At 67.8% G+C, this 56,860-nt stretch carries 56 protein-coding genes (2 of these 56 running past the window's edge); 21 read left to right on the top strand and 35 right to left on the bottom strand.

Annotated features, from left to right (window positions below):
- From ACJH6H_RS12025 to ACJH6H_RS11980, 10 genes are all read right to left on the bottom strand, one after another.
- Nucleotides 1-170: the 5' portion of a cobyric acid synthase gene (locus ACJH6H_RS12025; protein WP_406774918.1), read on the bottom strand. Its footprint begins 1,321 nt before the window's first position; the window shows 170 of its 1,491 coding nt (coding positions 1-170); the start codon lies at nt 168-170; its stop codon lies beyond the left edge, outside the window.
- Nucleotide 171: 1 nt separating this feature from the next.
- Nucleotides 172-1,029, bottom strand: a complete 858-nt coding sequence (gene map, locus ACJH6H_RS12020; RefSeq protein WP_212811818.1) for a type I methionyl aminopeptidase — start codon at nt 1,027-1,029, stop codon at nt 172-174.
- 25 nt (nt 1,030-1,054) lie between these two features.
- Nucleotides 1,055-1,636, bottom strand: coding sequence for a DUF1707 domain-containing protein (locus ACJH6H_RS12015; RefSeq protein ID WP_212811819.1), 582 nt, complete (start codon nt 1,634-1,636; stop codon nt 1,055-1,057).
- Nucleotides 1,637-1,667: 31 nt separating this feature from the next.
- Nucleotides 1,668-3,482, bottom strand: coding sequence for a penicillin-binding transpeptidase domain-containing protein (locus ACJH6H_RS12010; protein WP_212811820.1), 1,815 nt, complete (start codon nt 3,480-3,482; stop codon nt 1,668-1,670).
- Nucleotides 3,483-3,669: 187 nt separating this feature from the next.
- Nucleotides 3,670-4,524 carry a GNAT family N-acetyltransferase gene (locus ACJH6H_RS12005; protein WP_212811821.1) on the bottom strand — a complete coding sequence of 285 codons (855 nt, stop codon included), beginning with the start codon at nt 4,522-4,524 and terminating at the stop codon, nt 3,670-3,672.
- 71 nt (nt 4,525-4,595) lie between these two features.
- Complete coding sequence (ispG, locus tag ACJH6H_RS12000; protein WP_061009581.1) at nt 4,596-5,762, bottom strand: flavodoxin-dependent (E)-4-hydroxy-3-methylbut-2-enyl-diphosphate synthase; 1,167 nt, start codon at nt 5,760-5,762, stop codon at nt 4,596-4,598.
- Between the two features lie 9 nt (nt 5,763-5,771).
- Complete coding sequence (locus ACJH6H_RS11995; RefSeq protein ID WP_406774917.1) at nt 5,772-7,007, bottom strand: M50 family metallopeptidase; 1,236 nt, start codon at nt 7,005-7,007, stop codon at nt 5,772-5,774.
- Nucleotides 7,004-8,164: a 1-deoxy-D-xylulose-5-phosphate reductoisomerase gene (gene dxr, locus ACJH6H_RS11990; protein WP_406774916.1), complete on the bottom strand. Its 1,161-nt coding sequence runs from the start codon at nt 8,162-8,164 to the stop codon at nt 7,004-7,006. The genes ACJH6H_RS11995 and dxr overlap by 4 nt, the downstream gene beginning before the upstream one ends.
- Nucleotides 8,165-8,250: 86 nt before the next feature.
- Complete coding sequence (locus tag ACJH6H_RS11985) at nt 8,251-9,051, bottom strand: DUF4097 family beta strand repeat-containing protein (RefSeq protein WP_406774915.1); 801 nt, start codon at nt 9,049-9,051, stop codon at nt 8,251-8,253.
- 44 nt (nt 9,052-9,095) lie between these two features.
- On the bottom strand, nt 9,096-9,599 hold the full coding sequence (locus ACJH6H_RS11980; protein WP_406774914.1) for a histidine kinase: 504 nt from the start codon (nt 9,597-9,599) through the stop codon (nt 9,096-9,098).
- A gap of 164 nt (nt 9,600-9,763) precedes the next feature.
- On the opposite strand from ACJH6H_RS11980, the gene ACJH6H_RS11975 reads away from it, so the two are divergent.
- On the top strand, nt 9,764-10,018 hold the full coding sequence (locus ACJH6H_RS11975; RefSeq protein ID WP_212811827.1) for a DUF2631 domain-containing protein: 255 nt from the start codon (nt 9,764-9,766) through the stop codon (nt 10,016-10,018).
- 65 nt (nt 10,019-10,083) lie between these two features.
- Here ACJH6H_RS11975 and ACJH6H_RS11970 read toward each other — a convergent pair whose 3' ends face one another.
- From ACJH6H_RS11970 to ACJH6H_RS11955, 4 genes are read right to left on the bottom strand one after another with little or no spacing between them, the layout of a single operon-like run.
- Nucleotides 10,084-10,827: a YoaK family protein gene (locus ACJH6H_RS11970; protein ID WP_318984326.1), complete on the bottom strand. Its 744-nt coding sequence runs from the start codon at nt 10,825-10,827 to the stop codon at nt 10,084-10,086.
- Between the two features lie 55 nt (nt 10,828-10,882).
- Entirely contained in the window at nt 10,883-11,311 is a 429-nt protein-coding gene (locus tag ACJH6H_RS11965; RefSeq protein WP_406774913.1) for an FHA domain-containing protein, read from the bottom strand.
- A 35-nt stretch (nt 11,312-11,346) separates the two neighbouring features.
- Nucleotides 11,347-12,984, bottom strand: coding sequence for a SulP family inorganic anion transporter (locus ACJH6H_RS11960; protein ID WP_212811829.1), 1,638 nt, complete (start codon nt 12,982-12,984; stop codon nt 11,347-11,349).
- Nucleotides 12,981-13,394: an ArsR/SmtB family transcription factor gene (locus tag ACJH6H_RS11955; protein WP_406774912.1), complete on the bottom strand. Its 414-nt coding sequence runs from the start codon at nt 13,392-13,394 to the stop codon at nt 12,981-12,983. The genes ACJH6H_RS11960 and ACJH6H_RS11955 overlap by 4 nt, the downstream gene beginning before the upstream one ends.
- Before the next feature lie 108 nt (nt 13,395-13,502).
- On the opposite strand from ACJH6H_RS11955, the gene ACJH6H_RS11950 reads away from it, so the two are divergent.
- Together ACJH6H_RS11950 and ACJH6H_RS11945 are read left to right on the top strand one after the other, a co-directional pair.
- Nucleotides 13,503-14,843 (top strand): hypothetical protein, encoded by a 1,341-nt coding sequence (locus tag ACJH6H_RS11950; protein WP_212811830.1) that lies wholly within the window; start codon nt 13,503-13,505, stop codon nt 14,841-14,843.
- A gap of 25 nt (nt 14,844-14,868) precedes the next feature.
- On the top strand, nt 14,869-15,408 hold the full coding sequence (locus ACJH6H_RS11945; RefSeq protein WP_212811831.1) for a TetR/AcrR family transcriptional regulator: 540 nt from the start codon (nt 14,869-14,871) through the stop codon (nt 15,406-15,408).
- Between the two features lie 4 nt (nt 15,409-15,412).
- Here the strand turns inward: ACJH6H_RS11945 and rlmN are convergent, their stop codons facing one another.
- Nucleotides 15,413-16,510, bottom strand: a complete 1,098-nt coding sequence (gene rlmN, locus ACJH6H_RS11940) for a 23S rRNA (adenine(2503)-C(2))-methyltransferase RlmN (RefSeq protein WP_212811832.1) — start codon at nt 16,508-16,510, stop codon at nt 15,413-15,415.
- Nucleotides 16,511-16,604: 94 nt separating this feature from the next.
- On the opposite strand from rlmN, the gene ACJH6H_RS11935 reads away from it, so the two are divergent.
- Nucleotides 16,605-17,570, top strand: a complete 966-nt coding sequence (locus tag ACJH6H_RS11935; RefSeq protein ID WP_212811833.1) for a DMT family transporter — start codon at nt 16,605-16,607, stop codon at nt 17,568-17,570.
- Here ACJH6H_RS11935 and ACJH6H_RS11930 read toward each other — a convergent pair.
- The 4 genes from ACJH6H_RS11930 to ACJH6H_RS11915 all read right to left on the bottom strand — a co-directional run bounded on the left by ACJH6H_RS11930 (nt 17,461) and on the right by ACJH6H_RS11915 (nt 20,533).
- Nucleotides 17,461-18,333: a phosphatidate cytidylyltransferase gene (locus tag ACJH6H_RS11930; RefSeq protein ID WP_020102016.1), complete on the bottom strand. Its 873-nt coding sequence runs from the start codon at nt 18,331-18,333 to the stop codon at nt 17,461-17,463. The two genes, ACJH6H_RS11935 and ACJH6H_RS11930, sit on opposite strands and share 110 nt — an antisense overlap.
- A gap of 30 nt (nt 18,334-18,363) precedes the next feature.
- Nucleotides 18,364-18,921 carry a ribosome recycling factor gene (frr, locus tag ACJH6H_RS11925; RefSeq protein WP_212811834.1) on the bottom strand — a complete coding sequence of 186 codons (558 nt, stop codon included), beginning with the start codon at nt 18,919-18,921 and terminating at the stop codon, nt 18,364-18,366.
- Nucleotides 18,922-18,961: 40 nt separating this feature from the next.
- Nucleotides 18,962-19,717, bottom strand: coding sequence for a UMP kinase (gene pyrH / locus ACJH6H_RS11920; RefSeq protein WP_406774911.1), 756 nt, complete (start codon nt 19,715-19,717; stop codon nt 18,962-18,964).
- Between the two features lie 126 nt (nt 19,718-19,843).
- A complete protein-coding gene (locus ACJH6H_RS11915; protein WP_406774910.1) occupies nt 19,844-20,533 on the bottom strand; it encodes a class I SAM-dependent methyltransferase in 690 nt (229 codons plus the stop codon).
- Between the two features lie 45 nt (nt 20,534-20,578).
- Here ACJH6H_RS11915 and ACJH6H_RS11910 point away from each other — a divergent pair, with 45 nt between their 5' ends.
- On the top strand, nt 20,579-21,004 hold the full coding sequence (locus tag ACJH6H_RS11910) for a MarR family winged helix-turn-helix transcriptional regulator (protein WP_133425993.1): 426 nt from the start codon (nt 20,579-20,581) through the stop codon (nt 21,002-21,004).
- Nucleotides 21,005-21,010: 6 nt separating this feature from the next.
- On the opposite strand, the gene ACJH6H_RS11905 is transcribed toward ACJH6H_RS11910, so the two are convergent.
- From ACJH6H_RS11905 to ACJH6H_RS11890, 4 genes are all read right to left on the bottom strand, one after another.
- Nucleotides 21,011-21,460 carry a DUF350 domain-containing protein gene (locus ACJH6H_RS11905; RefSeq protein WP_406774909.1) on the bottom strand — a complete coding sequence of 150 codons (450 nt, stop codon included), beginning with the start codon at nt 21,458-21,460 and terminating at the stop codon, nt 21,011-21,013.
- A gap of 19 nt (nt 21,461-21,479) precedes the next feature.
- Nucleotides 21,480-22,643 (bottom strand): glutathionylspermidine synthase family protein, encoded by a 1,164-nt coding sequence (locus ACJH6H_RS11900; RefSeq protein WP_212811839.1) that lies wholly within the window; start codon nt 22,641-22,643, stop codon nt 21,480-21,482.
- Entirely contained in the window at nt 22,643-23,248 is a 606-nt protein-coding gene (locus tag ACJH6H_RS11895; RefSeq protein ID WP_212814847.1) for a hypothetical protein, read from the bottom strand. Before ACJH6H_RS11895 ends, ACJH6H_RS11900 begins: the two co-directional genes overlap by 1 nt.
- Before the next feature lie 216 nt (nt 23,249-23,464).
- Entirely contained in the window at nt 23,465-24,871 is a 1,407-nt protein-coding gene (locus ACJH6H_RS11890; RefSeq protein WP_212811840.1) for an amidase, read from the bottom strand.
- A gap of 290 nt (nt 24,872-25,161) precedes the next feature.
- Between ACJH6H_RS11890 and ACJH6H_RS11885 the strand changes: the two genes are divergently transcribed.
- Nucleotides 25,162-26,895, top strand: coding sequence for a cytosine permease (locus ACJH6H_RS11885; RefSeq protein WP_212811841.1), 1,734 nt, complete (start codon nt 25,162-25,164; stop codon nt 26,893-26,895).
- 50 nt (nt 26,896-26,945) lie between these two features.
- On the opposite strand, the gene ACJH6H_RS11880 is transcribed toward ACJH6H_RS11885, so the two are convergent.
- The gene (locus ACJH6H_RS11880) at nt 26,946-28,040 is read right to left on the bottom strand and encodes a substrate-binding domain-containing protein (protein WP_244872582.1); all 1,095 of its coding nucleotides are present in this window, start codon (nt 28,038-28,040) and stop codon (nt 26,946-26,948) included.
- Between the two features lie 158 nt (nt 28,041-28,198).
- On the opposite strand from ACJH6H_RS11880, the gene ACJH6H_RS11875 reads away from it, so the two are divergent.
- Nucleotides 28,199-28,657, top strand: coding sequence for a MarR family winged helix-turn-helix transcriptional regulator (locus ACJH6H_RS11875; RefSeq protein WP_244872583.1), 459 nt, complete (start codon nt 28,199-28,201; stop codon nt 28,655-28,657).
- Nucleotides 28,658-28,721: 64 nt separating this feature from the next.
- Here the strand turns inward: ACJH6H_RS11875 and fmdA are convergent, their stop codons facing one another.
- Entirely contained in the window at nt 28,722-29,975 is a 1,254-nt protein-coding gene (gene fmdA, locus ACJH6H_RS11870; RefSeq protein ID WP_029118377.1) for a formamidase, read from the bottom strand.
- Nucleotides 29,976-30,102: 127 nt separating this feature from the next.
- Between fmdA and ACJH6H_RS11865 the strand changes: the two genes are divergently transcribed.
- Nucleotides 30,103-30,387, top strand: coding sequence for a zinc ribbon domain-containing protein (locus ACJH6H_RS11865; protein WP_244872584.1), 285 nt, complete (start codon nt 30,103-30,105; stop codon nt 30,385-30,387).
- Nucleotides 30,388-30,477: 90 nt separating this feature from the next.
- On the opposite strand, the gene tsf is transcribed toward ACJH6H_RS11865, so the two are convergent.
- The gene (gene tsf / locus ACJH6H_RS11860) at nt 30,478-31,293 is read right to left on the bottom strand and encodes a translation elongation factor Ts (RefSeq protein ID WP_020102030.1); all 816 of its coding nucleotides are present in this window, start codon (nt 31,291-31,293) and stop codon (nt 30,478-30,480) included.
- 1 nt (nt 31,294) lies between these two features.
- Nucleotides 31,295-32,107: a 30S ribosomal protein S2 gene (gene rpsB, locus ACJH6H_RS11855; RefSeq protein ID WP_212811843.1), complete on the bottom strand. Its 813-nt coding sequence runs from the start codon at nt 32,105-32,107 to the stop codon at nt 31,295-31,297.
- 289 nt (nt 32,108-32,396) lie between these two features.
- Between rpsB and ACJH6H_RS11850 the strand changes: the two genes are divergently transcribed.
- A complete protein-coding gene (locus ACJH6H_RS11850) occupies nt 32,397-32,876 on the top strand; it encodes a M23 family metallopeptidase (RefSeq protein WP_212811844.1) in 480 nt (159 codons plus the stop codon).
- A gap of 101 nt (nt 32,877-32,977) precedes the next feature.
- Here ACJH6H_RS11850 and ACJH6H_RS11845 read toward each other — a convergent pair whose 3' ends face one another.
- Together ACJH6H_RS11845 and ACJH6H_RS11840 are read right to left on the bottom strand one after the other, a co-directional pair.
- Nucleotides 32,978-33,874, bottom strand: a complete 897-nt coding sequence (locus ACJH6H_RS11845) for a tyrosine recombinase XerC (protein WP_212811845.1) — start codon at nt 33,872-33,874, stop codon at nt 32,978-32,980.
- A 68-nt stretch (nt 33,875-33,942) separates the two neighbouring features.
- Nucleotides 33,943-34,698, bottom strand: a complete 756-nt coding sequence (locus tag ACJH6H_RS11840; RefSeq protein WP_406774908.1) for a Fic family protein — start codon at nt 34,696-34,698, stop codon at nt 33,943-33,945.
- Here ACJH6H_RS11840 and ACJH6H_RS11835 point away from each other — a divergent pair.
- A complete protein-coding gene (locus ACJH6H_RS11835; RefSeq protein ID WP_406774907.1) occupies nt 34,693-34,920 on the top strand; it encodes a hypothetical protein in 228 nt (75 codons plus the stop codon). The genes ACJH6H_RS11840 and ACJH6H_RS11835 overlap by 6 nt on opposite strands.
- 258 nt (nt 34,921-35,178) lie before the next feature.
- Here the strand turns inward: ACJH6H_RS11835 and ACJH6H_RS11830 are convergent, their stop codons facing one another.
- The 4 genes from ACJH6H_RS11830 to ACJH6H_RS11815 form a co-directional block, all read right to left on the bottom strand.
- Complete coding sequence (locus tag ACJH6H_RS11830; protein ID WP_212811846.1) at nt 35,179-36,342, bottom strand: lactate 2-monooxygenase; 1,164 nt, start codon at nt 36,340-36,342, stop codon at nt 35,179-35,181.
- 73 nt (nt 36,343-36,415) lie between these two features.
- Nucleotides 36,416-37,261: a siderophore-interacting protein gene (locus ACJH6H_RS11825; RefSeq protein ID WP_212811847.1), complete on the bottom strand. Its 846-nt coding sequence runs from the start codon at nt 37,259-37,261 to the stop codon at nt 36,416-36,418.
- A 37-nt stretch (nt 37,262-37,298) separates the two neighbouring features.
- Nucleotides 37,299-38,270 (bottom strand): cellulase family glycosylhydrolase, encoded by a 972-nt coding sequence (locus tag ACJH6H_RS11820; RefSeq protein WP_244872586.1) that lies wholly within the window; start codon nt 38,268-38,270, stop codon nt 37,299-37,301.
- Between the two features lie 96 nt (nt 38,271-38,366).
- Nucleotides 38,367-38,978: a TetR/AcrR family transcriptional regulator gene (locus ACJH6H_RS11815; protein ID WP_212811849.1), complete on the bottom strand. Its 612-nt coding sequence runs from the start codon at nt 38,976-38,978 to the stop codon at nt 38,367-38,369.
- A gap of 182 nt (nt 38,979-39,160) precedes the next feature.
- Between ACJH6H_RS11815 and ACJH6H_RS11810 the strand changes: the two genes are divergently transcribed.
- The 11 genes from ACJH6H_RS11810 (at nt 39,161) to ACJH6H_RS11760 (ending at nt 54,489) form a co-directional block, all read left to right on the top strand.
- On the top strand, nt 39,161-40,918 hold the full coding sequence (locus ACJH6H_RS11810; RefSeq protein ID WP_212811850.1) for an FAD-dependent monooxygenase: 1,758 nt from the start codon (nt 39,161-39,163) through the stop codon (nt 40,916-40,918).
- Complete coding sequence (locus tag ACJH6H_RS11805) at nt 40,915-42,048, top strand: VOC family protein (protein ID WP_318986019.1); 1,134 nt, start codon at nt 40,915-40,917, stop codon at nt 42,046-42,048. Before ACJH6H_RS11810 ends, ACJH6H_RS11805 begins: the two co-directional genes overlap by 4 nt.
- Entirely contained in the window at nt 42,045-42,983 is a 939-nt protein-coding gene (locus ACJH6H_RS11800) for a fumarylacetoacetate hydrolase family protein (RefSeq protein ID WP_406774906.1), read from the top strand. The genes ACJH6H_RS11805 and ACJH6H_RS11800 overlap by 4 nt, the downstream gene beginning before the upstream one ends.
- The gene (locus tag ACJH6H_RS11795) at nt 42,980-44,863 is read left to right on the top strand and encodes an acyl-CoA synthetase (protein ID WP_212811852.1); all 1,884 of its coding nucleotides are present in this window, start codon (nt 42,980-42,982) and stop codon (nt 44,861-44,863) included. The genes ACJH6H_RS11800 and ACJH6H_RS11795 overlap by 4 nt, the downstream gene beginning before the upstream one ends.
- A gap of 119 nt (nt 44,864-44,982) precedes the next feature.
- Entirely contained in the window at nt 44,983-45,657 is a 675-nt protein-coding gene (locus ACJH6H_RS11790) for a hypothetical protein (RefSeq protein WP_212811853.1), read from the top strand.
- A complete protein-coding gene (locus ACJH6H_RS11785; RefSeq protein WP_212811854.1) occupies nt 45,654-46,463 on the top strand; it encodes an SDR family oxidoreductase in 810 nt (269 codons plus the stop codon). Before ACJH6H_RS11790 ends, ACJH6H_RS11785 begins: the two co-directional genes overlap by 4 nt.
- A 4-nt stretch (nt 46,464-46,467) precedes the next feature.
- Nucleotides 46,468-47,244: a 1-acyl-sn-glycerol-3-phosphate acyltransferase gene (locus ACJH6H_RS11780; RefSeq protein WP_212811855.1), complete on the top strand. Its 777-nt coding sequence runs from the start codon at nt 46,468-46,470 to the stop codon at nt 47,242-47,244.
- 18 nt (nt 47,245-47,262) lie between these two features.
- A complete protein-coding gene (locus ACJH6H_RS11775) occupies nt 47,263-48,831 on the top strand; it encodes a bifunctional 3-(3-hydroxy-phenyl)propionate/3-hydroxycinnamic acid hydroxylase (RefSeq protein WP_406774905.1) in 1,569 nt (522 codons plus the stop codon).
- 9 nt (nt 48,832-48,840) lie between these two features.
- Complete coding sequence (locus ACJH6H_RS11770; protein WP_212811857.1) at nt 48,841-51,606, top strand: MMPL family transporter; 2,766 nt, start codon at nt 48,841-48,843, stop codon at nt 51,604-51,606.
- Nucleotides 51,603-53,198 carry a YhgE/Pip family protein gene (locus ACJH6H_RS11765; RefSeq protein WP_212811858.1) on the top strand — a complete coding sequence of 532 codons (1,596 nt, stop codon included), beginning with the start codon at nt 51,603-51,605 and terminating at the stop codon, nt 53,196-53,198. The genes ACJH6H_RS11770 and ACJH6H_RS11765 overlap by 4 nt, the downstream gene beginning before the upstream one ends.
- A 100-nt stretch (nt 53,199-53,298) precedes the next feature.
- Nucleotides 53,299-54,489, top strand: coding sequence for a cytochrome P450 (locus tag ACJH6H_RS11760; protein WP_212811859.1), 1,191 nt, complete (start codon nt 53,299-53,301; stop codon nt 54,487-54,489).
- A gap of 18 nt (nt 54,490-54,507) precedes the next feature.
- On the opposite strand, the gene dprA is transcribed toward ACJH6H_RS11760, so the two are convergent.
- Both dprA and ACJH6H_RS11750 read right to left on the bottom strand, forming a co-directional pair.
- On the bottom strand, nt 54,508-55,641 hold the full coding sequence (gene dprA / locus ACJH6H_RS11755; protein ID WP_212811860.1) for a DNA-processing protein DprA: 1,134 nt from the start codon (nt 55,639-55,641) through the stop codon (nt 54,508-54,510).
- Nucleotides 55,638-56,860, bottom strand: the 3' portion of a protein-coding gene (locus ACJH6H_RS11750) for a YifB family Mg chelatase-like AAA ATPase (protein ID WP_212811861.1). 286 nt of this gene lie beyond the right edge of the window; 1,223 of the gene's 1,509 nt are visible here — the last part of the coding sequence; its start codon lies off the right edge, out of view; it ends in the stop codon at nt 55,638-55,640. The genes dprA and ACJH6H_RS11750 overlap by 4 nt, the downstream gene beginning before the upstream one ends.

Here is a 56,860-nt window from a genome sequence, read left to right as displayed (position 1 = left end):
CCGATCTCGCCGCCCTCGACCGTGACGGCTGAGTTGTTGGACATGTTCTGGGCCTTGAACGGCGCGACCCGCACGCCCTTGCGGGTCAGCAGCCGGCACAGGCCGGCCACCACCATCGACTTACCGGCGTCCGATGTGGTGCCGGCGACCAGCAGAGCCCCGCCGGTCACATCACGGCAGGGTCAGGATTTCGGCGCCGTCGTCGGTCACCACGAGGGTGTGCTCGAACTGCGCCGTCCACTTCTTGTCCACGGTCGCGACGGTCCAGTCGTCGTCCCAGATCTCGTAGTCCAGCGAGCCGAGGTTGATCATCGGCTCGATGGTGAAGGTCATGCCCGGCTCCAGCACGGTGTCGACCTCGGGCTTGTCGTAGTGCAGCACGATCAGGCCGTTGTGGAACGTCTCGCCGATGCCGTGCCCGGTGAAGTCGCGAACCACGTTGTAGCCGAACCGGTTTGCGTACGACTCGATGACGCGGCCGATCACCGACAGCTGCCGCCCCGGCTTGACGGCCTTGATGGCCCGCATGGTGGCTTCGTGGGTGCGCTCGACCAGCAGGCGGTGCTCCTCGGACACGTCGCCGGCCAGGAAGGTGGCGTTGGTGTCGCCGTGCACGCCGTCCTTGTAGGCGGTGACGTCGATGTTGACGATGTCACCATCCTCGATCACCGTCGAATCGGGGATGCCGTGGCAGATGATCTCGTTCAGCGAGGTGCAGCAGGACTTGGGAAAACCCTTGTAGCCCAGCGTCGACGGGTACGCGCCGTGGTCGAGCATGTACTCGTGCGCCACCCGGTCCAGGTGGTCGGTCGTGACGCCGGGTGCGACGGCCTTGCCGGCCTCGGCGAGCGCCTGGGCCGCGATGCGGCCGGCGACGCGCATCTTCTCGATCACCTCGGGCGTCTGCACCCAGGGCTCGCTGCCTTCGCGCACCGTCGGCTTCCACGCGTACTCGGGACGCGGGATCGACTTGGGCACCGGCAGGGTCGGAGACACCTCGCCGGGGCGAAGCGCGGTTCGAACAGACATCGTCCCAGCTTAGCGAGCGCCGGAGTTATCGGTCGCCGCGGCCGAACCACGTCCGGCGCGGCCCGCGGATATCGACCGACCCGAAGACCACCCGCCCGGTGAGGATGACGTGCGGGGTGCCGTCGGCGGGCGCGTCCTTGCGATGGTCGGTGGCACTGCCGACCGCCACCTCGACGTCGTCGATGGAGGCGCTGGCGCCCTCGGGCAGCCGGAGATCCAGAGAGCTGAACTTGAGATCGAGTTCGATGACCACGATGGGCCCGCCGAACCGGGCCCGGGTCAGGTCCAGGTCGATCGAGCCGACGCGGCGGACCAGCGCTAGCCGGGTCGGCACGACCCACTCACCCTGCCGCTTGAGCGACCCCATGACACCGCGCAGCTCGACGCGGTCGGCCGAGCCCGTCACGATCGCGTTGGGCGCGGGCAGGTCGCCGACCAGCACCGCCAGCTCGCCCTGCTGACGGGCAAGAGCGACCAGCGCGGACCGCTCGGAGAACTCGTCCATGTCGATGAGCCCCAGGGCCACCGCGTTGTGCAGCCGCCGGAGCGTGCCGTTGCGGTCGGCGTCGGAGACGCGCAGGACCGCGATCTCGTCGCTGTTGGTCACCCAAACAGGCTACTCATGTCAGGGGCTTCGGTCAGGCCAGGTAATCGGGCGGCAGGCCCTTGAACATGTCCCGGCACATCCGGACCGCCGTCTCCGACCCGCCACCGCCGACGATGAGGGCCGCGAAGGCCATGTCACCGCGGTAGCCGGCGAACCAGGCGTGCGAACCACCCTGGAACTCGGCTTCCCCGGTCTTGCCGCGCACGTCGCCGCTGCCGCGCAGATCCTTGGCTGTGCCGTTGGTCACCACCAGCTGCATCATGGGCCGCAGACCGTCGACCATCTTGGGCGTGATCGGCGCCGTATTGCCGGAGACGGTGGTCGGGCGGCCTTCGATCAGCCGCGGGAGCGGGGTCTTTCCGGCCGCGACCGTCGCCGCCGCCAGTGCCATGCCGAACGGGCTGACCACCACCTTGCCCTGGCCGAAGCCGTCCTCGGTGCGCTCGGCCAGGTTCACCGTGGGCGGCACCTTCCCGGTGACGGTGTCGATGCCGGCGACCTGGTAGTCGGCGCCGATGCCGTACTGCGCGGCCGCGTTCGTCAGGGCGCGCGGCGGCATCCGGCTGGCCAGTTCGGCGAAGGTCGTGTTGCACGAGTTCGCGAAAGCCCTGGACATCGGGACGACGCCGAGGTCGAACCGGTCGTAGTTCGGGATGGTGCGATGCCCGATGTCGATGGTGCCGGGGCAGCCGAGCAGCGTGTTGGGGCCGGCCATGTCGGTCTCGATGGCAGCGCCGGCGGTGACCATCTTGAACGTCGACCCGGGCGGGTACAGGCCCATGGTGGCGGTGGGGCCGTCGGCGTCGGCGGCCGCGTTCTGGGCCACGGCCAGGATTTCGCCGGTCGACGGCTTGATGGCGACGATCATCGCCTTGCGGCCCACCATGTTCACCGCATCCTGGGCGGCGTTCTGCACGTTGCGGTCCAGGCTGATGGTGATCGACGGGGCCGGCTTACCCGGTACCTCGTTCAGGACGTCGATGTCGGCGCCGTTCTGGTTGACGCTGACGACGCGCCAACCCGGCTGGCCGACCAGCTGATCGGCGACCTGCTTCTTGACCTCGGTGACGATGGCCGGCGCGAATCGGGGATCGGTGGGGACCATCTCCGGCTGCGGCGTGATCACCACACCGGGCAGATGGCCCAGCAACCCCGACACCTTGTCGTTGTCCTCGCGGCGCAGGGTGATCAGGTTGAGCGGTCCGGTGGACGAGCTGGCCTGTTCGGCGAGCCGCTGGGCGTCCATGGTGTTGTCGAACTGCCGCAGGACGTCGGCGACCACGCGGGAGGTCCGCATCAGCTCGCCCGCCGCGGACCGGGCGTTCAGTGCGTAGTTGTAGTGGTACCCCGGTACCAGAACGTTCGTGCCGCCGAGTTCGTTGACCGAGGCGCGGATCGGCTGGTCGGCGCGCAGCTGAAAGCTCTGGTGCTCCCCCAGGTTGGGATGCAAATCCGTGCTGCCCCAACGGACTTGCCACCGGCCGTCCTGCCGGATCATGTTGAGCTGTCCGGTGTAGGCCCAGGTGCGGTCCTTGGGCAGGTGCCAGGTGTACCGGTAGGTGATCTTGCCGGTGTCCTGGGTGTACTTGGAGCCGAGCACCTGCGCGTCGAGCTTGGTCGCCTGCAGGCCGGACCAGGCCTGGTTGATCGCGGTGCGGGCCTCGTTGGGCTTGTCGGACAGGTCGGCGGCGGCACCGGTGTCGCCGCGGCCGAGCGCGGCGAAGAACGCCTGCGCGGTGGGCTCGGGGCCGTTGGGCTTCGGGGTGCAGGCCGTCATCGCTCCTGCGACCGCCACCACCGACAACAACGCGGCCGAGCGTGAAACGGATGATGTGTGCGTTGCCATTGGGGCTGATGTTAGAAGTGTGACCAGCCCGTGGCATGGAGGCACACCGAGATACAACCGTGACAGTTTTGTGAGCTACGCCAGATTGCGAGCCTGGCCGGCCCCCGGCGGGCGACCTCGAGATCGACGTTCCACACCGCCCGGCCGGCGTGTCGCGTGCCCAACGCGCATGTCGGGCGCGAAAACGTCAGTCCAGCAACACGGTGGCGTACGTACCCAGCTGGCTGAACCCGATACGCCGGTAGATCGCCCGAGCCGGGGCGTTGAAATCGTTGACGTAGAGGCTGGGCGTCCGGCCGCTGCGCAGCACCGCCGACGCCAAGCTTGCCGTGCCGGCGGCACCGAGACCGCGGCCACGCCAGTCCGGGTGTACCCACACACCCTGGATCTGACCGACCCGCGACGTCTGGGCGCCGATCTCCGCCTTGAACACGACCTGGCCGTCCTCGAACCGCGCCCAGGCCCGGCCCGCGGCGATCAGCCCCGCCAGCCGGCGGCGGTAGCCGCGGCCGCCGTCGCCCATCCGCGGGTCGACACCCACCTCACCGATGAACATGTCCACTGCCGCAACGACATACGCGTCCAGCTCGTCCATCCGGACCGGGCGCACCGCGGGGTCGACGGGGCACTGCGGAGCGTCGGACAGAGTCAGCAGCGGCTGGCAGTCGCGGACCTCGCGGGCCGGGCCCCACACCTGGGCCAGCTGCTGCCACATCGGCAGCACCAACTCGGCGCGGCCCACGAGCGACGAACACCGCCGCGGCGCACTCATGACCTTGTCGGCGAACACCATCATGTCGGCCGCGGTACCCCGCATCGGAATCAGGTTCACCCCGGCGAAGCACAGCGACTCGGCGGGCCGGCTACGCGTCCACAGCTCACCGCCGATGGCCACCGGATCGAGGCCGTGGTCGCCGACGCGAGCCGCCACCATGCAGGTGCCGACCGGATCCTCGTCGAAGACCTGCTGCACCTGGGCGACCTCGCGCACCACTGAGATCCGGCGCGCATCTGCGATCCGGAACAGCGGAGGAGCCGACATTCACCGACCTTCTGCGAGTGTGACCTGGTTGCTAGTTGGGGCTGTCCGTGACCGTAGTCACAGAACTGTGCTCAGCTTACGGTTACGACGGGCGAACCGCTCGCATCGGTTCCCGACTCGGCGGCGATTCGCATCGCCTCTTCGATCAGGGTCTCGACGATCTGCGACTCGGGCACGGTCTTGATCACCTCGCCGCGCACGAAAATCTGGCCCTTGCCGTTGCCGGACGCCACGCCGAGGTCCGCCTCGCGTGCCTCGCCCGGCCCGTTGACGACGCAGCCCATGACGGCCACGCGCAGCGGCACGTCGAGCCCGTCGAGGCCGGCCGACACCGCGTTCGCGAGCTTGTAGACGTCCACCTGGGCACGTCCGCAGGACGGGCACGACACGATCTCCAGGCCGCGGGGCCGCAAGTTCAGCGACTCCAGGATCTGGTTACCGACCTTGACCTCTTCCACCGGCGGTGCGGACAGGGACACCCGGATGGTGTCGCCGATGCCCTCGCTCAGCAGCGCCCCGAACGCGACGGCGCTCTTGATGGTCCCCTGGAACGCCGGACCGGCCTCGGTCACGCCGAGGTGCAGCGGGTAGTCGCACTTCGCGGCCAGCTGCCGGTAGGCCTCGACCATGATCACCGGGTCGTTGTGCTTGACGCTGATCTTGATGTCACCGAAGCCGTGTTCCTCGAACAGCGAGGCCTCCCACAGCGCCGACTCGACGAGCGCCTCCGGGGTCGCCTTGCCGTACTTCTCGAGCAGCCGCGGGTCCAGCGAACCGGCGTTGACGCCGATGCGGATCGGGATGCCGGCAGCACCGGCGGCCTTGGCGACCTCCTTGACCCGGCCGTCGAACTCCTTGATGTTGCCCGGGTTCACGCGCACCGCGGCGCAGCCGGCGTCGATGGCCGCGAAGATGTACTTGGGCTGGAAGTGGATGTCGGCGATCACCGGAATCTGGCTGTGGCGAGCGATCTCTGCCAGCGCGTCGGCGTCCTCCTGCCGCGGACAGGCCACGCGCACGATGTCGCAACCGGACGCCGTCAGCTCGGCGATCTGCTGCAGCGTGGCGTTCACGTCGTGGGTCTTCGTGGTGCACATCGACTGCACCGCGATCGGGTAGTCACTGCCGACGCCGACGTCGCGCACCATCAGCTGACGGGTCTTGCGGCGCGGCGCCAGGGTCGGCGGGGCCGGCGGTTCACTACCGACACCCGGCATACCCAAACCGATGGAGGTCATCACGGTCTCCTACTGGAAGATTCGAATGGGGTTCACAAGGTCTGCCGTCACGGTCAGCAGCATGTAGCCGCCGATCACCACCAGCACGACGTAGGTGGCAGGCATCAGCTTGAGGTAGTTCACGGGCGCCGCGGCGACTTTGCCACGGGACGCGCGAATCATATTGCGCAGCTTCTCGAAGACCGCGACCGCGATGTGTCCACCGTCGAACGGCAGCAGCGGCAGCAGGTTCACCGCGCCCAGCACGAAGTTCAGCTGCGCCAGGAAGAACCAGAACATCACCCACAGGCCGCGGTCGACGGTGTCGCCGCCGATGATGCTGGCCCCGACGACGCTGATCGGGGTCTCCTTGTCGCGCTCGCCGCCGCCGATCGAGTGGATCAGGGCACCGACCTTGGTCGGGATCTTCGCCAGCGACTTGCCCAGTTCGACGGCCAGATCGCCGGTGAAGGTGAACGTCGCGGGCACTGCGGTCAGCACGTTGTACTGCGTCGGTCCGGGCTGCGGCGCCGCGGTCACGCCGATGGCACCGACCGTTGCAGCGGTGTCGGAGTCTTTGTTCGTGAATCGCTGCGTCTGCTCGACGTTGACGGTGGTGGTGAACGTCTGGCCGCCGCGTTCGTAGACGACCGGGACAGTGCCGCTCAGGCCACGGATGGCCTTCGCCATCTCCTCGAAGGTGCTGACCGGCTTGTCGCCGACCTTGACCACCGTGTCACCGGCCTTCAGGCCCGCCGCCGCGGCGGGGCCGGCGCCCGGGTGCGGGCACGGCCCGAACAGGTTGTCCCCCGTCTTGGTGATCTGCGGCGCCACACAGGCGGTCTCACCGATCTCCGCGGTCGTCGTCGGGTGCAGGTTGGGCAGGCCCCACGTGACGGCGATGCCGTAGATCAGCACCAGGCCGATGATGAAGTTCATCGCCGGTCCGGCGAACAGGACGGCGACGCGCTTCCACACCTTCTGCTTGTACATCGCGTAGGGCTCGTCCTGCGGCGCGATCTCGTCGACCGACGTCATGCCCGCGATGTCGCAGAAGCCGCCCAGCGGCACGGCCTTGAGCCCGTATTCGGTGGTGCCGAGCCGGTTGGGCCGGTGCGTGGACCACAGCGTCGGGCCGAAGCCGACGAAGTACCGCCGCACCTTCATCCCGGTGGCCCGGGCGACCCACATGTGACCGCACTCGTGCAGGGCCACCGAGACCAGAATGGCCAGCGCGAAGAGCGCAATACCGATCACGAACATCATCGGGCGGGCACAACCTCCTGTGCGACGATGCGCCGCGCCCGGTCCCGGGCCCAATCCTGCGCATCGAGTACGTCATCCACGGTACTGGGTTCGGCGGCCCATTGATCCGCAGCGCCCAGCACTTCAGCAACGGTCCGCACGATCGCCGGGAACGTGATCCGGCCGTCGAGGAACGCGGCCGCGGCCTCTTCGTTGGCGGCGTTGTAGACCGCGGTCAGGCAACCGCCGCGGGTACCCGCCTCGCGGGCCAGCCGGACCGCAGGGAAGACGTCGTCGTCCAGTGGCTCGAACTCCCAGGTCGCCGCCGTGGTCCAGTCGCACGCCGAGGCGGCGCCCGGGACGCGGGCCGGCCAGCCCAGCGCCAGCGCGATGGGCAGCTTCATGTCGGGCGGGCTGGCCTGCGCAAGCGTCGAGCCGTCGGTGAACGTGACCATCGAATGCACGATGGACTGCGGGTGCACCACGACGTCGATGCGGTCGTAGTCGATGCCGAACAGCAGGTGGGTCTCGATGAGCTCGAGCCCCTTGTTGACCAGCGACGCCGAGTTCAGGGTGTTCATCGGGCCCATGGACCAGGTCGGGTGGGCACCGGCCTGCTCGGGCGTGACGGCCTCGAGGTCCTTGGCCGCCCAACCGCGGAACGGTCCGCCCGACGCGGTGAGCACCAGGCGGGCCACTTCGTCGGCGGTGCCACCGCGCAGGCACTGGGCCAGCGCCGAATGTTCGGAGTCGACGGGCACGATCTGGCCGGGCTGCGCCGCCTTGAGCACCAGCGGGCCGCCGGCGACCAGCGATTCCTTGTTCGCGAGGGCGAGCCGGGCACCCGAGTGCAGTGCGGCCAGCGTCGGCTTCAAACCGAGCGCGCCGACCAGAGAGTTGAGGACGACGTCGGCCTCGGTGTCCTCGACCAGCCGAGTGGCGGCGTCGTCACCCGCGTAGGTGACGTCGCCGATGCGCTCGGCTGCGGTGGGGTCGGCAACGGCGATGTTGGTGACGCCGGTCTCGGTGCGCTGCCGGGCCAGCAGTTCGGCGTTGCCGCCGCCGGCCGCCAGGCCGACGATCTCGAACCGGTCGGGGTTGGCGGCGATCACCTCCAGCGCCTGGGTACCGATCGACCCGGTACTGCCGAGCACCAGGACTCGTAGCCGCTCACTCACGTCTCTATTGTGCCGCCCCGGCCTGGCTTCGGCGCCGTCGGTGGCACATCCAGATCAGCAATGACGGATCGCCGGGACGGGCCGCGTCAGGCAGGCACGGTCGTGGCGCGGCGGATCGTGATGTCGCCCGAGGCGGTGCGGGCGTGCACGGTCAGCCGCCGGTCGTCGTGCTCGGGGCCCGCGGCGGGAGTCAGGTCGCTGCGCACGGTCCCCGACCGGCTGTCCAGATCGAGGTTCGCGGCGGTCCCCTGGGCCACGCCGACCTCGACGTCGCCGCTGGCGGTCGCGGCGGAGATCGATCCCGACTCGGCGCCGGCGACGGTCAGCGATCCGGATGCGGTCCGGCTGTGCACGCTCCCGCGCAAGGTGCCGACGGTCGCCGAACCGCTGGCCGCCTGGAACTTCAGGCCGCCGTCGAGGCCGTCGATCGACAGCTCCCCCGACGCCGTGGCTACGTTGGCGTTGCCCACCACGCGACGAGCGGCAACGTCACCGGAAGCGGTGGCGGCCTTGATGTTTCCCTCGACAGCGTCGAGCGCAGCGGTGCCACTGGCAGCGTCGAACCGGCAGTCGCCGATCGTGCCGTCGACCCGCAGGTCCGCTGACGACACCGCGACAGCGAGCCTCGACAGCGACGGCATCGCGATGTCGACGTTGACCGCGCCGCGCGACAGTGACAGCAGTTTCTTGCCGACGGTCACCGTCAGCGCGCCGTTGGCGAAATCGATGTGCGCCTGCTCGGCCCCTCGGACGTCGGCTGCCCGCAGCGGGTCACGCGGCGTGACGCGCACCTCGGTGTCAGCGCGGTCGGCGGCGGTGATGCGCACCGCGCCGGCACCCAGTTCGATCGTGGCGGTGATGGGGCCGGGCGTGGGAAAGGTTCGCATTGTGGTCTCCGATCGGTGGATGGGTTTTCTTCGGTTCGGCGTCGTCAGCGGACCCAGCCGGTGACGGTGTTGCCGCGCTTCCGGTCACGTGGCGCCGGCCCGCCGAGCGCGGCGCCGACCGCGCGAACCAGCCAGGCGTTGACCGACAGGCCGTCGCGCCGGGCGGCGGCGTCCACGCCGCTGCGCAGCCCCTCGGGCAGCCGGAGGGTGACGCGCCACGTGCCGCCGTCGTCGCCGGCCGGGACTGCGACGTCCCCGTCAGGCAGCTCCGCATCGGGGTCGGCACTGCGTGGATCGGCTTCGGCCGACAGCCCGGTCACGGCGAATTCCGGGTCTCGACCGCGCAGGCGCACGTCGACCGACGCGGGCGCCAGCTCGCGGGTGATGTGCTCGGCCGCCTCCGACAGCGCCTCGAGCAGCGCGAGCCGCAAGGCGGAGTCCAGCGGCGCGGTGAGCCGTTCGGCGAGTTCAGCGGCTTCCTCGCCGCCGGCCGCAGCGGCGATTTCCAACTCCAGCCGAACTCCGTCGACATACGGTTGCAGATCCATGACACCAATATGACACCATTACGGTGTCACCACAAGCGTCATTTTGACGCCACACATCGCGGCGCCCGCGCCGACGACACCCACCCGCAGCGCTCCTCCCACGAATACGACCGAGCGTCGTATGTAAGAATGTCGGCAATCCACCGGATCGTTAAGGAGTAGCCGTGGCCACCACCGAGGTCGAACGAAGCACCGGAGTCGACGTCGAGGACGTCCCCTCTGCCGAGTGGGGCTGGTCCAAGATGAACCGCGGCGTGATTCAGGCCGGTGGCATCCTGTCGGCCATCTTCCTGCTGGTGATGCTGCGCGGTAACCACGTCGGCCACGTCGAGGACGCCTGGCTGATCGGCTTCGCCATCCTGATCATGGTGATCGTCGTGCGCGGCTGGTGGCTGCGTCGTCGCGGCTGGATCCGCTGACCTCGATCTTTTACGGCAAAGGCCACGAACTCTCGCGAGTTCGTGGCCTTTGTCGTTGACGCGTTCTAGGCGGCGGCCTCGGGCTCCCGGTGCCGCTTGTCCGAATGGAAGAACGTCACGAGTGTCGTTGCGCCACAGATCAATCCAACGGTGCCGATCAGCTGCGGGCCGGTGAGGCGGTCCGCGAGCCCGCCACCCACGCCCGCGCCGATCATGAACGACCCCAGCAGGGCGAGATAGCCGAGCCAGTCGTAGACGGTGCCGTTGCCGCAGATGTGGCGTTCCAGCCCCTGTCCCAGCTTGACGACCGTGCCGGTGACGTAGCTGAGCGGTACCGCTACCTCACCGTTCTTGACGAAGCTGGTGTTCAGCGCGCCCACCGAGAAACAGATGATCAGGATTCCGGTGAAGTTGACGTCCTCGTAGTACCAGCCGTCCTCATAGAGCTCGACGACCGACGCCACCAACAGGCCAACGGTCACCAGGGCCGTCGCGCCGTGCGGATGGTTCTGCCAGTACTTGCGCCGCAGGACCGACGCCACGAAGACCCCCGCGAGGAAGCAGGCCATCAACCACAAGGCCGCCTGCGGCCCGGCTCCGGACACCTTCTGCCGTTCGGCGACGTCGAACCAGCCGAGCACGGCCCGTTCGGTGTTGCCCGTCATGAACGTGACGAAGTATCCGGCGCTGTGCAGGAACGCGACCGCGCCGATCATGCCGGCCAACCACGACAGCAGCCACGACAACCGTGCCTCCGGTCCGATCGCGGCTTCCTTGCTCACAACCCTGTCGGGCGACTGCTCATCCACCGGCACATTATGTACGGCACGGATCGACGGACGGCCCCGATCGGTGCCGGCGCGGTCACCGGCCTTGGGGCAGGCAGGTGAAGCTGAGCCGGAACTTACCGATCTGGATTTCGTCGCCGCTGGTGAGCGGGAGGGACTGAACCTGGGTCCCGTTGACGTAGGTGCCATTCAGGCTGCCGGCGTCGATGATCCAGTATTCGTCGTCGAGCCAACGGATTTCAGCGTGGGTGCGGCTGACGGTGACGTCGTCGAGAAAGACGGCGCTGTCGGGGTGCCGGCCGGCGGCGACGACATCGTCGGCGAGCAGGAACTGACCGCCGGGACCGGGGCCGCGGGTGATCACCAGGACACCCGAGCCCGGTACCACCTCGGACGCTTTCCGTTGCGCGGCATGGCCGTTGGCGCGCTCGTCGATCACGCGGTGGATGGCGGTGGTGTGGACGGTGACGTCGTCGCTGGGCCGCGCGTGGTCGGTCAGGCTCATCTCGGGTTCCTTCGTCTAGATGGGTTTTCGCGGCGCTACCGGGTGGTGTGGCTGCGGGCGTGGGCGATGGCATCGTCCAAGTTCTCGATGAGATGGTTCTCGTGGCGCAGGGAGTCGATGATCCCGACACCGGCGAGGAGGTCGCGATGCTCGGGCCGGACGCCCTTGATGATCACGGTGATACCCCGCGCCTCGAGGTCTTCGACGATCTGCGTCAGGGTGTGCGCACCCGTGGCATCGAGCATGCCGAGTTGCGACAGCCGGATGATCACCACCGACGTCTCGGGATGGTTGCCATCGGTGATCGCGGCCGAAAGCCGTTCGGCCGCACCGAAGAACATGGCCCCGTCGAGCCGCAGCAGCGCGATGCGCTCGTCGCCCGGCACATACGGCCCCGGCAAGTCCTCGCGGGTGACGCTGCTGCGCCGGGCCAGGGTGCGCAGCGCGAACAACGCCGTCGCCGCGATCCCGATCTCGACGGCCTGGATCAGGTCGAAACAGACTGTGACGGTTGCGGTCAGCACAAACGTCAGCGCGTCCGAACGCGTCGACCGCAGAATCCGCATGACCGTGTGCGGCGAGATCATCCGGAACGCCGTCACCATCAACACGGCCGAGAGCGCCGCGAGCGGAATGGTCCCGACCAGTCCGCTGACGAGGTACACCACGGCGAGCAACACCAGCGCGTGCACGATGGCCGCGACGCGGGTTCGCGCGCCGGACCGCACGTTGACCGCGGTGCGGGCGATGGCGCCGGTGGCCGGCATACCGCCGAACACCCCGGATGCGACCGACGCCAACCCTTGTCCCACCAGTTCGCGGTTCGGATCGTAGGGCCCCGTCGGGGACATCGTCGCCGCGACCCGCGCCGACAGCAGCGATTCGATGGCGGCCAGCGCGGCGATCGCCAGTGCCGCGCCGAACAGGGAGTGCAGCACCGCGAGGTCGGCGTGCGGCCAGACGGGAGCGGGCAGCCGCGACGGCAGCTCCCCGATGCGGGGCGCGGACATTCCGGTACCGGCCACCAGTGCGGTCGCCACAACAACGGCCACCAGGGACGCCGGTACCGCGGGATGCAGCCTGGGCAGCCCGATCATCAGGACCGCCACCAGCGCTGTGACGAGCAGAGCCGGCCGCGCCGCGTCCATATCGATGTGCGAGACGACGACGCCCGCGGCCACCAACGGGGACCGTCCGGCCGGTGCCGCCTGCCCGAATGCGGCCGGAACCTGCTGCAGGAAGATGATGGCCGCGATGCCGAGGGTGAATCCTTCGATCACCGGCCACGGAATGAACGTCACCGCGCGTCCCACGCCGGTGAGGCCGGCCACCGCGACGATGATCCCGGCCAGGATCGTGACCGCGGCGACGCTGCCCAGTCCGTACTGCGCGACGATCGGCGCCAGCACCACCGTCATCGCCCCGGTCGGCCCCGATACCTGAACGTGCGATCCGCCGAAGACCGCGGCCACCAGACCCGCCACAACCGCCGTGACGAGACCGGCCGCCGCACCTACACCCGAACTGATGCCGAACGCCAGCGCGAGCGGCAACGCGACCACTCCGACCGTCACGCCGGCGAGGACATCGCGGCGCCACGAGCGACTCAGGCCGGCATAGTCCGCGCGCGACGGCAGCAGCCGGGTGATGCGGTCGGCGGTGAGCGTGGTCATCGGCTGGTGCCGATCGGCGGCAACGAGCCGACGGCATCGAGCTGATCACGTTGGGCGGCAAGGGTATCGGCGAGGAAGGTCCGCGCGATGAGCAGCAGTTCGGCGATCTTCGGATGCGCCAGCGTGTAGTACACCGCGTTGCCGGCCCGGTAGCCGCTGACCACGTGATGACGTTTGAGCACGGCCAGATGCTGGGAGAGCAGCGTCGGTTCGATATCGCTGGCCGCGAGGATGTCGCTCACCGGAGTCGGGCCCTCGGAGGTCGACAGGATCTCCAGCACCCGGATGCGCGCTGGGTGCGCCAGCGCTTTGAAGAGGTTCGCCTTGATCTCGTACAGCGGCCGTTCGGGACCGTCGAGCGCTGTCGACCATCTACGGCCCCCTATTTGATGGATTGAAGAAATTCTCAATCCATCATAGCGTGGCAGGCCCTCCCGACCGATTCGCCAGATGACCTTCCCCCAGACAACTCACAGGCTCGCGCAGCGAAATATTGTGGGCTGGGTAACATTCGCGACATGACCGTAGCCGACAACACGATCGACCTGGGAGATCAAGCCTCCTTCACCGGCTTACGGGCGCTGGGCCGCGGCCCGCTCATCCAATACACCTGGATCTACGAACATCCGGTGAACCTGGATGGCCTGCGCCGCCTGCACCGCAACCTGGGTAGCGGCGGCCTGCTGGGCCGCCGCATCGAGCGGTCGCCGCTGCCGTTCGGCCGCCACCGGTGGGTCCGCTCCACCGGGCCGGTGGACCTCGACATCGCTCCCGGGACGCGGCCCGTCTCCGAGATCAACGACTGGGTCAACGAACGCGGCTACATCCCCGTCGACCCCGAGCACGGTCCGCCGTGGCACCTCGGCGTGCAGCAACTCGAAGGCGGCGGCGCGGCCGTGTCGCTCGTGGTGTCGCACACCGTCGGTGACGGCCTGGCCATCGCCGAGGCCGTCGCCGACGCGGTCAACGGGTCGCCGCGCGATCTCGGCTACCCGATCGCCGGGGCCCGTACCCGGCGCGAGGCCCTGCGCGAAGACCTCCGCCAGACGGTGCGCTCGGTGCCCAGTTGGTTCAAGGCCGTGGTCGGCGCGGTCAAGATCGCCCGCGACCAGAAGGGCGACCTGGCGGCGTCGGCCAAATCGGTGAGCGCGCCGGTGTCCAGCGGGATCACCACGCCGGTGACGCCGCCGTTCGTCGTCGTCCACATCGGCATCGACGAGTGGTACCAGCGCGCGAAAGCCCTCGGCGGCACCAGCAACGTGCTGTTCGCCGCGCTCGCTGCCCGGCTCGGGCTGGTGGTGGGCCGGTTGGGCGACGACGGCCGCGCCATGCTGTCGTTCCCCGTCAACATCCGCACCGAGGGCGACACCCGGGGCAATGCCCTCAGCACCATCACCGTGATGGCGGATCCCGAAAAGGTCAGCACCGACCTGTCCGAGTTGCGCAGCGACGTCAAGCGCGAACTGGCCGGTGTCGACGAGTGGACCCGCATGATGCTCACGCCGCTTCCCCTCACTCCCCTGGTGCCGAAGTTCGCGGTGCGGCGGCTCGAGAAGATGGTGCTCAAGGTCGGCAAGCCCATCGGTTGCTCCAACCTGGGCCAGTTCCCGCCCGCGTTCAACCGGCCCGACGGGACCGACGCCGACAATTTCCACGCCCGCCTGGTCGAGCCGGGCCTGACCCCGGTGGACCTCGAGCGTCTGAACGGCCACCTGTTCCTGGTGTTGTGCCAGACACCGACGTCGATGATCGTGACGGTCACCGCATGGGAACCGGGCGAGACGAACACCAAAGCGGCACTGGCTGATTCCACCCGCAAAGCGCTGGCCGAACTCGGACTCACCGGAACCGTCGACTAAGTTACCGGGTAGTACCATCGGTTTCGTGGACAGCACGGCGAGCAATCAGGGCAGCTCCGTCGAGGACGCCTCGACCCCGAGCCGAATCCTGGTGGCCACCGCGGAAGTGCTTGCCCGTCAGGGCCAGACCAAGCTCAGCCTGTCCGAGGTCGCCACGCAGGCCGGCGTCTCGCGGCCCACCCTGTACCGCTGGTTCGCCTCCAAGGAGGCGCTGCTCGAGTCGTTCGGACGGTACGAGCGCGACTTGTTCGTCGACGGCATGACCGCGGCCACCGAAGGGCTGCGCGGCAACGAAAAGCTCGATGCCGCACTGCAATTCATCGTGCAGTACCAGAAGACCTATTCCGGCGTACGGGTCATCGACATCGAACCGGAGGCCGTGCTCGCCCAGCTGCCGAACGTGGTGCCGACCATGCGTGCCCGCCTGCAGAAGCTGCTGTCCGGGCCGAACGCCGAACTGAAGGCCGCCACGGCCATCCGGATCGCGGTGTCGCACTACCTCGTCCCGAGCGACGACACCGAGCAACTACTGGCGCAGCTGCGGCACGCCGTCGGTTTGCGCTAGCCGGCTAGCCCTCGGCCGCCAATTGCCCACAGGCAGCGGCGATTTCGCGGCCGCGGGTGTCACGCACCGTGCAGGACACCCCGGCGGCCTGTACCCGGCGCACGAACTCCCGCTCGACCGGCTTGGGACTCGCGTCCCACTCGCTGCCGGGGGTCGGGTTCAGCGGAATCAGGTTCACGTGCACCAGCGGACCGAGCGCGCGGTGCAGTTTCTTGCCCAAAAGGTCTGCGCGCCAAGGCTGGTCATTGACATCGCGGATCAGCGCGTACTCGACCGACACCCGGCGACCGGTGACGTCGGCGTAATACCGGGCGGCCTCGAGAACTTCGGAGACCTTCCACCGGTTGTTGACTGGGACCAGCGTGTCGCGCAGCTCGTCGTCGGGGGTGTGCAGTGACAGCGCCAGCGTCACCCCCAGCTTCTCGTCGGCGAGTTTGCGGATCGCGGGTGCCAGGCCGACGGTCGAGACCGTCACCGACCGGGCGCTGATCCCGAAACCCTCCGGCGGCGCCGCGGTGATCCGGCGCACGGCGGCCACGACCCGGTTGTAGTTGGCCAGCGGCTCCCCCATGCCCATGAAGACGATGTTGGACAGCCGGCCGTCGTGCTCGTTGCGCATGGCGGCCGACGCCGCGCGGACCTGCTCCAGGATTTCGGCGGTCGAGAGGTTCCGCTTCAGGCCGCCCTGACCGGTGGCACAGAACGGGCACGCCATGCCGCAGCCGGCCTGCGACGAGATGCAGACGGTGTTGCGCTGCGGGTAGCGCATCAGCACCGACTCGAACGTGGTGCCGTCCACCGCGCGCCACAGGGTCTTGCGGGTCTCCCCGGCGTCGCACTGAATCTGCTTCGCGGGGGTGATCAGGTCGGGGAACAGCGCCGAGGCCACCTGATCGCGCACCGATGCGGGCAGATCGGTCATCTCGTGCGGATCGGCGATCAACCGCCCGTAGTACTGGTTGGCCAGTTGCTTGGCCCGGAACTTCGGCAATCCCAGCTCGGTGACGGCCGCCACGCGTCCCTCGGCATCGAGGTCGGCCAGGTGCCGCGGCGGCATGCCGCGGCGCGGTGCATCGAACACCAGAGGAAGGGAAACGGCCATAACGGGCTTCAGTATCGCACCGACGGCACCCCCGGGACGAAATCACAGCCGAAAATCGTTGGACTCGGCGTCTATGAACACTCACCATGAGCCCATGCCGCCCCGTCCCGCGTCGCTCCTGGCCTTCGTCTACGCATTGGGTTATCCCATTGGTGCCCTTGCGGTTTCGGCCCTGACACCCATGGCGACGCTGGTGTTCCGATTCGGCCTCGCCGCCGCCATCCTGTCCACGTGGGCCCTGGCCGCGCGTGTGAAATGGCCCACTGGCACGCGGCTGGTGCACGTCGTGATCAGTGGCCTGCTCACGCAGGCCGTGCAGTTCATCTGCCTGTACCTGGCACTGATGCACGGCGCTCCCGCGGTGCTGGGTGCCGTCGTCATCTCGATGAACCCGGTCGCCACCGCGCTGCTGGCCGCCGTGTTCCTGGGCGAGCGTCTGACCGCCATGCGCGTCGTCGCCCTGATCCTGGGCGCACTGGCGGTACTGGCCGCGTGCGCCCAGCGGCTGCTGATGGTCGGCGGCGTCGACGCGGTGATCGTGTTGCTGGTCGTCTCGCTGCTGGCCCTGGCCTCGGGCGGCGTCTACCAGCAGCGGTTCTGCCGCGGCGTGGATTTCCGCGCCACCGCGGCGGTGCAGAACGCGGCGTCCTTGGTCCCGGTGGCGATCCTGGCCGCCGTCATGCCGTGGACAGTGACCAACGTGCACACCGCCGTCCTCGCGGTGGGGGCTGTGGTGCTGCTCAACGCGACGTTGTGCATGACGATGTACGTGCGGGCGATCGATCGCTACGGCGCCGCCGCGGTGGCCATGCTGTTCGCGGTCATCCCGGCCCTCGCCGGCGTGCTGTCGTGGCTGCTGCTGGGCCAGCGCCCAGACCTCGGTGTGGTGGTCGGTCTGGTGCTCGGCGCGCTGGCCTGCTGGCTCAATTCGCGGGCCGTGGCGCGGACCGTCAGGCCAGCAACTCCAGCACCAGCCACGCCGCCACTCCAGACGGCAGAATCGAGTCGATCCGGTCCATCAGACCGCCGTGACCGGGCAGCAGAGTGCCCATGTCCTTGATCCCGAGGTCGCGCTTGACCTGCGACTCCACCAGGTCGCCGAGCGTGCCGGTGATGACGAGCATGATGCCCAGCGGCACGCCGACCCACAGCGGCCGGCCCGCCAGGTAGTGCACCGACAGCACCGAGACGACGATGCTGAACAGCAGCGACCCGCTGAAGCCCTCCCAGGACTTCTTCGGGCTGATCGCCGGCACCATCGGATGCTTACCGAACAGCACGCCTGCGGTGTAGCCGCCGATATCGGAGGCCACGACGCCCAGCATCATGCAGAACACCTGCATGGCGCCTTCATGGTAGCCGCCCTGGTGCGGGTAGATCAGCAGCGCCGTGAAGGCGCCGAACAGCGGCACCCAGGACGCCAGGAAGATCGTCACCGACACGTCGCGCGTGTAGTTGACCGGCGCCGCTTTGAGCCCGCCGGACAACAACCGCCAGATCATGCACAGCGCGACCGTGGCACCGAACGCCCCGAGGGCGCCGGCTTCCCGGTAGGGCCACGTCAGCCAGATCATCGCCTGGCCGCCGATCAGCAGCGGGATCACCGGGACGGCATAGCCACCCTCACGTAGCCGGCGCACCACCTCGTGCGTGGCCAGCGCGACGGCCAGAGCCACCAGCGCCACCCACAGCTGCGGGACGAACAGCAGGGTGGCGATGACGGTGCCGCCCAGGAGGACGCCGACGGAGATGGCTGCGGGCAGGTTGCGCCCGGCGCGCGATGTCTTCTTGGGCTCCCCCGTGGGGGTGGTTTCGGTGGCCACGAATGTGCGGATGCGGACGGCTGGAGATCCTCAGACCTCGAGCAGTTCGCCTTCCTTGTGCTTGACCAGCTCGTCGATCTGAGCCGTGTAGGTGGCGGTCGTCTTGTCCAGATCCTTCTCGGCGCGCGCGACCTCGTCCTCGCCGGCCTCGCCGTCCTTCTTGATCCGGGACAGCTCGTCCATCGCCTTGCGACGGATGTTGCGCACCGACACCTTGGCGTCCTCGCCCTTGCCCTTGGCCTGCTTGACCAGTTCCCGGCGGCGTTCCTCGGTCAGCTGCGGGATCGAGATGCGGATGACGCTGCCGTCGTTGCTCGGGTTGACGCCGAGGTCCGAGTTCCGGATGGAGTCCTCGATGGCCTTGAGCTGGTTGGCCTCATAGGGCTTGATGACGACCAAGCGCGCCTCGGGGACGTTGATGCTCGCCAGCTGGGTGATGGGCGTCATCGAGCCGTAGTACTCGATGTTGATCCGGTTGAACATGCCCGGGTTGGCCCGGCCGGTGCGGATCGACCCGAGGTCGTCACGGGCCACCGCGACGGCCTTGTCCATCTTCTCTTCGGCATCGAAGAGGGTTTCCTCGATCACTTCATCTTCTCCCGTCAGTCCCGCTCGCCCGGCCCCAGCTCTAGCTGGAGACCAGCGTTCCGATCTTCTCACCCGCGACCGCGCGCGCGATATTGCCTTCGGTCAGCAGATTGAAGACCAGCATCGGCATGCCATTGTCCATGCACAGGCTGAACGCGGTGGCATCGGCGACCTTCAAGTCGCGTTCCAACACCTCACGATGGGTGATGCTGGTGATCATCTGGGCGTCGGGCACCTCACGCGGGTCCGCGGTGAACACGCCGTCGACGGCCTTGGCCATCAGGACGACCTCGGCACCGATCTCCAGCGCACGCTGCGCGGCGGTGGTGTCGGTGGAGAAGTACGGCAGGCCCATGCCGGCGCCGAAGATGACGACGCGACCCTTCTCGAGGTGCCGGCGCGCCCGCAGCGGGATGTACGGCTCGGCGACCTGCCCCATGGTGATGGCGGTCTGCACGCGGGTGTCGATGCCTTCCTTCTGCAGGAAGTCTTGCAGCGCAAGGCTGTTCATCACGGTGCCGAGCATGCCCATGTAGTCGCTGCGGGTCCGCTCCATGCCGCGCTGCTGCAGCTGCGCACCACGGAAGAAGTTGCCGCCACCGATGACGACGGCGACCTGGGCGCCGGCGCGCACCACCTCGGCGATCTGCCGGGCGACCAGCGCGACGACATCGGGGTCCAGACCCACCGCGCCGCCGCCGAACATCTCACCACCGAGCTTGAGCAGCACCCGCTGGTAGGCCGGCCGGATCAAACCGTGGCCACCGTTGTCTGCCTCGTTGTCTGGGCTGGCCATCAGACTCCTTCGGTCCCCACACGTCACAGCTGCCACGGCGATCGGCAGCGGCTCCATCCTGCCTCATGGCGATCGAGCCGGAGGCAAGGAGGGTGGAACCCGATGGGCGGGCGGCCACCTGGCGGACTACCCCAGGTGCGCCTGCAACAACCACGCGCGAACCGACTTGAGTCCGTTCGGCTCGTCCCGGACGTCGACGTCGGCGAAACCTCCGCCGGGTGCGCCGGTCGCGCCGAAACCGTCGGGCATGTTGCCGTGGATACGGGCCGGCGAGATGTCATCGATCACCCAGTACTTGCCGACGACGTCGCGCAGCTCGTCCTCGGTCACCGGGTTGGCCGGGCCGGCAGGCATGCCGCCGCGATCGAAGACCAGGACGATGTACGTCGCGCCGGGCGCGGCGGCCCGCACGATGGAGCGCTGGTAGCCGTCCCGGAGCTCGACGGGCATGGAGTGGAACAGCGTGCTGTCGATGATGGTGCCGAAGCGGCCGTCGTATCCGGTGAAGTCGCTGATGTCGGCGACCGCGAAGCTGGCGCTGTGCGCGCCGCGGCGGGCGGCCTCGGCCCGGGCCAGTTCGATGGCGGTTGCCGACTGGTCCAGACCCACAGTGGTGAAGCCACGCTCGGCCAGGTAGATCGCGGTGGCGGCCTCGCCGCAACCGGCATCGAGGACGTCGCCGTGGACCTTGCCGGCGTCGATCAGCGCGGCGATCTCGGGCTGCGGCCTGCCGATGCTCCACGGGGGCCGGGCACCCATCTCGGGGGCCTCGCCGCGGTACGCGCTTTCGAACAGGGCATCTGTGGGTCTGGTCATACCTCCGGTCTATCAACGGGGTTGATATATGTCAATATAATTGACATGTTCGAAGGTGAAGAAGCTCCCCTGGGCTATCTGCTCAACCGGGTCGCCACTGCTCTGCGCGCCGAGATCACCGCCAATGTTCTCGACCCGATCGGCCTGACCTTCCCACAGTTCGTCTGCCTGCGGATGGTCGACAACCGGCCCGGCATGTCCAACGCCGAGATGGCGCGGTTCGTCGGGGTCTCGCCACAGGCGATGAACATCGTGGTGCGCGCGCTGCAGGACCGCGAGCTGATCACCCGGCCGTCGACCGTCGCTGCCGGACGGTCCCGGCCCACCGAACTGACCCGGTCCGGCCGTACCCTGCTGAGCAAGACGGTCGCCGGAATCCGCGCCGCCGACGACGCCCTGTTGGCCGACCTGAGCCCGGCCCAGCGCCGGCAGTTCCGCGAGACGCTGACGAGCCTGCTGCCGCCCGAATAGCGGCGATCAGAGAATCGCGGCAGCGACGATCAGGCCGAATGCCAGATACGAGGCCGCGACGTCGAGCACCACCGGGGAGAACTTCTCCTCGTGGAGCATCTCGCCGATGTCGAGGCCCTTGACAGCACCGATGAGGCGCACCGAAAGTGCCTGTGCGGCAATGCCGACCAGGCCGAAGACCAGGGTCTTGATCAGACCGGCCGCCAGGTCACCCGACGAGCTGTAGATGGCCAGCACCACGATGAAGGCCATCGACAGCACCCCCGAGGCGGCCACCGCCGCGGCATTCGGCCGGCCCGAGCGGACCAGCTCGCGCAACGGTCCCGGCGTGGTCCAGTCGATCACGAAGAAGCCGAGGATCATCAGCGCGCCGCCGACGATCGCGTACAGCGCGATGGCCGACGCGCCGTGTCCGACGATGGACCAGTAGTCGTTGCCAAGAGCGGTCAGGGTCATGAAGTTCGTTTCCTTCCGGTCACTGCGGGATGCGGTGGGGCACAAAGGCTGCGCCGTTGTCGGTGACCAGACCCGAGGTCTCGCGGATACCGAGGCCGGCCGATTCGTCGCCGACGATCCAGGCGCCCAACGCGGGACGCATGTCGTCGAACTGCGGTAGCGGGTCGAGCAACTGGTACACGTAGCCCTCTTCGCCGTACACACCACCGGTCTGCGTCTCGTAACCCGCGCCGACGATCGTGACGTTCGCCCCCTCGCGCCCGAGTTTGGGCTTGCGGACGTACTCGGTCAGCTCGTGCGGATCATCGATGTAGGCCGGCAGCAGGTTCGGGTGCCCCGGGTACATCTCCCACAGCACCGCCAGGATGGCCTTGTTGCTGAGCAGCGACTTCCACAGCGGCTCGATCCACATGGTCTCCGGCAGGGATTCGGCTGCGTACTTGCCGAATTCGTCGTCGAGCACCCATTCCCAGGGGTAGAGCTTGAACAGCGTCGAGATCGGGGCGTCTTCCAGATCCACGAAGCGATTGAGGTCCCGGTCCCAGCCCAGTTGCTCGATGGCCAGGCCGACGGTGTTCATCCCGGCCTCGGCGGCGCACTCCTGCAGGTAGGCCAGCGTCACGTTGTCCTCACCGCTGGTGTCCGCAGAGGACCAGGTGAAGTGGGTTTCGTTGCCGGGCAACCGATCCTGGATTTCCTTCCACCGCTCCACCAGCTTCTCGTGCAGCGAGTTCCACTGGTCGTCGGCGGGAAAGACGTCGGTCTTCCAGTACCACTGCAGAATCGCGGCTTCGAGCAGCGACGTCGGGGTGTCGGCGTTGTACTCCAGCAGAACCGGGGGCCGGCGGCCGTCGTAGCGGAGGTCGAAGCGGCCGTAGAGGTGCGGATCGCTACGGCGCCACGACTTTTCGATGTGCGGCCAGCTCCACTCCGGCAACCCGAAGTCGCGGTAGCGCTCGGTCAGCACGATGTTCTCGACGGCTTCCAGGCACATCGAGTGCAGCACCTCGACCGAGGCCTCGATCGAGAGCACCTCGTCCATGTCGAACACGTAGTGCACCGACTCGTCCCAGTACGGACGGTCATTCCCGTGTGCGTCGGTGGCCGGGGTGTCGAAACACATGCCCTGGCTGGCCACGATCTGCTGCCACCCCGGTCGCGGGGCGTGACGTTCGCGCCGCATCAGCTACCGGAGCTTCCGTGGCTCGACGAACCGAAGCCGCCGCGCGACACCGACGACCCCGACTTGGAGATGGAGGTGCCGGATTTCGTTGTGGCCGTAGTGCCTTTCGGCAGGGTCAGGGTGCCACCGTGGGCGATGCTGCCGACGCCGGAGTTGGAGCCGCCGTAGTAGTACCGGTACGGCGATCCCATGTACAAGAACGTGCTGCCGCCGCCGTAGTTGGTGCCGCTGCTGCAGTAACTGTCCGGCACCACTTCGTTGCTGCCGTCCTTGACGCAGGACGCGCTGATCTGATCATCGCGATGGAAGATCGCGTAGCCGGCGGCGACCACCGCCACCACGCCGACGCCGACCGCCGAACCGATGAGGACCTTCTTGCCGGTGGCCGCGCGCTTGCGCGCCTTCTCGGCTTTGACCCGCTCGATCTCTTCTTCGGCTTCGCGCGCCCTCTTGGCCTTGTCGCGGGCCCGGGCCTCGGCGACGGTCGGCTGCCGCGGCTTGGCCGTGGCCGGGTCCTGCCAGCGGACGGAACCCTGCGGTTCTGCCGGGGGTGCCGGGGGCGTGAACTCCGGTGTCGGATTCGGGGTGGGACCCGCCGGGGGCACCGGCGGCGAACTCGGCTCGGACCCGGGCGCGGGCTCCGGCCCGCCGCCTTGAGCCGACGACTTCCACGGCTGCCTTTCAGCCCCGTTCTCGGGCCCGACAGTCATGCACACCCCCAATTGACGCAACCTGTGAGACAGCATAAGGCTGGCCGCCCGACAAAGCGGCCGTTGCCGCTGCTTGCGTCGAGCAAAAATAGCCCCGCCGGCCGGTCGACGTCAGCGCGCCGCGAGCGACGGCCAACCGATTTCCCGCTCGAGCTCGAACGCCAGTGCCAGCAGCGTCGCCTCCTGCCCCGCCGCCGCGCCGAACATCATGCCGACCGGCAGTCCCGACGCGGACCGGGCCAGCGGCAGCGAAACCGCCGGGGCGCCACTGGCGTTCTGCAGCGGCGTGAAGCCGACCCAGTCGATGAGCCGCGACATGACCTGGTCGAAGTCGGCAGTCGGGTCCAGGTGCCCGATCGGCGGGGTGACCTCGCTGAGGGTCGGGGTGAGCACCACGTCGTAGTCGCGGGCCAGGCGCGCCGGAATGCGCCGTGACGCGGCCAGCCGGGCGATGGCGGCCGGCACGCGGTGCAGATTGCGCGCCGCCTTTGCTTCCAGTCCCAGGGTCAGGTTGTCCAACCTGCCGCGATCGAAGCTGGGGCCGAAGGTGCGTTTTCCACTACGGACCAGCGCAAAGGCCAGGAAAGACCAGTAGAGCAGGAAGTCGTCGCGGAACGGTTCCGGTGCCGGGTTGCCGATCTCGGTGACGCGATGGCCGAGCTCCTCCAGCCGGGCCGCGGTCTGCATCGTCAGGTCCCGGATCTCCGGACTGGCGTCCCGGCCGATCGAGCTCGTGCACACCGCAATACGCTGCCGGCGCCGACCGGGTGCGGTGACGTCGCCGATGGCCGGCAGTTTCGGGTTCCGGTAGACGCGCTCGGCTTCGCGGTAGAACGCCGCGGTGTCCCGGACGCTGCGGGTGAGGACGCCGTTGGCGACGATCTGCAGCGGCATCCGGGTCTCACGGTCCAGCGGCAAGCGGCCACGGGTGGGCTTGAGACCGACCAATCCGTTGCAGGAAGCCGGGATTCGGATGGAACCGCCGCCGTCGTTCGCGTGGGCGATGGGCACCACGCCGGCCGCGACGAACGCCCCCGACCCGGACGACGACGCCCCCGCGGTCACCATGGTGTCCCACGGGTTGCGCACCGGGCCCAGCCGGGGATGCTCGGCCGAGGCGCTGAAACCGAACTCCGACAGCTGTGTCTTCCCGAGGGCCACCAGCCCCGTCGACAGGTACAGGCGCGCCCACTCCCCGTCGGCCGGCACCGGCCGGGGCGCCCAGGCGTCGGCGCCCTGCATGGTGGGCCAGCCGCCGACCGCGACGTTGTCCTTGATGAACGTCGGTACCCCGTCGAAGAATCCCCCGAAAGGTCTTGGCGCATTCGCCTTTTCAACAGCCTGCTCGAAGGCTTCGTACGCCATGCCGTTCAGTTCGGGCTGCGCCTTCTCGGTCCGGGCGATCGCCGCCTGCACCACCTCGACCGCCGATACCGCACCGCTGCGGATCGCGTCGGCGACACCGACCGCGTCGAGGTCGCCGAGGGCGTCGTCACCGAATGTGCTGATGCGTGTCATGGCACCCACGGTACCAAGCAGTACCACCAGCCCGCCTTACCCTCAGATTTCACGTTGTGAGTCCGGACACCGGCTGCGTGCACCGTTGAGCGCGCTGCGTAAACGCCCAGTTTCCCCGGCGTAACTTTCCATTTGAACTAGTGCCATATGGAAGTAACTGGTGCTAATTTCCGTTCGACCCGGCTGCTGCAGGTCGCAGACCGGTCCGGTCATCGGCGCCCGTATCCGACCTGCCTGCCTGATGCATTGCATCACTGGCGATTACGACGGATTCGACAGGAAACGCGTTCATGACTACCGAGCAATCCCTAGACGAAGTGCACGGCCAACCGATGGCCGCCGCCCGCGTCGGCCCTTGGTCCCGCTTCGTCACCTGGGCCAACCAGGACACCATCGAGGACTTCTCACTTCGCTACGCACCCAAGTCTTTTCGCAAATGGTCGCCGATGGCATGTGCCGTGGCCGCCTTGGGCGGCATCGCCTACCTCGCCGACTACTCCATCGGCGCCTCGATCGCCGTCACCCACGGCGCGGCCAGCGCGGTCGTCGCGATCCTGGTCGCCGCGGTCACGATCTTCCTCACCGGCATCCCGATCGCGTACTACGCCGCCAAATACAACATCGACATGGACCTGCTCACGCGCGGAGCCGGTTTCGGATACTTCGGCTCAACCCTGACGAGCCTCATCTACGCCAGCTTCTGCTTCATCTTCTTCGCGCTCGAAGGCGCGATCATGGCGCAGGCGATGAAATTGGCGTTCGGCATTCCACTGGCCGTCGGCTACATCATCGGCTCACTGATCATCATCCCGCTCGTGCTCTACGGCATGACCGCCCTGGCCAAGTTCCAGGTCTGGACCCAGCCGTTGTGGCTGATCCTGTTCGTCGCCCCCATCGCCTTCATCGCGACCGCGGATCCGGCGGGCTTCCACGGGTTCCTGAGCTGGGCGGGCAACGGCGGCAGCGAGCAGGTGACGGCCATCGGAGTCGGCGCGGGCGCCGGCGTGGCGTTGTCGCTCATCGCCCAGATCGGTGAACAGGTCGACTACCTGCGCTTCATGCCCGAGAAGTCGGAAACACCGCCGCTGCGCTGGTGGGCCGCGGTGCTCGCCGCCGGCCCCGGCTGGGTGATTCTCGGTGCGGCCAAACAGATCTGCGGCGCCTTCCTGGCCTTCTACGTCGCGGGCAAGGTCGGTTTCGCGGCCGCCACCGAACCCATCGAGCAGTTCCTCGGCGGCTTCGGCTCGGTCATCCACAACGACGCCCTCGCCCTCGGTCTGGCCACGCTGATGGTGTTGCTGTCGCAGGTGAAAATCAATGTGACAAACGCATATTCGGGCTCGTTGTCCTGGTCGAACTTCTTCAGCCGGGTGCTGCACGTGCACCCGGGCCGGGTGGTGTACCTCGGTCTGCACATCGCCATCGCGCTGGCACTGATGCTCAGCGACATGTTCGCCGTGCTCAACACCATTCTCGGGTTCTACTCGAATGTCGCGATCGCCTGGATCGGTGCGATCGTCGCCGACCTCGTGATCAACAAGCCACTGCTCAAGCTCAGCCCGTCGTACGTCGAGTTCAAGCGGGCCTACCTCTACAGCATCAATCCGGTCGGATTCGTCTCGATGCTGGTCGGTTCGGTGTTCTCGATCATGGCCTTCTACCACGCTTTCGGAGATTTCCTCGCGGCCTGGTCGCCCTACCTGGCGCTGACGCTGTCCTTCGTGCTGTCACCGGTGATGTGCATCGCGACGAAGGGCAAGTACTACCTGGCGCGGCGCAATCCGCTTCGTGAGGAGATCGAGAAGGAGCCGCTGTGGGCGGGCCAGACGCTGCTGGACGTCGTCGACCAGAAGCGGTACGAGCTGCCGGACATGGTCCACGACTGCCCCTTCCACCACGGCACCGTGTCCTCGCTGACCTGCACGCTCACCAAGGACTGCCATGACATGTGCAAGAAGGACGGCTACACCGATTTCACCAGCGCGGAACTACTGAAAACTGCGGTGACACCGCAGTCGAGCTGACGCACCGTCATGGCCTCGCCCAGAGCACCGGGCGGGGCCATGACTGTCGGTCAGGGGGTGAGTTCGGCGATCACATCGAATTCGAGTTGGTCTGCGCTGGCGAGGTACACGGGTTGACGAGTATGAGCACCACGCATGACGACCTCGCCGCGCGGACCCTGGTAGGCGACATTGGAGCGCGCCCGGTCGATCGCGGCCACCTCCAGGCTGCGGGCCGTCTGCGCCAGCGCGGTGAGCAACAACAGTCCCTCGTAACAGGATTCACCGATGTTGTTGAGAGCCGGGGCCGCACTGCCGAACCGCTGCAGATAGTGCGAGCCGAACCCCATGTTCACCTCCGTGGGGAGGCTCTCGAAGTAGCCGCACGCGGTGTACAGGCCGGTGGTCGCCCCACTTCCGCTGGCGCACAACACATCCTCACCGATCATCAACGACAGGCGCACGACGCTCTGGTCCAGGCCGGCGCGGGCGAACGCGCGATTGAACGCCGCGTTGTCCGCACCCACCATCAACACCAGCACCCCGTCGGCATCCGAGGCGGTGATGACGTCGAGCATCGTCCGGAAATCTCGCCCGCCCAACGGAACGAATGCCTCGCCGACGAACTCGAGGCCCGACCGCCACATGTACTCCTTGGTCACGCGGGCGGTCTGCCGCGGCCAGATGTAGTCGTTGCCGACGATGCACCAGCGTTTCAGCCCGAGGTGCTCACGCAACCACGTCAACGCCGGAAACAGTTGCTGCTCCGGCGTTTCCCCCACCATGTACACGCCGTCGGTGCTCTCGCCGCCCTCGTAGAACGTGGTGTACACGTAGGGCACCCGCCCGGCCGTCTGCGGGGTGATGACCCGCCGCGCATTCGACAGGTGCCAGCCCACCACGGCGTCGATCTGCTGCTGGGCCACCAGGCGGCCCAGTTCGTCCGCGAGCTCGTTCAACGGCGCGCCGGCGTCAACGGCATGAATGCGAACCGGCCGGTCCAGGATGCCGCCGGCGGCGTTGATGTCCTCAGCGGCCAGTTCGGCGCTCGCCTCGCACGACGGTCCGAACATCCCGGCGGGCCCGCTCAACGGCACCACGAGCGCAATGTCGACCGCATCCCGGTCGGGGCGCGCGGGAGTCGTCGCAGGTTTCGGATTCACCATCACCTCACCTTGGGAGACCAGCCCAGCCCTGCCACACCAATCGCGACGACCACGACGTCCGGCGGCCGGGTGGCCAGAATTCATTTTGAAGATACCTTCCGATCAGCGCTGTTTCACGGCGAGACGACAGGTCCGACCACGGTAGGCTGGGCGCCACCATGGAGATGAAGCCCGGCGCCCGTGCTGACACCATCGAGGAACTCGCTCGACTGGTGAAGTCGGTCGCCTTCGAACTGGACCGCGTCGTGACCGATCACCTGGGCGGTCTGACGGTGCGTCAGTGGCACGTGCTGGCCGCACTCGAGGGTGGCGCCGGAAAACCGATGACGGCACTGGCCGAGGTGACGCTGCTGCCCGGGCCGAGTCTGACCCGGCTCGTCGACGGGATGGTCGACGACAATCTGGTGCTGCGCAAGGCCGATGTGGTCGATCGCCGGCGGGTGTTGGTCTACCAGACCCGCCGGGGCAGCGCGCTGTACCGCCAGATCCGGGATCGGCTCAACAAGTCCGAACAGCTGGCCGCGCTGTGCACGTCAGCGTCGCTGCAGCCCGAAGCCCTGACCGAGCTGCTGGGCGTCCTGCAGGGTTCGAGCTCCCCGGCAGACCTGCGCGGCTGACACCGGTACCCGCCAAACAGCCAGTCCCCCAAGGTAATCGGGGAACTGGCTGCCGGCTGCGGGATCAGAAACTGGCGTGTGGCGCGCCCATTCCGGGATCGATCTGGTAGGGCCCCGATGCCGACGGCGCCACCGGGAAATCGAAGATCGCCGTCGGGATGTACACCGTCGCACAGGAATTCGGGATGTCCACCACGCCGGAGAGCCGGCCCTCGATCGGCGCGGATCCGAGCAGCAGGTAGGCCTGCTCCGGGCTGTAGCCGAACTTCGTCAGGTAGTCGATGGCGTGCAGACATGCGCGCTGGTAGGCCAGATCCGAGTCGAGGTATTTCTGCTCGCCGTCGAGCGTCACCGAGGTGCCGGAGAACGCCAGCCATTCCGAGTACTGCGGGTCGGTGTTGCCGGGCATGAAGATCGCGTTCTCATGCACGCCGTAGGTTTCCATGCCGCCCTTGATCAGATCCACGTGCAGGTCCATGAACCCGCCCATCTCGATCGCGCCGCAGAACGTGATCTCGCCGTCGCCCTGCGAGAAGTGCAGGTCGCCGAACGACAGGTTCGCGCCGGGGACGAACACCGGATAGAACACCCGGCTGCCCTTGGTGAGGTTCTTGATGTCCTGGTTTCCGCCGTTCTCGCGGGGCGGCGCGGTGCGGGCGGCCTCGGCGGCAGCCTTGGTGAAGGCATCGCCGCGCAATGAGCCCAGGATCGCGTCCTGCGGTTCGGGCGGCAATGCCAGCGGCGGCACGCGGTCGGGATCGGTCGCGATCAACGCGCCTTCGCGGGCGTTCCATTTGGCCAGCAGCGCCGCCGACGGCGCGGTGCCCATGAGGCCGGGATGCACGATGCCGGTGTACTTCACATGGGGCACGTGGCGCGAGGTGGCCTTCTGCCCCGAGAAGTCCCAGATCGCCTTGTAGGCGTCGGGGAATTGGTCGGTGAGGAACCCGCCGCCGTTCTGCTTGGCGAAGATGCCGGTGTATCCCCAGCCCTGCCCAGCCAGCGGCCCCGAGTCTTCCTGCGGAATGGGCCCGACGTCGAGGATGTCGACGATCAGCAGGTCACCCGGCTCGGCGCCCTCGATCGCGAACGGCCCGGACAGGCAGTGCACGCCCTTGAGTGGCGCGTTGAGGATGTCCTCGGCCGAGTCGTCGTTGTGGATGGCACCGTCGAACCACTCGCGGCAGTGCGCCCGGAAGCTGTCCCCCGGCTTGACGGTGACGGCCGGCGGGATGTCCGGGTGCCATCGGTTGTGGCCGACCAACTGTTGGTCGGTGAACTTCTTCGCCGAATCCAAGGGGAACAGCAATTCCGGCACATTGACCTCCTAGCGACACAAACACACTTGCTTCCGAATGGAAGTATTCAATACTGAAGGTGTCTCGTCTGCGGTTCGGGCAAGTTACATCCGGATGACGTTGGCGGATAGGGCTTATGGTGTCGTTGTGCCTACCTACGTATTCCGGTGTGGACAGGGTTGCCCGGACTTCACCGAACAACATTCGATGGCGAGCGTGCCCGCCGATACGCCGTGTCCGAGATGCAGCGGCGCGGCCAGGCGCCGAATCGGAGCGCCCGCCCTGGGCGCCGGCAACTCGCCGGGCATGCGGGCGCAGGACGCCACCCGCGCCACGGCGGACCGCCCCGATGTCGTCCAGAGCCTGCCCACGAGTCGCCGCCGCGCGCCGGTGACGACGAATCCGTTGCACCGCAAGCTGCCCCGGCCCTAGCCGGACAAAAGCAAAACCCCGCGCACTCCGGGATCGCCGGGTTTGTGCGCGGGGTTTTGTCAGTGAGCAGCGGGTGTGCTGCCCAAGTTCTTACTGCTGGCCGACCTCGAACCGCACGAAGCGGGTCACGGTGACGCCGGCCTCGTCCAGCAGGGCCTTCACGGTCTTCTTGTTGTCGGACACCGACGGCTGGTCGAGCAGCACGACGTCCTTGTAGAAGCCGGTGACGCGGCCTTCGACGATCTTCGGCAGTGCGGCCTCGGGCTTGCCCTCTTCCTTGGCGGTCTCCTCGGCGATACGACGCTCGTTGGCGACCAGGTCGGCGGGCACGTCCTCACGGGTGAGGTACTTGGCCTTCAGCGCGGCGATCTGCAGCGCGACCGCGTGAGCGGCCTCTTCGGAAGCACCGTTGTACTCGACCAGCACACCCACGGCCGGCGGCAGGTCCGCGGCACGCTTGTGCAGGTAGGTCTCGACGGTGCCGTCGAAGTAGGCGACCCGGCGCAGTTCGAGCTTCTCGCCGATCTTCGCGGACAGGTCCGCGACCAGCTGCTCGACGGTGGTGCCGTCGACGGTGGCGGCCTTGAGGGTCTCCACGTCGTTGGCCTTGGCCGCGACGGCAGCGGTGAGGATCTGGTCCGCGAGAGCCTGGAATTCGGCGTTCTTGGCGACGAAGTCGGTCTCGGAGTTCAGCTCGATGAGGGCGCCGTCCTTGGCGGCGACCAGGCCCTCGGCGGTGGCGCGCTCAGCGCGCTTGCCGACGTCCTTGGCACCCTTGATGCGCAGGACCTCGACGGCCTTGTCGAAGTCACCCTCGGTCTCAACCAGTGCGTTCTTGCAGTCGAGCATGCCGGAGCCGGTGAGCTCCCGCAGTCGCTTTACGTCAGCAGCGGTGTAGTTAGCCATCTCAGCTTTCTGTGGTGGTGGTTTCGGTGGTCTCAGCGGCAGCGTCGGTGCCGGCGGTCGCACCGGCGAGCAGTTCCTGCTCCCACTCGGCGAGCGGCTCGGCGCCTTCGGCCTCGGTCTTGGCACCCGAGCGGGCCTGCAGACCCTCGGCAACCGCGGAGGCGATCACCTTGGTCAGCAGCGCGGCGCTGCGGATGGCGTCGTCGTTACCCGGGATCGGGTAGTTGACCTGGTCGGGATCGCAGTTGGTGTCCAGGATCGCGATGACCGGGATGCCGAGCTTGATGGCCTCGGAAACGGCCAGGTGCTCCTTGTTGGTGTCGACGACCCAGATGGCCGACGGAACCTTCTGCATGTCCCGGATACCGCCGAGGCTGCGCTCGAGCTTGTTCTTCTCACGCGTCAGCATGAGGATTTCCTTCTTGGTGCGACCCTCGAAGCCACCGGTCTGCTCCATCGACTCGAGTTCCTTCAGGCGCTGCAGGCGCTTGTGAACGGTCGAGAAGTTGGTGAGCATGCCGCCCAGCCAGCGCTGGTTGACGTAGGGCATGCCGACGCGGGTGGCCTCGTCGGCGATGGACTCCTGGGCCTGCTTCTTGGTACCGACGAAGAGCACGGTGCCGCCGTGGGCAACGGTCTCCTTGACGAATTCGTACGCCTTGTCGATGTAGGTCAGCGTCTGCTGCAAGTCGATGATGTAGATGCCGTTGCGGTCGGTGAAGATGAACCGCTTCATCTTGGGGTTCCAGCGACGGGTCTGGTGCCCGAAGTGTGCGCCGCTGTCCAGCAGCTGCTTCATGGTCACTACGGCCATGTTGGTGCCTCACTCAGTTATCGGTTGTCGTCCGGTATCGGGTGATTCCGGACCCTGGCGTCTGCTGCGTGCCGGACCCAACTCGGTTGTCCGAGGTGGGACCGCCCGGCATGCGGTGGCGACCCGAGATCGAGCCGCTGTGCAGGCGCGCGAAGTCAACCCACGAATGCGGATTGCAGGTGGAAGTTTACACGCTCGCCGGGGGTGCTTTTGTCCACAGTGCGCGGGTTATCCACAGATCGGGTTTCTGGGGGTGCCGAAGCCGCCGCCGAAGCGCTGAACTGGCCTGATGCGGACTCTACTGGCGCTCCTGCTCGCCGGACTCGGCTCGACCGGCGTGGCGCACGCCACCGACGACCGCCTGGACTGGCCGCTGCGGCCGCGACCGGCCGTCGTGCGCACGTTCGACGCGCCGCGGCCGAACTGGCAGCGCGGGCATCGGGGCGTCGACCTCGCCGGTGCCGCCGGCCAGACGGTGTACGCCGCCGGCCCGGGCACCGTGGTGTTCGCCGGCGAGCTCGCAGGCCGGCCCGTCGTGTCGGTCGCTCATCCGGGCGGGCTGCGGACCAGCTACGAGCCCGTCCGGGCGGCGGTGCGCGCCGGCGCCGTCGTCGCGGCGGGTACGCCGCTCGGCACGCTGCTGGCCGGGCACCCCGGCTGCGCGAGCTGTCTGCACTGGGGCGCCATGTGGGGCGCGTCGTCCGACGCCGACTACGTCGATCCCCTCGGCCTGCTCGCCACCACCCCGATCCGCCTCAAGCCCCTTTGACCGCGAGCGGCCGTGTTTGTACGGCGACACGCCGCTATTCGCGTGCACGATGCGCACCCTCGCCGGCCGCGAGCGGCCCCCAAAATGCTCGCGACGACGAGTTAGGCCCGAGGGTGGGCCTGGTCGTGGACGGCGCGCAGCCGGGCGACGGTCACGTGCGTGTAGAGCTGCGTCGTCGCGAGCGATGAATGCCCCAGTAGCTCCTGCACCACGCGCAGGTCGGCACCACCTTCCAGCAGGTGGGTGGCCGCGCTGTGGCGCAAGCCGTGCGGCCCGATGTCGGGTGCACCGTCCACCGCCGAGATCGTCTGGTGCACGACGGTTCGCGCCTGTCGGGGGTCGAGGCGTCGTCCCCGTGCCCCGAGCAGCAGCGCCGGGCCGGACGTCGCGACCGCCAGCGCCGGGCGGCCGTCGGACAGCCAGGCCCGCAGCGCGTTGAAGGCCGGTTCCCCGAAGGGCACGGTGCGCTCCTTGTCGCCTTTACCGAGCACGCGCAGCAACCGGCGGCTCTGGTCGACATCATCGATGTCCAGGCCGCACAGCTCGCTGACACGGATGCCGGTGGCATACAGCATCTCGACGATCAGCCGGTCCCGCAGCGCCACCGGATCACCTTGTTCGGCACCGGAATTCGCCGCCGACATGGCATCGACGGCCTGGTCCTGACGCAGCACTGCGGGCAGCGCACGATGCGCCTTGGGGGTCTGCAGCCGGACGGCCGGGTCGGTCTCGAGCAGCCCGCGCCGCACGGCCCACGCAGTGAAGGTCTTGACCGCCGAGGTCCGGCGGGACAGCGTGGTCCGGGCGGCGCCCCTGGCGGCCTGTTCGGCGAGCCACGACCGCAGCGTCATGAGGTCCAGGTCCGCGAGGGTCGCGTCGTCGCCGAGGAATTCCCCCAACGACCGCAGGTCACCGAGATAGGCGCGCCGCGTGTGCTCGGAACGCCCGCATTCGAGTTCGAGGTACTGATCGAACTCGTCGAGAACCGCCTGGTGCACTCCCCTACGTTGGCAGAACGCTCGGCCGATCGCCCGTCACGCCACCCGTCGGTTTCCGAGCTGTGACCTCAGGCGTCGACGCGCCTGCCCGCACGTTCGGCGAACGCATCGAGCGCAGCAAGAACTTCCGGGGATCGCCATACGCGATTGCGGCGCCCAGCGGTGGTCTCGATGATCACGCCTGCCTCAACCAATGGAGTCAGTACGCGCTGGGCGTGTGCAGTCTGGGCCACAATGCCTTTGTCCACGAGCAGTGCGGCATTGATCACGGGGCGGCTGGTCAGTAGGTCGGCCACCTTCCACGCTCCTGAATCCGCACGCGCGGTGATCCTGTCGTTCCAGCTGGCGCGGATGGTACGCAGGTCTGTGACCAGCTGCCGACCGTTGACCGTGGCGCGCAGACTTGCCTCGGCAAATCGCTCCACGATGGGCGCGGCGTCACCCTCCCGGTACGCCGTAAGTGCCCCGATGTATCCGTCCGTATCGGCCAGCAACCCCGCCGACACCGGCACAGTGATCTGACGAGTCAGTGCCTTATTGCGCAGCATTGCCTGGACCAGCGCACGCCCGGTGCGACCGTTGCCGTCGGTAAACGGGTGCAGCGTCTCGAATTGAGCGTGGGCTACCGCGATCAGCGGCAGTACTGCGGTGTCGGTGCGCCTCGTGAACGCGATGAGGTCGTCGATCGCAGCGGGAATGAGTTCGTGACGTGGGCCTACGAATGTCGCACCGACAGGTGTCGATCCACGACCGATCCACACCGGCTCGGTACGCCATTGCCCCGGGGTGTGCCGTGGCTGATTGACCATGAGCGCGGCGTGCATCGCGAGGATGGCTGCGGCGTCGATGGTCCCCGAGAGATCCAACGCAGCCTGCATCGCGGCGGTGTTGGCGACGATGTCGGCGGCGTTGCGCTTGCCAGTGCCACCGACGAGCTCTTCCTCGGCGACAGATCTTGCCGACGCCGAGAGATTCTCGATCTGGGAGCTGGCAGCAGATTCCGACCGCAGCAGGACCGCAGCGAACGGTGCGATCTCGCCGCCTAGTTCGGCGTCGAACCGGGCGATCTCGCTGCTTCAGCCTCGGCCAAGACCGCGTCAGGCAACACCAGGTCCAGCTCGGCGATGCTTGCCGGCACTGCTGGATGGTAGGTGCCGTGTTTGGGTGGCATACCTGCGTAATGAACCTGCGGCTCCCAGCGCACATCCTCGTAAGTAACAGCGCTAAGTGGATGCACACTGCGACCTTACATCCATTTATCGGTTAAGTGGATGTAAGATTGGGTGTTGCATCCACTTGTTCGCTCAGGCGTCGACGCGACGCAAGGCATCCGGCGTCAGTTCGGCCAGTGAGCGGTAGCCGTCGATGGCCATGGTCAGGTCGGTCTCGGCCAGCAGGGACCGCACCACGTGAACGACGCCGGCGGTGCCGGCCAGCGCCATGCCGTACGCGTACGGCCGGCCGATGCCGACCGCCGTCGCCCCCAGCGCCAGCGCTTTGACGACGTCGGCGCCGGTCCGGACGCCGGAGTCGAACAGCACCGGCAGTCCGTCGGCCGCCGCGACGACGCCGGGCAGGCAGTCGATGGCCGGAATTCCGCCGTTGGCCTGCCGGCCGCCGTGGTTGGAGCAGTAGATGCCGTCGAGGCCGGCGTCGCGGACGCGCCGCGCGTCGTCGGGGTGACAGATGCCCTTGACCAGCAGCGGCAACTTCGTCAGCGATCGCAGCCAGGGCAGGTCGTCCCAGGTCAGCGGGTTGCCGAAGTCCTGCACCCACTGCATCACCACGCCCTGTGGGTTCTGCTCGGGCGGCGCGGGCAGCTTGGCACGGAAGACCGGGTCGCTGGTGTAGTTGGACAGACAGTGGCCGCGCAGCTGCGGGAAGTTGGCCGTCGACAGGTCGCGGGGACGCCAGCCGGGTACCCAGGTGTCGAGGGTGACGACGATGCCCTGGTACCCCGCCGCTTCGGCACGGCTGACGAGGCTCGCCGCCAAATCGCGGTCTTTCGGGGTGTACAGCTGGAAAAAGCCTGGGGTATCACCGAATTCGGCGGCGACGTCCTCCAGCGGATCGCTGGTGAGCGTCGAGACCATCATCGGCACCCCGGTCTGGGCCGCAGCCCGCGCGGCATGCAGGTCGCCGTGGCCGTCGCGGGCACAGATGCCCATGACGCCGATGGGCGCGAGGAACAACGGCGATGGCAGCTTCAGCCCGAACAGGTCGATCGTCAGGTCCCGCTCGGTGGCCCCGACCAGCATCCGCGGCATGAGGCCCCAGCGCTCGAAGGCGCTGACGTTGACGCGTTGCGTCCGCTCGTCACCGGCGCCGCCGGCGACGTACGACCAGATCGACGGCGGCATCGCGGCCTGGGCGCGCTCCTCGAGTTCCGCGAACGAGATCGGCAGCGTCGGGACGACACCGCCGAGCCCCTGCAGGTAAATCTCGAGTTGATAGTCACCGAACGCCATCAGGCCGCCCTTCCGTCGCAAACTTCGGCTGAGGATCGCACATTAGCGTCGGCCTGCGCGTCGGCTTTCCGGCCTATGCCTCGGCTTCGGCCTTCGCCAGCTCGGCCTTCCACTGCCGGAAGGTCTCTTCGGTCCGGCCGCGGCGCCAGTAGCCGGAGATGGACGCCCATTCGGCGCCGACGCCGCGCTCCTTGCGCAGGTAGGGCCGCAGGTTGTGCATGACGGTCTGCGCCTCACCGTGCACGAACACCTGGACCTGGCCGGGCAGCCAGTCGGCCGCCCGGACCGCCGCGATGAGCGGCGCGTTGTCGCCGGCCTGGTCATCGGGCACGAGGTCGGCGCGGCCGCCGCGGTGGATCCACTGGATCTTCACGCCGGCCGGCGCGGTCAACTCGAGTTCGTCGTCCGGTCCGTCGACTTCGATGAAGGCCTGGCCGATCGCGTTGGGCGGCAACGCTTCCAGCGCGGTGCTCAGCGCCGGCAGCCCGGCTTCGTCGCCGGCCAGCAGGTGCCAGTCGGCGGCCGGGTTGGGCGCGTATGCCCCATTGGGTCCCATGAGATACGCGGGGTCGCCTGGCGCCAACGACGCCGCCCACGGCCCGGCCACGCCGGTGTCGCCGTGTACGACGAAGTCGACGGTGAGTTCGCGCTGCTCGACGTCGACGCTGCGCACGGTGTAGGTCCGCACCGTCGGGCGCTGGTCGGCCGGCAGCTCCTCGAAGCTGTCCAGCGTGAGCGGCTGCGCGAGATCGGCCACCTGGACACCGGTGGGCACGATGACGAACTTGACGTAGGAATCTGTGAATTCCTTGGGAGTGAAGGTGTCGAACCCGTTGCCGCCGAACACAACACGAATCATGTGCGGGGTCAGGCGCTGGGTGCGGAGTACTTCGAACGTATGAATCGGACGGCCTGCCACGCCTCGACTATACGAGCGGCGCGGCCGCCGTGGTGGGCTACCGAGCCAGCACCGCCGCCGTGTACTTGGGCTTCCAGTCCGACGTCAGCAACGCACCGAAGTTGGATTCGAGGTCGTCACGCTTGGCGGTGTCGGTGTCACGCACCGCGAAGATGAAGGCCGGGCCGCTCCAACCCGTCCCCGCCACGCCCGACAGCACCTGCAGAATCTGGCGCGCCTGCTCGTCCTGGCTGACGCCCCGGGCCTGCGGCGCGCACGTCGAGGCGCCCAGTTCCGTCATCCACACCTTCTTGTCTCCGTCGCCGTTGACGGTCATCAGGTCGTGCACGCGCACCAGGTCCGACCACCCGTTGTCGCCGTCTTCGGCGATGCCGCCCGGGAACACATACGGGTGCATCGCGGTGGCGTCGAAGAACTTCCGCGCGCCATTGGCGTACATGTCGGCGAGGAATTTGGTCGGCGCGTCCGGGCCGGTGGCGCGGCTGAGCCCGGCGGCGATGACCGTGGCGTCGGGCTGAATGGCCTTGATCGCCGGATAGGCCGCCTTGAGCAGCTCGGTGTAGACGGCAGCGCGGTTGTCGGTGAATCCGAAGAACAGCGGCAGATTCGGCTCGTTCCAGATCTCCCAATCGGCGACGCGGTCGCCGTAGCGCTGCACGACGGCCGTGACGAAGGCGGCGTAGTCCGCCGGATTCACCGGTGGCGCACTGAAATACGAACCCGGCGCCCGAGCCCACGTGGGGCTGTACGCGATCAGGCCGAGCACCTTCAGGCCACGCTTCTTGGAGCCGTTCACCCAGTGGTCGACGTAGTGCCAATTGTATTGGCCCTTAACAGGTTCCACGATGTGCCAGTCGATCAGCACCCGCATCCACTCCGCCCGCGTTCGGGCCACGGCATCGAGTTCGCGGTCGGCGTCGGCGTCGCTCATCCAGGACTGCGGCGCGCCGACGCTGAATCCATAACCGGCGTCGGGCACCGCGGGCATCGCGACGAGCGAAGGCCGCACCCACACGCATTCGCCCGCTAGCAGCGCGACGACCAATCCGATGACGGCAGCGAGCCACCGAAAACAGCGGCGAGCGCGAACCATGCCAGCGGGCATTCAGGCGGACGGCTGCAGTGCGGGCAGCGGCTCGGTCGCGATGCGGTGCGCCTCTTGGGTGTCGATCCCCAAGGCGCGCAACACAAGTTCCGCAGTGGCCGAGCCTGCCTCACGCCAGGTCTGATGACCTTCCAGAACCATCCACATGGCGCTGACCGTGGCGCCCATGACCATCGAGGCCACGCTGTCGACTCCGATCTCACCCAGCTGGTAGCGGCCGGCCGCCACGCCGGCGTCGACGTCACTGCTCGGCGGGCCGGCCATCCAGGTGCGCAGCGTCTCTTCGCTGAGGCCGAACTTGACGGCGAACCGTCCCAGCATGGGGTTCTCGTGCCCATAGCGCACCCACATCCGAATGCCCGTGGCCAGCCTCGTCGCGGCATCATCGGTCGCCGCCGCCAGGAACGAAGCCGAAACGCGCCGATGCAGGTCCGCGGTGACCTCACTGACGACGCGATCGAACAGATCGTCCATCGAGCCGACGTTCCGGTACAGGGTGCCGCGGGCCACGTTCGCCTCTTGCGCCAGCTCACTGATGGTGACCTGCGTGGTGCCCTTCTCGACGAAGAGCCGCACTGCCGCCGTCACGATCCGGTCGTCAGTTGTGGTCATGGCGCGGCTCCTTCAAGTTCTCCTGCACCGTCTGCATCACCTGTCCAATCCATAACGATAGCAACAGCGATTGCACACATCATCGATCTTCTGAACAACTTTGTTCAAAATACACCCTTGACTTGTGTTGAACACTTCTGTTCAATTCGATACATAGTTGTTGCCACTCGAAGGGATCAACGATGATCGAACCCTCCCCGACTGACCGGATCCCGGTACTGATCGCCGGCGGCGGGCCGGTCGGCCTCACCTTGGCGCTGACCTTGGCCCGTCAGGGCGTGCCGGCACTACTCGTCGAACGCAATCCGTCGACGACGACGCACCCCAAGATGGACATCACCAATGGCCGCAGCATGGAGCTGTACCGGCAACTCGGCATCGCCGACGAACTACGCAAAGTGGCTGTCCCCGAGGACAATCCGTTCGACGTCGCGTGGGTCACCAAGCTCAGTGGGTGGGAGTTGGCGCGATTCCGCTACCCCGGGGTGGCCGCGCGCCGCGACGCCATCCGGGCCTGCATCGACGGGACCATGGCGTTGGAGCCCCCGATGCGGGTCTCCCAGGCGATTCTCGAACCGGCGCTGAAGGAGATCCTGGAGACGCGCACCGGCGTCGACGTCCGGTATGGGTGGGCATTGCAGTCGTTCCGCCAGGACGCCGGCGGCGTCGACGCCGTCATCAACTGCAGCGCCACCGGCGAGACCCGGACCGTACGCGCGGACTATCTGGCCGGTTGCGACGGCGCCGGCAGCATCGTGCGACGCGAACTGGGAATCGCGTTGCACGACATCGATATCCGCCGTATGGCCGCCCGCGAAATCGGGCTGCGCAAAATGGTCGCGGGCACGGTGCGGGCATTCATGGACCAGCGACAGACCCCGATGGACGGCCGCGTGTACATGGTGCATTTCACTTCCCCGGCCCGCGAGATCTTGGAGCGGTTCGGCACCACCTGGCACACCCAGTCCCCCGAAGGCTGGACCCTCATCTCGCAGAACGACCGTGACACCTGGACGTTGCACACGCTGATCGGCGTGGGAGTGAAGACCGAGGCGATCGATCCGAAGCAGTTCCTGTTCGCCCGCCTGGGAGTCGAATTCGACTGCGACATCATCGTTGCCAACGAGTGGCGGCCCCGGCTGTCGCTGGCCGACTCGTACGGGCACGGCCGAGTCTGGCTGGCCGGCGACTCCGCCCACCAGGTGGTGCCCAACGGTGGCTACGGCATGAACACCGGTGTCGGCGACGGGGTCGGGCTGGGCTGGGCGCTGGCCGCCGTTGTCAACGGCTGGGGCGGTCCGCGCCTGCTCAGTGCGTACGCGGCCGAACGCCGCGGCGTCGGGATCGCCAATCGGGATGCCTCAGCACGCCACACCATGGTGCGCCTGGCCATCCAAATGGCAAACCGCGCTTCGCTTTCCGGGCAGAACTGGTCAGGTGAACGCGACCGCGCACGCCTGGGACGCGAGATTCTGGATCTCGGCAACCTCGAAAACGAGGCCGACGGAATCGAGTACGGATACCGCTATGACACCTCACCGGTCGTCTGTACGGAACCGAGCTGCCCGCCGGCCGGCCCCTCACATCGGTACATCCCGAGCACCGTGCCGGGTGCCCGCCCGCCGAGTGTCTTCCTGCCCGATGGCACAGCGTTGTTCGATCTGTTCGGCCCCGGATTCACCCTGCTGCGTTTCACCGATATCGATATCACCGACTTGATGGCGGCGGCCGACGACCGCGGTGTCCCACTGACCGTCGTCGACGTCCGCGACGCACACACCCGCAAGCTCTACGAGCGCGACCTGGTGCTCATCCGTCCCGATCAGCACGTCGCATGGCGCGGAGACCACGGCCCCGCCGACGCGCTGGCCGTGATCGACAAGGTCCGGGGTGCGGTCGGCGCCGCGGTCACAGCGTCACGAAAGGAGTACGCACGATGAGCAGCAACACCATTGGCGCCCACAACGGCCTGCACAGCGCGCAGGGGGCACTGGCCGGCGAGCACCCTGGGCGCTCCCGCAACCCACTGATCAAGGTGACGGACGTCGCCTGGCTGGAATTCGACAAACCCGACCTGGCGCGCGCCGAGGCCTTTGCCCATGCATTCGGCTTCGGCACCGCGCTGCGCACCGATACCGAATTGCATTTGCGCGGCAGCGATCCCGACGCCCCGTGTGTCCTCATCCGGCGTGGCGCGCAGACGCGTTTCCGCGGCATGGCGTTCGCCGCCGGCGACGACACAGACCTGGTCCGACTGGCCGACAAGACCGGCGCCCGGGTGACCGCGCTACCGGAGGCGATCGGCGGGCTGGGTGTGCACTTGACCGACCCCAGCGGTATTCCGGTGCACGTGGTGTCCGGTACGCATCCGCTGAGCCCGCTGCCGGCCCAGGCACCGCACACCTTCAACCTCGGCCACGATGTCGTCCGGATCAACGCCACTCAACGGCCGCCGCGGGTGCCGACGACGGTGCAACGCCTCGGCCACGTCGTCGTCCAGTCCACCAAATACCGTGCCGCGCTGGACTGGTACCTCGATACGCTCGGCTTGATCGTCAGCGACTTCCTGTACTTCCCGGGCCAGCGCGAACGCGGCCCCACCATGAGCTTCATCCGGTGTGACCGCGGCTCGATCCCGACCGACCACCACACCCTCGCCTTGGCGCTGGGGCCCGCGAACCGCTACGTCCACTCGGCCTATCAGGTCAGTGACCTCGACGCCCTCGCCGCCGGTGGTGAATACCTCAAAGACCATGGCTACCAACGCTCCTGGGGCATCGGCCGGCACATCCAGGGCAGCCAGATCTTCGACTACTGGCGTGACCCGGACGGGTTCATGGTCGAGCACTTCACCGACGGCGACATGTTCGACAGCACGCTCGAACCCGGATGGGCCGAGTTCACCGCCTCCGGCCTGGCGCAATGGGGACCGCCGGCCACCGCCGACTTCCTCGGCACCAGTCCGCGGCACGCGCGCGGCGAGGTACGAGAACTGCTCACCGCCCTGCGCAGCAACAACGAATTCGACGTCAACCGCCTCATCGGCCTACTGAAAGCAGCCAAGTCATGACCATCTCCGTTCTGCGCACCGCCGACGCCTGGTGGGTGCACACCGCCACCGGTGCCGCCAAGATCGCCACCGATGCGACCACCACGGGCGCCCTGCTCGCCGACCGCGTCGCCATCGAAGCCGCTGCCGCCGACACCGCCACGGTGCCGGTCGACAGCCTCGAACTCGTGTCTCCCGTGACCGTACCCTGCCGGGTGGTCGCCCAGATGACGAACTTCGCCTCGCACGTCAAAGACGCCGGGATGGAACCGGCCTCGATCCCGTTGACCTTCTTCCGTAAATCGTCGGCGTCGATCACGGGCCCATCGGACGCGATCGTCAAACCCAGCCACGTGCAGTTCCTGGACTACGAAGTGGAGATCGGTCTGGTCATCGGCACCGACATCCCGGTGGGCAGCACCATCACCGAGGCCAACCTCGCCGACTACGTAGCCGGACTGGTGGTCACCAATGACGTCTCCGCGCGCGACATCCAGCTGCCCCAGACACAGTTCTACGAGGCCAAGTCCTACCCCACCTTTACGCCCGTCGGCCCGGCCCTGGTGCTGTTGACCGCCGCCGAGCTCAAGCGCTTCGGCGAGCTGCGACTACAGCTGCGCGTGAACGGCCAACTGCGGCAAGACATGCGCGTTGCCGGCGACATGATCTACCCGCCGCTGCAGGCCCTGCAATCGCTGACCCGCTTTCAAGACCTCAGTGCCGGCGACCTGATTCTGACCGGCACACCCGTGGGCACCGCGCTGAGTGCGCCGCACAAGGCTGTCGCGTTCATCGGGTCGCTGCTGCCGCCCGCCGTGAAATGGAAGGCCTTCTTCAAGAGCCAGGCGCGCAACCCGAAATACCTGCACGACGGTGACGTCGTCGAGACGACCATCGCCACCGATGACGGCGCCATCGACCTCGGCGCCCAGCGCAACATCGTGAAGTACGCATGAGCGCGAACCTGTTGTGGCCCAGGTACTCCAGCCCGAGCGACCTGGCCGACATCGAAGCCGTCCCACTTTCCGAGCGGGGCTTGCCGGCCTCCACCTACGCGCTGCTGGCGCGCGCGGCACAGATGTGGCCGGACCGGATCGCCGTCAGCGTCGTGCCCGACGGCGAACGTTGGGAGAAGCCCGTTGAGCGCACCTTCAGCCAACTGCTGCACGACGTGCACCAGAGCGCAAACCTACTGCGCGACTTGGGTGTTCAGCGCCATGATGCCGTCGCGCTCATCGCACCGAACTGCGATGACCTGATCACCGCGACGCTGGCGGCTCAGCTCGCCGGCATCGCGGCGCCCATCAACGGCGGGCTCTCCCCGGAGCACGTCAGTGAACTGGTGCGGCGATCCGGCGCCCGAGTCCTCATCACGGCGGACGCTGAGCTCGACGCCTCGGCATGGGCGGTGGCAGAGCGTCTCGTCAGTGCCGGCTTGATCGACACCATCCTGCTGATCGGGCCGACCGGCGCGACGGCGATCGACGTCCCCACGGTGGCGGGAGCCAAGGTCGACTACCTGGCGCGACTGTCCACGGCACACGACGGCACCCGATTCCACGGCGCCGCACCGGAATCCACCGATCTGGCCGCGTTGTTCCACACCGGCGGAACCACCGGCGCGCCGAAACTGGCCGCCCACACGCACGCCAACGAGGTGGCCGATGCATGGATGATCGCCGCCAACACGGTGCTCGATGAAACCCCGGTGTTGTTCGCCGCGCTGCCACTGTTCCACGTCAACGCCCTCGTGGTGACGCTACTGGCGCCGCTGCTGCGCGGACAGCAGGTGCTGTGGGCCGGCCCGCTCGGCTACCGGGATATGTCGCTCTACGGCAACTTCTGGAAAATCATTGAGCGCTACGGGATCTCCACCATGAGCGCGGTACCGACGGTGTACGCCGTGCTCAGCCTGCTCCCCGTCGATGCCAACATCTCCAGTCTGCGGATGGCGATTGTCGGTGCCTCCGCGCTGCCGCCTGCGGTGCGCAGCGATTTCGAGTCGCACACCGGTGTCCCCCTGCTGGAAGGTTACGGCCTGACCGAGGCCACCTGCGCCAGCGCGCGCAGCTTCCCCGACCATCCCCGGCCCGGCTCGGCCGGTCAGCGGCTCCCCTACCAACAACTCAAGACCGTCGACATCGACGACAACGGCGACTGGCACGAACTGTCGGCCGGCCAGATCGGCACCCTCGTGGTCGGTGGCCCCACCGTGTTCCCGGGCTACGTCACCGACCGCAGCTCTGACGGTTTCGTCCTCGACGGCAACGGCAAGCTCGTCGACGGTTGGCTCGACACCGGCGACCTCGCATGGGTCGACGACGACGGCTTCGTCCATCTCTGCGGGCGCGCGAAGGACCTGATCATCCGCGGCGGGCACAACATCGACCCGGCAATGATCGAAGACGCACTGCTGGCGCATCCCGACGTCACCGGCGCGGCCGCGGTCGGCCGGCCCGACGTGCACGCCGGTGAGGTACCGGTCGCGTATGTCACATTGCGGCCCGACGCTGCCACAACTCCGGATTTGTTGCGGCAGTGGGCCGTTGAGCACGTCGCCGAGAGCGCGGCCGCTCCGAAATCGGTAATCGCGATCGACGCCATCCCCGTCACCGCCGTCGGTAAGCCGTACAAGCTGCCGCTGCGGGCCGACGCCGCCCGAAGCGCGGTCCGTGACGCCGTCGCAGATGTCGACGGCGTGCGCGGCGTGACCGCGGATACCGAAGACGCAGCAACGGTTGTCACGGTGCGCGTGGCCCCCGGCACGGACCGTGCCCCGGTCGAGGCAATCCTGGGCCGTTACGCCCTCACGTGGCGGCTGGTGGATGCGGAGTGAGCACCGTGACGCCAACCCGCACCACGTCGCTGCTTGCTCCACTCATGTTGCGTAGCGATCTCTCGCGTGACGCAGCCACCACATACTGGGCAAAGACGCACGCCGACAAGGTCATACGTTTGCCACATCTCCTCGAATACAACCAACGGCTGTTCTCGTCCACCGACCACGGGTTCTGGCCGGCCACCGCCGGCATAGGTACCTCGATACCGCGCACATGGCACCTCGACGGCTGCGCCGAGATCCGATTCACCAGCGCCGCGGCCATGCTGCGCACCGGCCTGCACTCGCGCGAGGTGTTCCTCGATGAGCAGAACGTCTTCACCCGGGTGTTGGCCCACCACACAGGGCCGCGCGGCGGACGCTGGTTCACCGACGGGTACGACAACTCCGCCCAGCAGCACGTCGCACTGTTGTTGCGCCGCCGAATGGGTGTCGCCGCCAGGATGTTTCGTTCCTTTGTGCATCAGCAGCTGAGCCCGGCGCTGATGGCAGCAGGCGCAAGGGATCTACGGTCCTACGCCTTCCTACCGTATACCCCGCTTCTCGGCGGATCGCCCGGCGTCGCCCACGACAACCCGCCCCAACACCGGTACCACGCAGCGGTGTTTTTCGGCGTGGACGATCGCGCCGCGCTCGACGAGCTTCTCACACACGACAATTTGGCCGAGGTGCTCGACACGCAGCACACCGTGCTGACCGCAGTGCACGGCTATGCGGTGGAGCGCACCGTCCCGGTGATCGGCCGTTCTCGAACCACATCTTTCAACCTCATCGAAGGGACGACCCCATGAGCTTGCCCACCCCGAACCCGTCGTCGACTGCCGTCGTCACCGGCGCGTCATCCGGCATCGGCGCCGACATCGCACGCGAACTCGCCGCCCGCGGCCACAACGTCACCTCGGTGGCCCGCCGCGAAGACCGGCTGCATGCACTTGCTGCGGAGCTCTCGTCAGAAGTCAATGTCGAAGTGATCGGGTGCGATGTCACCGATCCGACGCAGCGGGCCGCACTGTTCAGCACCATCGCAACGCGCGGTCTGCAGGTCGACATCCTGGTCAACAATGCGGGCATCGGAACCATTGGCGCAGTTGTCGACTCGTCCGTGGATGCGGAAATCAACCAGGTCCGCGTCAATGTCGAGGCTGTCATCGACCTGACGACCCGCGCCGTACAGCAGATGGTTCCCCGCCGCCGCGGCGCCATCCTCAACGTCGGGTCAAGCGCCGGGTTCATGCCGACACCCACACAGGCCGGCTACGCCGCCACCAAGGCATTTACCCATGTGTACGGCGAAGGACTGCGCGGAGAGCTCGCGGGCACCGGCGTCACTGTCGCCACGTTGTGCCCAGGGCCTGTGGCGACCGAATTCCTCTCTGCCGCAGGCGCTGACGACGATGTATTCCGGTTGCCCAAAATGATGTACATGTCCTCCCGCGACGTTGCACGAGCCGGCATCGAGGCCATCGATCGCGACTGCGGGACGGTGATCCCGGGGTGGCCAACCCGGGTTGTCACCCGTATCGCGCGCCTTGTTCCCAACCGCCTCCTCGTGCGTGTTCTTGCCTCGGGCAGGCGCTCGCTGCTGACGAGCAGTTGATCCCATGACCGACCCCTCCTCGACGGCATCCGCACTCAAATCCGCAATGTGCGTGGCGGTCCCGAACTATCTGCGGTGGTACCACCGCCACGAAATCCACATCGACGCCGAGATTCCCGAGCCGGCGTTGCTTGTCGCCAATCACGGCTTCGGCGGCCTGGCGGACCTCAACGTGCTGGCGATGATCGCCGTCCGCGAGAAAGCGGCACTCAAACGGCCGACCACCGCGCTCGTTCACCAGGTGGCGTGGACGGTCGGCGCGGGCCGCATCGCCGAGTTTCTCGACGGCCGGCCCGCAAGCCAGGAATCGGCAGACGCCGCCTTCGCCGCCGGGCACAACGTGCTGGTGTTCCCCGGCGGCGACGTCGATGCCGGGAAGTCCTGGCGGGACCGCAATCAGGTGCATTTCGATGAGCGCTGCGGGTTCGCCCGCCTGGCCATGACTCATGACGTCCCGGTGGTCCCCGTCGTGACGGCCGGCGCCGGTGACTCGTTGTTCGTCGTGTCCGACGGCCGAGGCCTCGCCCGACGATTGGGCCTGCACCGGCGTCTGCGCATGAAGACATTGCCCATCAGCGTCACCATTCCGTGGGGACTCAATATCGGCGTCGCCGGCATGCTCCCCTACGTCGCATTGCCGACCAAGCTGGTGACCGCGGTCCTGCCCCCGATGACCGCGAATCCCGGGGAAACCGCCGAGGACTTCGCGTCCCGAATCGAGGCCGCCATGCAGACGCGCCTCGACGCACTCGTCGCCAACCGCATGCCGATCATCGGCTGATTCGAGTCGAGGATCGAAATGCCTGACCCTGTAACGCAATCCGTGCCCGTTGTCGTCGTCGGAGCGGGACCGACCGGTGTCACTGCCGCGACGTTGCTCGCCGACCACGGCGTGCCGACGCTGGTTCTGGACCGCTGGGAATCGGTCTATCCCCAGCCCCGCGCGGTGCACCTCGATGACGAGATTCATCGCATTCTTGCCCGCCTCGGCGTGGCCGAAGAGTTCGCCACGATTTCCCGCCCAGCGCTCGGCTTACGGTTGCTCGACCAGAACCACCACACGCTGGCACAGTTCGACCGCGACCCCGCCCGCAGCCGGCATGGCTTCCCGCAAGCCAACATGTTCGACCAACCCGAACTGGAACAGCTGCTGCGTGCCAACCTGGCCACGCGACCAAATGTGCAGCTGCGCGGCAACTCCGAGGTCACCGGCATCACCCAACACGAACCGGGCCGCGTCCGGGTGACCTACTCCGACCGCGCCACCGGGACGGAGCACGTCGTCGAAACCAGCTACGTGCTGGGCTGCGACGGAGCCAACAGCATCGTGCGAGCCTCCATCGGTGCGGCCATGGACGACCTGCGGTTCGAGCAGCGCTGGCTGGTGGCCGACGTCGTCACCGAAGCCGAACTCGAGCAGTGGGATGGCGTGCACCAGGTCTGCGATCCCGTTCGGGCTGCGACGTACATGCGGATCGGCCCCAACCGCTACCGGTGGGAGTTTCGACTGCTGCCGCCGGAAACAGCCGCCGACTTCAGCACGATCGAGACCCTTCGGCCCTTGATCGCACCGTGGATCGGCGATGTCGCCGACGACGACCTCGACCTGGTGCGGGTCACCGAGTACACGTTTCGCGCACAGATCGCCGACAGATGGCGGGACCGCAACGTGTTCCTCCTCGGCGACGCCGCCCACCTCACGCCGCCCTTCATCGGGCAGGGCATGGGCGCGGGCCTGCGTGACGCGATGAACCTGGCGTGGAAAGTCGCCGGTGTGATCGACGGCGAACTACCCGAAGCACTGCTGACGACCTACGAGCAGGAGCGGAAACCCCACGCGCGCAGCATGATCGGCCTGGCATTGGCCATGGGGTGGGCAATGACGGCCGGTGGTCATGCGGGAAACTTGGTGCGGCGCACCGTCACACCCCGGCTCCGGTTGATACCCGGCCTGCGCGACAAGCTCACCCACGGCACGACCCCCCGGCTGCACGAGTCTGCGTTGGTCATCAAGAGCCGGAGACCCCGCCACCTTGCCGGCACCTTGTGCCCCAACCCGGTACTGGCCGACGGCCGGCGCCTGGACACGGTGTTGGGCAACGGCTTTGCACTCGTCACCACGACGCGTCCCCTGGCGTTCCAGCTCGCCGCGCTCGATGAGCACGGCATCGTCGTTCATGTCGCCGAGCCCGGGGGCGAACTGGAGCGGTGGCTGCGCCACGGACATGCGACCGCTGCCGTAGTCCGGCCAGATCGGACGGTCATGTGCGCGGGCCACGACGTGTCGAAACTCTGTGCCGCGATACCAGGTTTCACGTCATTCGCTCAGGCTCGCAACGCCCAGCCACCCATCCAGACCACCAGTTAGGCGATCGTCATGTCGTCCTTCCTCTACCAACTGGGCCACCTGCTGGTGCGCCGGCGCCGCTGGGTCATCGTGGCCTGGCTGCTCGCGCTCGCCGTCGCGGGCGGCCTGGCCGGCTTCAACAAGGGCACCGACGACACCTTCTCGGTGCCCGGCACCCAATCTCAGGACGCCCTGGACTACCTCGGGCGCGTGTTCCCCGAAACCAGCGGCTCCTCGGCCCAGCTGGTCATCGTCGCCCCGGCCGGCCAGGACGTCACTGCGCTGAGCGCCGCACCGACCGCGACTGCCGTCGACCAGCTCACCAAGCTGCACCAGGTCGCCTCGGTCATCAACCCGTTCGATCCCGCCCCGAAGACCGACACCCCGCCCGGCAGCCCACAACCCCGGATTCAGGCACCCATCTCGACCGACCATCGCGCCGCGATCCTCACCGCCCAACTGACGGTCGCACTCGCCGACGTCACGCCCGAGACCCGCGATCAGATCACCCATATCGGACAAGACCTGGCCACCGCGATCGGCCACGGCGTGAGCGTGCACGTCGGTGGGCCCGCCTTCAGCAATCCGGTCCCCAAACTCAGCCCCACCGAAGGGATCGGCCTACTCATCGCGCTGCTGGTGCTGCTGGTGGTGTTCGGGTCCCTGATCGCCGCCGGTATGCCGCTACTGACCGCGATCCTCGGTGTCGCGATCTCGGTGGCGCTGATTTACGCCGCCACCGCCGTCACTCCCGTGTCGTCGACCGCGCCGATGCTGGCGGTGATGCTGGGGCTGGCCGTCGGCATCGACTACGCACTGTTCCTGTTGTCGCGGCACCGCGACCAACTCACCGAAGGTCTCGACGTCGCGGAGTCGGTGGCCCGCGCCACCGCCACGGCCGGATCGGCCGTGATGTTCGCGGGTCTGACGGTAATCATCGCGCTGCTGGGCCTGTTCGTCGGCGGTATCCCGTTCCTGACCACGATGGGTCTGGCGGCCGCTTCCGCCGTGGCGATCGCCGTCGCGATCGCGGTCACTCTGATCCCCGCGCTGATGGCTCTCGCCGGCGAACGTCTGCGGCCCAAAACCAAACCGACGCAGGCAAAAACGGCCACCAAGACGCGACCCCGCCGTATCGAATGGAGCCGACTGTGGGTGCAGTTGGCCACCCGCAAGCCGTTGGTGACGGTCGTCGTCATCGTCGCCGGCCTGGCCGTGTGCGCGCTACCGGCGACTGAGCTGCGACTTGCTCTGCCCGACAACGGTTCCGAAGAACACGGCAGCCCCGCCCGCGACACGTACGATGTCATCGACGAATATTTCGGCCCCGGCTACAACGGCCCGCTCATCGTCACGGCCGACATCATCGCCAGCACCGACCCGATCGGTGTGGTCAACAGGATCGCCGAAGACATCGCGCACCTGCCCGGGGTGGCCAGTGTCCCGCTCGCCACCCCAAACCCCAAGGCGGACACCGGCATCATCCAAGTCGTACCCACCACAGCCCCGGACTCGGCGCAAACCGAGACCCTCGTGAACACGCTGCGCGCCCAGCGTGAGCATTTCAAGCAGGCCTATGGCATCGACACCGCCGTCACTGGCATCACCGCCGTCGGTGTCGACGTGTCGGCCCAACTGGGCGCCGCGCTGGTGCCGTTCGGCGTGCTGGTCGTCGGGCTGTCACTGGTCCTGCTCGCGATGGTGTTCCGCTCGGTCTGGGTGCCCGTCAAAGCCACCGCCGGATATCTGCTGTCAGTGGGTGCCGCCTTCGGGGCGACCTCCTTCGTCTTCCAACAGGGCCACTTGGCGAGCGCGCTCGGGGTGGACCGGGTCGGCAGTGTGGTCAGCTTCCTGCCGATCATCCTCATGGGTGTGCTGTTCGGCCTGGCCATGGACTACGAGGTGTTCCTGGTCTCGCGGATACGGGAAAGCTATGTGCACGAAGGCGATCCGCAGCAGGCGATCCAATCCGGATTCGTCTCCGCCTCGCGCGTCGTGACCGCCGCCGCTGTCATCATGTTCGCCGTGTTCGCCGCGTTCGTCCCCGAGGGCAGCGCCGTCATCAAACCGATCGCCTTCAGCCTCGCCGTCGGCGTCTTCGTCGATGCGTTCCTGGTCCGCATGACCCTGGTCCCGGCGGTGCTCGCACTGCTCGGCCGGCGCGCGTGGCACCTGCCCGGCGCCATCGACCGCCGCCTGCCCATCTTCGACGCCGAAGGCGACGGCCTCATGCACGAACTGCGGCTGGCGGACTGGCCCGAACCCGGTTGCGACGATGCCATCGATGCCGCCGGTCTGACGCGCACCGACGACCGCGGTTGCACCGTCTACGCCGACATCGATCTGGCCGTGCCGCGTGGTTCCGTCCTCGTGCTACACGGCCCCGGTCCGGCCGGAAAGACCGCGCTGCTGTACACCCTGGCGGGCCGTGTCGGCCGCATCGCCGGTGACCTCAAAGTACTGGGACACGTTCTGCCGCAACATATGCGGACGGTCCGCCGACAGGTCGCCGTGGTCACCTGCCACGACACCGCCGCGCCGGAAGCCGCGCTCGACGAGGCGCTCGCGAACGACGTCGAGCTGATTCTCATCGACGACGCCGACGTCGTCATCCGCACCACCTCGCGGGACCGGCTGCGCGAAGTCCTCGCTGACCGCCACAGCACATCCGGACGCCCTGTCACCTTCGTGGTGACCTGCCAGGACCTCGCCCGCATCGCCGACCTGTTGCCCGATGACACCGACGGCGTCCACACCGTGGACCTCAACCCTGCAACCGCCGGAGCGACAAAATGATCGCCTCTCTCACCAGCCTCACCCGCGACTCCGTAGCGCACGGAAAGCTCCTGTGGCGCACTTGGTTCGGTCTGCTGTTGCTACCGGTGCTCGTGATGGGCCTGTTCCTGTGGGCGTTCTGGGCGCCCGAATCCAACCACGGCGCCGCCAAGGCCGCCGTGGTCAACAACGACAAGCCCGTGACCGTCGATGGCCAGACCATCCCGCTGGGGCGGCAATTGGCCAGCAACCTCACCACGTCGAAGGCTGCCTTCACCTGGATCCTGACGGACGCCGCAGATGCTCGCGACGGTCTGGCACGCGGCGACTACGGCGCCGTCGTCACCATCCCGGAAGACTTCTCCGCCAAGGCGACATCATCGGCGAGCAGCAATCCGCTCGATGCGGGTCAAGCCGAAGTCCGGGTGCAGGCGTCCAATGCCACCGGTGTCGCGGACCCGCTGGTCACCAGCCAAATCGCCCAGGTGGTGCTGCGAACCCTCAATCAGCAGATCGTCCAGACCTACCTGGACCGGGTGTACATGTCCTTCGGCACCATCCACGACCAGCTCGACGCCGCAGCGGACGGCGCATCCCAATTGGCCGACGGGGCAGACAAACTGACGGCGGGCGCAGCACAGCTGTCGGCCGGAACCAGTGAGCTTTCTTCGGGACTCGATGCGGCCCAAGCCCAGGTAAACCAGGTACGGACGGCAGCTTCCGGCTTGCAGGATCAACTTCAGCTACCACCGCCTCCCCCACCGCCGGCAGCGATCACCGGCCGCGTCGACGCACTCACCGGGCAGATCGGCACCGCCATCAATGGCGTCCATCAACTCGATTCCGGTGCGCATCAGTTGGAGGGCGGTTTGCGGCAACTGTCCGGTGGCGCACACGAATTGGCGACCCAACTCGCGCAGGGCCGCGATCAGGTACCCCCCTACGACAAGGCACAGCGGGAACGCATGAGCAATGTCGCGGCCACGCCCGCCGTTGCGGTAACCGACGGCACCGATCTGGGCGCTGCCGTCGCCGCAGTAGCGGTAACCCTGGCGCTGTGGGCCGGCGCGCTCAGCATGTTCATCAGCGCCCCGCCGCTGCCGAACGCCGTTCTCACATCGCGGCAGTCCACGCGACGGATCGTGGCGAACGCGATCGCGCCAGGTGTCGCGATCGCGGTGGTGTCCGCGATCCTGTTGAGCCTCACACTCATACCGGTGCTCCATCTATCTGCGGGCAGGTGGTTCGGATTGCTCGGGGTGGCGATAATGACGGCATTGGCGTTCACGGCTCTCAACCAGGCCGCCACCGCCGCGTTCGGTCTGGCGGGCCGGTTCGTCTGCATCGCCGTGCTGGTTCTCGCGGTCGTCACCAGCCTGACCTCCACGATTCCCCCGACACTCCACAGCATCGGCGACGTACTGCCCACGCACGCAGCGATTCTCGCGCTGCGGGGAGTGATCATCGGGTCGAACACCACCATCGGCGGGGCGCTCGAACTCGCCGTCTGGATGATCGGCGCCGCGGTCGCAACCCTGTTTGTGACCGAGCGACGTCGCTCGCTCAACGGCCGACAGTTGCGCCTCGGCTACCACCCGTCGCCCGCGGTATGACAATGCCAATCTGCCGGTATCGCCCGGAGGAGAGAACAGTTCCTTCAGCGCGAGCAACAGCCACCAATCGTCCACTGCCGACGTCCTGAGAGGAACATCGATGCGACGCCCACCCGCCGGCCTGCCGATCTACGCGCCGGACATCTACGCTGTCGACGCCATCACCAACCCCTATCCCCACTACCAGAGGATGCGTGACCTCGGTCCGGTGGTATGGCTGGCGAAGCAGCGGGCATATGCGTTGCCGCGCTACACCGAGTGCAAATCGGTACTGCGCGACGACAAGACCTTTCTGTCGGGTCAGGGCGTGGCGCTCAACCCGATCACCAACCGGATGTCGCACGGCACCACACTCAACAGCGACGGCGTCGAGCACGAACAACGCCGCAAGCGCGTCGCGCACCGCATGCTGCCGCGCGCTCTGCGCGCCATCAGCGACACCGTCGACGACACGGCTCGCAGGGTCGTCGAGACAGCGCTCGGCAAGGGAGATGTCGACGGTGTCAACGACCTCGCGGCTGCGCTACCGCTGGCGGTCGTACCCGACCTCATCGGTTGGCCGCGTGATCAACGCGATCACCTGATTGCCTGGGCCGGAGCGACATTCGATGTACTCGGCCCGCTCAACTGGCAGGCGATCAAAGCGGTGCCCAACACCCTGCTCATGCTGCGCTTCGCCCGGCGCGTGGTTCGGGAGCGCAACGTCATCGAGGGCAGCATGGCGGATGAGCTACTCGCCGCGGCGGACGAAGGCCAACTGGCGCACGACGAATGCCCGCCGTTGCTCGTCGACTACATCGCCCCGTCGATCGATACCACCATGAGCGCGATCTCCAACGCGTTGTACCTCTTCGCCAGGCACCCCGACCAGTGGCGACTACTCAAGGATGAGCCCGGCCTCATGGCGAACGCCGTCAATGAGATCGTCCGCTACGAGCCACCGCTACGCGCCTTTGCGCGGTGCACGGCGCAGCAGACCGAAATCGCCGGATGGCCAATCCCCTCGGGCGCACGAGTCCTGGTGATCTATGCCTCCGCCAACCGCGACGAACGAGAGTGGGAGAACCCCGCGGTCTTCGACATCCGACGTGACGCCGGCCGCCACGTCGGTTTCGGGCAGGGAGCGCACGCCTGCGCCGGACAGGCCCTGGCCCGCTTGGAGACAACGGCGATGTTGCGGGCGCTGATCGAGCGCGTGGACCGGATAGAACTGACCGGCACGCCCAAATGGGCGATCAACAACATCATCCGCCGCCACGAACGGTTGCCGCTCAAGCTGATTGCCGCCTAGTCCCGGAGACCGAACAGCTCACCCCGCCCTCCTGATCCGCCACTGCCCATCCTGTTTCTCCACCAGCCCGCTGATCTCCAGCAGCGCCAACGGTCCGAGCACACGTTCGGGCGGCAGGGCCGCACCGACCGAGATCTGCTCGAGGCTGCGGAAACCCCGCGCCGGCAGCGCCTCGTACACCTGAAGCTGGTCCGGGGTCAGGCCATCCAGCGGTGTCTCCGGATGGTCGGGTTCGCCGGCGAGTTCGCCTATCCGCCCGATCAATTCGACGACCTGCTCCGCCCGGTCGACCAGAACGGCGTCGTTGCGAATGAGAACGTGGCATCCTGCCGAAGCGGCCGACGTCACCGGGCCGGGCACCGCACACACCTTGCGCCCCATCGCGGTCGCCCACGCCGCGGTGTTGGCCGCCCCGCTGCGCAAACCCGCCTCCACCACCACGGTGGCGCCGGATAGCGCCGCCGCCAAGCGGTTTCGGGTCAAGAACCGGTACCTGGTCGGCCGCTCCCCCGGCGGATACTCACTGAGCAGCAGCCCCGAGGTGGCCACCCGGTGCAGCAGCGCCGAATGCCCGGACGGGTACGGCACGTCGACACCCCCGGCGAGCACCGCCATGGTGACGCCGTCCGACGCCAGCGCGGCGCGGTGCGCTGCGCCGTCGATGCCATAGGCGCCCCCAGAAACCACCGCGGCGTCACGTTCGACGAGGCCCGCCGTGATCTCGGCAGCGACATGCTCGCCATACGACGTGCAGGCCCTGGTGCCGACGATCGCGGCGGCGCGTTCGGCGATGTCATCGAGGCGGGCCGGGCCGAGCGCCCACAACACCATGGGCGGATAACCCGATGGCCGCGCCCGCACCTCCTTATTCCCGAACGCGACGAACGACAGGTATGGCCACTCGTCATCGTCGGGAGTGATCAGCCGCCCACCCCGGCGATCGAGAATCTCCAAATCCCGGGCCGCACAATCGACCTCACGGCGGGCCGCGACACTGCCGGTGAGTTCCTTGTCCTCCTGACCACGGCGAATCATGTCCGCCGTCTCGACCGGGCCGCGATCGGCCACCAATGCCGTCAGCCGCGGGCACGGCGGTTCCACCACGCGCGACAGATACGCCCACGCTCGTCGTTCCAGATCGTCGTCACTCATCGGAGCTCTCCCTCTCGGAAACCCAAAGCCGTGCTGACGTCTTCGAGATTGGGTGAATCGCGGCCCGCCAGATCAGCCAGAGACCACGCGACACGCAAGGTGCGGTCAACGCCCCGGATACTCAACCGCCCGGAATCCAACGATTCTCGTAGCGGTTTCATCGCGTCCCGGCTCAGCCGGAATCTGCGGCGCAGCACGGGCCCAGGCACCTCGGCGTTGGTGCGGACGCCGACTTCCTGCCATCGCTCGGCGGCGGCCGCGCGGGCGGCGGCGACCCGGGCACGGACAGCACCGGTGGATTCGGCGGCATGGTCACCGAACGCCCCGGCGAGTACCGGATGCATGTCGACGCGCAGATCGACTCGGTCCATCAACGGCCCGGACAGCTTGCCCAGATATCGGCGCCGGTCGGCCGACGGGCATACGCAATCCCGCGGGTTCGGCGGCGCGCACGGGCAGGGATTGGCCGCGAGCACCAACTGAAACCGTGCCGGATAGCACGCCACGCCGTCACGACGGGCCAACCGAATCTTGCCTTCCTCCAACGGGGTTCGCAAGGCTTCGAGCACGCTGGTCCCGATCTCCGCGCACTCATCGAGGAACAAGACGCCACGATGCGACCGGCTGATGGCACCGGGGCGCGCCATCCCGGAGCCGCCGCCGACCAACGCCGAGACACTGGACGTGTGATGCGGCGCGACGAACGGCGGGCGGGTGATCAGCGGCGTATCACCGGTGAGCAGCCCCACCACCGAATGGATGGCGGTGACCTCCAGGGCCTCCTCCTCGGTCAGGTCCGGCAGCAGCCCCGGCAGCCGTTGGGCCAGCATCGTCTTGCCGATTCCTGGCGGCCCCGTGAGCATCAGGTGGTGCGCGCCCGCGGCGGCGATCTCCACTGCCCACCGCGCTTGCGTCTGCCCCACCACATCGGCGAGGTCGACGCCGTCGTCAGCGGCCGGCGCCGTCGTGTCGACCCGGCCGTCCAGCGCCGCCTTCCCGTTGAGCCACGCCTGCATCTGCCCGAGCGTGCGAACGCCCGACACCTCGATGCCGTCGACCAGGCTGGCCTCGGCCAGGTTCTCGGCGGGCACCACCACCGACGGCCAGCCCTCACGCTTGGCGGCCATGACGGCGGGCAGCACACCCTTGACCGGGCGCACCCGCCCGTCGAGCGCCAGTTCGCCCAGCAGGACGGTCTTCTCCAGCCGCTCCCAGTGTG

It is taken from the genome of Mycobacterium sp. SMC-21, assembly GCF_045310825.1.
Classification (GTDB): Bacteria; Actinomycetota; Actinomycetes; order Mycobacteriales; family Mycobacteriaceae; genus Mycobacterium.
This window is presented reverse-complemented; position numbering and strand designations above follow the sequence as displayed.

Bases quoted from the DNA above. Each gene is read 5' to 3' on its own strand.
- map (WP_212811818.1), bottom strand. From the start codon at position 1,029: ATGTCTGTTCGAACCGCGCTTCGCCCCGGCGAGGTGTCTCCGACCCTG.
- ACJH6H_RS12010 (WP_212811820.1), bottom strand. From the start codon at position 3,482: ATGGCAACGCACACATCATCCGTTTCACGCTCGGCCGCGTTGTTGTCG.
- ACJH6H_RS12005 (WP_212811821.1), bottom strand. From the start codon at position 4,524: ATGTCGGCTCCTCCGCTGTTCCGGATCGCAGATGCGCGCCGGATCTCA.
- ispG (WP_061009581.1), bottom strand. From the start codon at position 5,762: ATGACCTCCATCGGTTTGGGTATGCCGGGTGTCGGTAGTGAACCGCCG.
- ACJH6H_RS11995 (WP_406774917.1), bottom strand. From the start codon at position 7,007: ATGATGTTCGTGATCGGTATTGCGCTCTTCGCGCTGGCCATTCTGGTC.
- ACJH6H_RS11985 (WP_406774915.1), bottom strand. From the start codon at position 9,051: ATGCGAACCTTTCCCACGCCCGGCCCCATCACCGCCACGATCGAACTG.
- ACJH6H_RS11980 (WP_406774914.1), bottom strand. From the start codon at position 9,599: ATGGATCTGCAACCGTATGTCGACGGAGTTCGGCTGGAGTTGGAAATC.
- ACJH6H_RS11965 (WP_406774913.1), bottom strand. From the start codon at position 11,311: ATGAGCCTGACCGACCACGCGCGGCCCAGCGACGACGTCACCGTCCAC.
- ACJH6H_RS11960 (WP_212811829.1), bottom strand. From the start codon at position 12,984: ATGACCACGCTCACCGCCGACCGCATCACCCGGCTGCTGCCGTCGCGC.
- ACJH6H_RS11950 (WP_212811830.1), top strand. From the start codon at position 13,503: ATGACCGTAGCCGACAACACGATCGACCTGGGAGATCAAGCCTCCTTC.
- rlmN (WP_212811832.1), bottom strand. From the start codon at position 16,510: ATGGCCGTTTCCCTTCCTCTGGTGTTCGATGCACCGCGCCGCGGCATG.
- ACJH6H_RS11935 (WP_212811833.1), top strand. From the start codon at position 16,605: ATGCCGCCCCGTCCCGCGTCGCTCCTGGCCTTCGTCTACGCATTGGGT.
- pyrH (WP_406774911.1), bottom strand. From the start codon at position 19,717: ATGGCCAGCCCAGACAACGAGGCAGACAACGGTGGCCACGGTTTGATC.
- ACJH6H_RS11915 (WP_406774910.1), bottom strand. From the start codon at position 20,533: ATGACCAGACCCACAGATGCCCTGTTCGAAAGCGCGTACCGCGGCGAG.
- ACJH6H_RS11910 (WP_133425993.1), top strand. From the start codon at position 20,579: ATGTTCGAAGGTGAAGAAGCTCCCCTGGGCTATCTGCTCAACCGGGTC.
- ACJH6H_RS11905 (WP_406774909.1), bottom strand. From the start codon at position 21,460: ATGACCCTGACCGCTCTTGGCAACGACTACTGGTCCATCGTCGGACAC.
- ACJH6H_RS11900 (WP_212811839.1), bottom strand. From the start codon at position 22,643: ATGCGGCGCGAACGTCACGCCCCGCGACCGGGGTGGCAGCAGATCGTG.
- ACJH6H_RS11890 (WP_212811840.1), bottom strand. From the start codon at position 24,871: ATGACACGCATCAGCACATTCGGTGACGACGCCCTCGGCGACCTCGAC.
- ACJH6H_RS11885 (WP_212811841.1), top strand. From the start codon at position 25,162: ATGACTACCGAGCAATCCCTAGACGAAGTGCACGGCCAACCGATGGCC.
- ACJH6H_RS11880 (WP_244872582.1), bottom strand. From the start codon at position 28,040: ATGGTGAATCCGAAACCTGCGACGACTCCCGCGCGCCCCGACCGGGAT.
- ACJH6H_RS11875 (WP_244872583.1), top strand. From the start codon at position 28,199: ATGGAGATGAAGCCCGGCGCCCGTGCTGACACCATCGAGGAACTCGCT.
- tsf (WP_020102030.1), bottom strand. From the start codon at position 31,293: ATGGCTAACTACACCGCTGCTGACGTAAAGCGACTGCGGGAGCTCACC.
- rpsB (WP_212811843.1), bottom strand. From the start codon at position 32,107: ATGGCCGTAGTGACCATGAAGCAGCTGCTGGACAGCGGCGCACACTTC.
- ACJH6H_RS11850 (WP_212811844.1), top strand. From the start codon at position 32,397: ATGCGGACTCTACTGGCGCTCCTGCTCGCCGGACTCGGCTCGACCGGC.
- ACJH6H_RS11840 (WP_406774908.1), bottom strand. From the start codon at position 34,698: ATGCACGCCGCGCTCATGGTCAATCAGCCACGGCACACCCCGGGGCAA.
- ACJH6H_RS11830 (WP_212811846.1), bottom strand. From the start codon at position 36,342: ATGGCGTTCGGTGACTATCAACTCGAGATTTACCTGCAGGGGCTCGGC.
- ACJH6H_RS11815 (WP_212811849.1), bottom strand. From the start codon at position 38,978: ATGACCACAACTGACGACCGGATCGTGACGGCGGCAGTGCGGCTCTTC.
- ACJH6H_RS11810 (WP_212811850.1), top strand. From the start codon at position 39,161: ATGATCGAACCCTCCCCGACTGACCGGATCCCGGTACTGATCGCCGGC.
- ACJH6H_RS11805 (WP_318986019.1), top strand. From the start codon at position 40,915: ATGAGCAGCAACACCATTGGCGCCCACAACGGCCTGCACAGCGCGCAG.
- ACJH6H_RS11800 (WP_406774906.1), top strand. From the start codon at position 42,045: ATGACCATCTCCGTTCTGCGCACCGCCGACGCCTGGTGGGTGCACACC.
- ACJH6H_RS11795 (WP_212811852.1), top strand. From the start codon at position 42,980: ATGAGCGCGAACCTGTTGTGGCCCAGGTACTCCAGCCCGAGCGACCTG.
- ACJH6H_RS11785 (WP_212811854.1), top strand. From the start codon at position 45,654: ATGAGCTTGCCCACCCCGAACCCGTCGTCGACTGCCGTCGTCACCGGC.
- ACJH6H_RS11780 (WP_212811855.1), top strand. From the start codon at position 46,468: ATGACCGACCCCTCCTCGACGGCATCCGCACTCAAATCCGCAATGTGC.
- ACJH6H_RS11775 (WP_406774905.1), top strand. From the start codon at position 47,263: ATGCCTGACCCTGTAACGCAATCCGTGCCCGTTGTCGTCGTCGGAGCG.
- ACJH6H_RS11770 (WP_212811857.1), top strand. From the start codon at position 48,841: ATGTCGTCCTTCCTCTACCAACTGGGCCACCTGCTGGTGCGCCGGCGC.
- ACJH6H_RS11765 (WP_212811858.1), top strand. From the start codon at position 51,603: ATGATCGCCTCTCTCACCAGCCTCACCCGCGACTCCGTAGCGCACGGA.
- ACJH6H_RS11760 (WP_212811859.1), top strand. From the start codon at position 53,299: ATGCGACGCCCACCCGCCGGCCTGCCGATCTACGCGCCGGACATCTAC.
- dprA (WP_212811860.1), bottom strand. From the start codon at position 55,641: ATGAGTGACGACGATCTGGAACGACGAGCGTGGGCGTATCTGTCGCGC.